The 57671-nt window shown below is 50.6% G+C and carries 64 protein-coding genes, 2 pseudogenes and 2 riboswitches (1 of these 68 running past the window's edge); of the genes and pseudogenes, 62 read left to right on the top strand and 4 right to left on the bottom strand.

Annotated elements, in window-relative coordinates:
- From BR86_RS0105255 to BR86_RS0105235, 4 genes are all read left to right on the top strand, one after another.
- A protein-coding gene (locus BR86_RS0105255; protein WP_031471944.1) for a UDP-N-acetylglucosamine 1-carboxyvinyltransferase crosses the window boundary here: on the top strand, positions 1-167 show its 3' end. 1126 nt of this gene lie to the left of the window's left edge; only the last 167 of its 1293 coding nucleotides appear in the window; its start codon lies off the left edge, out of view; it ends in the stop codon at positions 165-167.
- Positions 168-449: 282 nt separating this feature from the next.
- A riboswitch (SAM riboswitch) is annotated at positions 450-591 on the top strand.
- A gap of 197 nt (positions 592-788) precedes the next feature.
- Complete coding sequence (gene metK / locus BR86_RS0105250; protein ID WP_031471943.1) at positions 789-1979, top strand: methionine adenosyltransferase; 1191 nt, start codon at positions 789-791, stop codon at positions 1977-1979.
- Between the two features lie 140 nt (positions 1980-2119).
- Positions 2120-3649 (top strand): sensor histidine kinase, encoded by a 1530-nt coding sequence (locus BR86_RS0105240; RefSeq protein ID WP_051684595.1) that lies wholly within the window; start codon positions 2120-2122, stop codon positions 3647-3649.
- Complete coding sequence (locus BR86_RS0105235; protein WP_031471941.1) at positions 3646-4335, top strand: response regulator transcription factor; 690 nt, start codon at positions 3646-3648, stop codon at positions 4333-4335. Before BR86_RS0105240 ends, BR86_RS0105235 begins: the two co-directional genes overlap by 4 nt.
- A gap of 196 nt (positions 4336-4531) precedes the next feature.
- On the opposite strand, the gene BR86_RS0105230 is transcribed toward BR86_RS0105235, so the two are convergent.
- Positions 4532-5851 (bottom strand): aspartate kinase, encoded by a 1320-nt coding sequence (locus BR86_RS0105230; protein ID WP_031471940.1) that lies wholly within the window; start codon positions 5849-5851, stop codon positions 4532-4534.
- Positions 5852-5884: 33 nt separating this feature from the next.
- Complete coding sequence (lepB, locus tag BR86_RS0105225; RefSeq protein WP_278245592.1) at positions 5885-6532, bottom strand: signal peptidase I; 648 nt, start codon at positions 6530-6532, stop codon at positions 5885-5887.
- 220 nt (positions 6533-6752) lie between these two features.
- Here lepB and glgB point away from each other — a divergent pair, with 220 nt between their 5' ends.
- The 9 genes and pseudogenes from glgB (at position 6753) to BR86_RS0105185 (ending at position 16978) form a co-directional block, all read left to right on the top strand.
- Positions 6753-9491, top strand: a complete 2739-nt coding sequence (gene glgB / locus BR86_RS0105220) for a 1,4-alpha-glucan branching protein GlgB (protein ID WP_081844102.1) — start codon at positions 6753-6755, stop codon at positions 9489-9491.
- A pseudogene (locus BR86_RS16580) lies at positions 9451-9573 on the top strand (GIY-YIG nuclease family protein); the annotation flags it as partial. The gene glgB and the pseudogene BR86_RS16580, both read left to right, overlap by 41 nt.
- A gap of 10 nt (positions 9574-9583) precedes the next feature.
- Complete coding sequence (locus BR86_RS14555) at positions 9584-10012, top strand: LysR family transcriptional regulator substrate-binding protein (RefSeq protein WP_330372102.1); 429 nt, start codon at positions 9584-9586, stop codon at positions 10010-10012.
- Positions 10013-10092: 80 nt separating this feature from the next.
- Complete coding sequence (locus BR86_RS0105210) at positions 10093-10971, top strand: radical SAM protein (protein ID WP_031471937.1); 879 nt, start codon at positions 10093-10095, stop codon at positions 10969-10971.
- Positions 10972-11139: 168 nt separating this feature from the next.
- Positions 11140-11889 (top strand): zinc ribbon domain-containing protein, encoded by a 750-nt coding sequence (locus BR86_RS15100; RefSeq protein ID WP_051684593.1) that lies wholly within the window; start codon positions 11140-11142, stop codon positions 11887-11889.
- Between the two features lie 71 nt (positions 11890-11960).
- Complete coding sequence (locus BR86_RS0105200; protein WP_031471935.1) at positions 11961-12347, top strand: thioesterase family protein; 387 nt, start codon at positions 11961-11963, stop codon at positions 12345-12347.
- 42 nt (positions 12348-12389) lie between these two features.
- Positions 12390-13685: a dihydroorotase gene (locus BR86_RS0105195; protein ID WP_031471934.1), complete on the top strand. Its 1296-nt coding sequence runs from the start codon at positions 12390-12392 to the stop codon at positions 13683-13685.
- 42 nt (positions 13686-13727) lie between these two features.
- Complete coding sequence (gene malQ / locus BR86_RS0105190) at positions 13728-15305, top strand: 4-alpha-glucanotransferase (RefSeq protein WP_075034435.1); 1578 nt, start codon at positions 13728-13730, stop codon at positions 15303-15305.
- Between the two features lie 35 nt (positions 15306-15340).
- Positions 15341-16978 (top strand): ABC-F family ATP-binding cassette domain-containing protein, encoded by a 1638-nt coding sequence (locus tag BR86_RS0105185; protein ID WP_031471932.1) that lies wholly within the window; start codon positions 15341-15343, stop codon positions 16976-16978.
- Here the strand turns inward: BR86_RS0105185 and BR86_RS15585 are convergent.
- On the bottom strand, positions 16975-17361 hold the full coding sequence (locus BR86_RS15585; protein ID WP_075034428.1) for a helix-turn-helix domain-containing protein: 387 nt from the start codon (positions 17359-17361) through the stop codon (positions 16975-16977). The two genes, BR86_RS0105185 and BR86_RS15585, sit on opposite strands and share 4 nt — an antisense overlap.
- A gap of 241 nt (positions 17362-17602) precedes the next feature.
- Between BR86_RS15585 and BR86_RS0105175 the strand changes: the two genes are divergently transcribed.
- The 4 genes from BR86_RS0105175 to BR86_RS0105160 all read left to right on the top strand — a co-directional run bounded on the left by BR86_RS0105175 (position 17603) and on the right by BR86_RS0105160 (position 22400).
- Positions 17603-18361: an exodeoxyribonuclease III gene (locus BR86_RS0105175; protein ID WP_031471930.1), complete on the top strand. Its 759-nt coding sequence runs from the start codon at positions 17603-17605 to the stop codon at positions 18359-18361.
- Between the two features lie 104 nt (positions 18362-18465).
- Complete coding sequence (locus tag BR86_RS0105170; protein ID WP_038287916.1) at positions 18466-20424, top strand: alpha-amylase family glycosyl hydrolase; 1959 nt, start codon at positions 18466-18468, stop codon at positions 20422-20424.
- A gap of 29 nt (positions 20425-20453) precedes the next feature.
- Positions 20454-20571, top strand: a riboswitch (FMN riboswitch).
- A 221-nt stretch (positions 20572-20792) separates the two neighbouring features.
- Positions 20793-21410 (top strand): ECF transporter S component, encoded by a 618-nt coding sequence (locus tag BR86_RS0105165; protein WP_031471928.1) that lies wholly within the window; start codon positions 20793-20795, stop codon positions 21408-21410.
- Positions 21411-21587: 177 nt separating this feature from the next.
- The gene (locus BR86_RS0105160; RefSeq protein WP_031471927.1) at positions 21588-22400 is read left to right on the top strand and encodes a creatininase family protein; all 813 of its coding nucleotides are present in this window, start codon (positions 21588-21590) and stop codon (positions 22398-22400) included.
- Between the two features lie 70 nt (positions 22401-22470).
- Here BR86_RS0105160 and BR86_RS0105155 read toward each other — a convergent pair whose 3' ends face one another.
- Positions 22471-23334 (bottom strand): class I SAM-dependent methyltransferase, encoded by an 864-nt coding sequence (locus tag BR86_RS0105155; RefSeq protein ID WP_031471926.1) that lies wholly within the window; start codon positions 23332-23334, stop codon positions 22471-22473.
- Between the two features lie 314 nt (positions 23335-23648).
- On the opposite strand from BR86_RS0105155, the gene BR86_RS0105150 reads away from it, so the two are divergent.
- The 45 genes and pseudogenes from BR86_RS0105150 (at position 23649) to BR86_RS0104930 (ending at position 57245) form a co-directional block, all read left to right on the top strand.
- Entirely contained in the window at positions 23649-25025 is a 1377-nt protein-coding gene (locus tag BR86_RS0105150; protein ID WP_242841569.1) for a PspC-like choline-binding domain-containing protein, read from the top strand.
- Positions 25026-25591: 566 nt separating this feature from the next.
- On the top strand, positions 25592-25909 hold the full coding sequence (gene rpsJ / locus BR86_RS0105145) for a 30S ribosomal protein S10 (RefSeq protein WP_031471924.1): 318 nt from the start codon (positions 25592-25594) through the stop codon (positions 25907-25909).
- 119 nt (positions 25910-26028) lie between these two features.
- Positions 26029-26664 carry a 50S ribosomal protein L3 gene (gene rplC, locus BR86_RS0105140; protein ID WP_031471923.1) on the top strand — a complete coding sequence of 212 codons (636 nt, stop codon included), beginning with the start codon at positions 26029-26031 and terminating at the stop codon, positions 26662-26664.
- 28 nt (positions 26665-26692) lie between these two features.
- Positions 26693-27313, top strand: coding sequence for a 50S ribosomal protein L4 (gene rplD / locus BR86_RS0105135; protein WP_031471922.1), 621 nt, complete (start codon positions 26693-26695; stop codon positions 27311-27313).
- A complete protein-coding gene (rplW, locus tag BR86_RS0105130; RefSeq protein ID WP_031471921.1) occupies positions 27313-27612 on the top strand; it encodes a 50S ribosomal protein L23 in 300 nt (99 codons plus the stop codon). The genes rplD and rplW overlap by 1 nt, the downstream gene beginning before the upstream one ends.
- 104 nt (positions 27613-27716) lie before the next feature.
- On the top strand, positions 27717-28562 hold the full coding sequence (gene rplB / locus BR86_RS0105125; protein WP_031471920.1) for a 50S ribosomal protein L2: 846 nt from the start codon (positions 27717-27719) through the stop codon (positions 28560-28562).
- Positions 28563-28580: 18 nt separating this feature from the next.
- Positions 28581-28856, top strand: a complete 276-nt coding sequence (gene rpsS / locus BR86_RS0105120; RefSeq protein ID WP_031471919.1) for a 30S ribosomal protein S19 — start codon at positions 28581-28583, stop codon at positions 28854-28856.
- A gap of 27 nt (positions 28857-28883) precedes the next feature.
- Entirely contained in the window at positions 28884-29270 is a 387-nt protein-coding gene (gene rplV / locus BR86_RS0105115) for a 50S ribosomal protein L22 (RefSeq protein WP_038287913.1), read from the top strand.
- 12 nt (positions 29271-29282) lie between these two features.
- Complete coding sequence (gene rpsC, locus BR86_RS0105110) at positions 29283-29936, top strand: 30S ribosomal protein S3 (RefSeq protein WP_031471917.1); 654 nt, start codon at positions 29283-29285, stop codon at positions 29934-29936.
- Positions 29937-29939: 3 nt separating this feature from the next.
- Positions 29940-30377: a 50S ribosomal protein L16 gene (gene rplP / locus BR86_RS0105105; RefSeq protein WP_031471916.1), complete on the top strand. Its 438-nt coding sequence runs from the start codon at positions 29940-29942 to the stop codon at positions 30375-30377.
- Positions 30367-30576 carry a 50S ribosomal protein L29 gene (gene rpmC / locus BR86_RS0105100; RefSeq protein WP_031471915.1) on the top strand — a complete coding sequence of 70 codons (210 nt, stop codon included), beginning with the start codon at positions 30367-30369 and terminating at the stop codon, positions 30574-30576. The genes rplP and rpmC overlap by 11 nt, the downstream gene beginning before the upstream one ends.
- 33 nt (positions 30577-30609) lie before the next feature.
- The gene (rpsQ, locus tag BR86_RS0105095; RefSeq protein WP_074649775.1) at positions 30610-30864 is read left to right on the top strand and encodes a 30S ribosomal protein S17; all 255 of its coding nucleotides are present in this window, start codon (positions 30610-30612) and stop codon (positions 30862-30864) included.
- Between the two features lie 26 nt (positions 30865-30890).
- Entirely contained in the window at positions 30891-31259 is a 369-nt protein-coding gene (rplN, locus tag BR86_RS0105090) for a 50S ribosomal protein L14 (protein WP_031471913.1), read from the top strand.
- A 13-nt stretch (positions 31260-31272) separates the two neighbouring features.
- On the top strand, positions 31273-31578 hold the full coding sequence (gene rplX / locus BR86_RS0105085; protein ID WP_031471912.1) for a 50S ribosomal protein L24: 306 nt from the start codon (positions 31273-31275) through the stop codon (positions 31576-31578).
- A gap of 17 nt (positions 31579-31595) precedes the next feature.
- Positions 31596-32135 (top strand): 50S ribosomal protein L5, encoded by a 540-nt coding sequence (gene rplE / locus BR86_RS0105080; protein WP_031471911.1) that lies wholly within the window; start codon positions 31596-31598, stop codon positions 32133-32135.
- Positions 32136-32152: 17 nt separating this feature from the next.
- Positions 32153-32338, top strand: a complete 186-nt coding sequence (locus tag BR86_RS0105075) for a type Z 30S ribosomal protein S14 (RefSeq protein WP_031471910.1) — start codon at positions 32153-32155, stop codon at positions 32336-32338.
- Positions 32339-32439: 101 nt separating this feature from the next.
- Positions 32440-32844: a 30S ribosomal protein S8 gene (rpsH, locus tag BR86_RS0105070; RefSeq protein ID WP_031471909.1), complete on the top strand. Its 405-nt coding sequence runs from the start codon at positions 32440-32442 to the stop codon at positions 32842-32844.
- Positions 32845-32914: 70 nt separating this feature from the next.
- Positions 32915-33481 carry a 50S ribosomal protein L6 gene (gene rplF, locus BR86_RS0105065; RefSeq protein ID WP_031471908.1) on the top strand — a complete coding sequence of 189 codons (567 nt, stop codon included), beginning with the start codon at positions 32915-32917 and terminating at the stop codon, positions 33479-33481.
- A gap of 17 nt (positions 33482-33498) precedes the next feature.
- Positions 33499-33867 carry a 50S ribosomal protein L18 gene (gene rplR, locus BR86_RS0105060; RefSeq protein WP_031471907.1) on the top strand — a complete coding sequence of 123 codons (369 nt, stop codon included), beginning with the start codon at positions 33499-33501 and terminating at the stop codon, positions 33865-33867.
- A gap of 18 nt (positions 33868-33885) precedes the next feature.
- Complete coding sequence (gene rpsE / locus BR86_RS0105055) at positions 33886-34395, top strand: 30S ribosomal protein S5 (protein WP_031471906.1); 510 nt, start codon at positions 33886-33888, stop codon at positions 34393-34395.
- Positions 34396-34408: 13 nt separating this feature from the next.
- Positions 34409-34591, top strand: coding sequence for a 50S ribosomal protein L30 (rpmD, locus tag BR86_RS0105050; RefSeq protein ID WP_031471905.1), 183 nt, complete (start codon positions 34409-34411; stop codon positions 34589-34591).
- Positions 34592-34609: 18 nt separating this feature from the next.
- Positions 34610-35050 carry a 50S ribosomal protein L15 gene (rplO, locus tag BR86_RS0105045; RefSeq protein WP_031471904.1) on the top strand — a complete coding sequence of 147 codons (441 nt, stop codon included), beginning with the start codon at positions 34610-34612 and terminating at the stop codon, positions 35048-35050.
- A gap of 1 nt (position 35051) precedes the next feature.
- Positions 35052-36368 carry a preprotein translocase subunit SecY gene (gene secY, locus BR86_RS0105040; protein WP_031471903.1) on the top strand — a complete coding sequence of 439 codons (1317 nt, stop codon included), beginning with the start codon at positions 35052-35054 and terminating at the stop codon, positions 36366-36368.
- Between the two features lie 192 nt (positions 36369-36560).
- Positions 36561-37205 carry an adenylate kinase gene (locus tag BR86_RS0105035; protein WP_031471902.1) on the top strand — a complete coding sequence of 215 codons (645 nt, stop codon included), beginning with the start codon at positions 36561-36563 and terminating at the stop codon, positions 37203-37205.
- Positions 37206-37208: 3 nt separating this feature from the next.
- Positions 37209-37973: a type I methionyl aminopeptidase gene (map, locus tag BR86_RS0105030; RefSeq protein WP_031471901.1), complete on the top strand. Its 765-nt coding sequence runs from the start codon at positions 37209-37211 to the stop codon at positions 37971-37973.
- Positions 37974-38125: 152 nt separating this feature from the next.
- Positions 38126-38344, top strand: coding sequence for a translation initiation factor IF-1 (infA, locus tag BR86_RS0105025; RefSeq protein ID WP_031471900.1), 219 nt, complete (start codon positions 38126-38128; stop codon positions 38342-38344).
- 177 nt (positions 38345-38521) lie between these two features.
- Positions 38522-38635, top strand: coding sequence for a 50S ribosomal protein L36 (gene rpmJ / locus BR86_RS0105020; RefSeq protein ID WP_003497809.1), 114 nt, complete (start codon positions 38522-38524; stop codon positions 38633-38635).
- Positions 38636-38704: 69 nt separating this feature from the next.
- Positions 38705-39073, top strand: coding sequence for a 30S ribosomal protein S13 (rpsM, locus tag BR86_RS0105015; protein WP_031471899.1), 369 nt, complete (start codon positions 38705-38707; stop codon positions 39071-39073).
- Between the two features lie 116 nt (positions 39074-39189).
- Positions 39190-39594 carry a 30S ribosomal protein S11 gene (gene rpsK / locus BR86_RS0105010; protein ID WP_031471898.1) on the top strand — a complete coding sequence of 135 codons (405 nt, stop codon included), beginning with the start codon at positions 39190-39192 and terminating at the stop codon, positions 39592-39594.
- A gap of 18 nt (positions 39595-39612) precedes the next feature.
- Positions 39613-40206, top strand: a complete 594-nt coding sequence (rpsD, locus tag BR86_RS0105005; RefSeq protein WP_031471897.1) for a 30S ribosomal protein S4 — start codon at positions 39613-39615, stop codon at positions 40204-40206.
- 53 nt (positions 40207-40259) lie between these two features.
- Positions 40260-41225, top strand: a complete 966-nt coding sequence (locus BR86_RS0105000; protein ID WP_031471896.1) for a DNA-directed RNA polymerase subunit alpha — start codon at positions 40260-40262, stop codon at positions 41223-41225.
- 106 nt (positions 41226-41331) lie between these two features.
- Positions 41332-41868, top strand: a complete 537-nt coding sequence (locus BR86_RS0104995) for a bL17 family ribosomal protein (RefSeq protein ID WP_031471895.1) — start codon at positions 41332-41334, stop codon at positions 41866-41868.
- A 348-nt stretch (positions 41869-42216) separates the two neighbouring features.
- Positions 42217-43332, top strand: a complete 1116-nt coding sequence (locus BR86_RS0104990; RefSeq protein ID WP_075034427.1) for an ABC transporter ATP-binding protein — start codon at positions 42217-42219, stop codon at positions 43330-43332.
- Entirely contained in the window at positions 43332-45461 is a 2130-nt protein-coding gene (locus tag BR86_RS0104985; RefSeq protein WP_031471893.1) for a DUF7088 domain-containing protein, read from the top strand. The genes BR86_RS0104990 and BR86_RS0104985 overlap by 1 nt, the downstream gene beginning before the upstream one ends.
- Before the next feature lie 176 nt (positions 45462-45637).
- Entirely contained in the window at positions 45638-47080 is a 1443-nt protein-coding gene (gene glgA, locus BR86_RS0104980; protein ID WP_031471892.1) for a glycogen synthase GlgA, read from the top strand.
- Between the two features lie 122 nt (positions 47081-47202).
- Entirely contained in the window at positions 47203-47649 is a 447-nt protein-coding gene (locus BR86_RS0104975; RefSeq protein ID WP_177171205.1) for a divergent PAP2 family protein, read from the top strand.
- Positions 47650-47806: 157 nt separating this feature from the next.
- A complete protein-coding gene (locus tag BR86_RS0104970) occupies positions 47807-48811 on the top strand; it encodes a peptidylprolyl isomerase (protein ID WP_031471890.1) in 1005 nt (334 codons plus the stop codon).
- An 87-nt stretch (positions 48812-48898) separates the two neighbouring features.
- Positions 48899-49816: an energy-coupling factor transporter ATPase gene (locus BR86_RS0104965; protein ID WP_051684592.1), complete on the top strand. Its 918-nt coding sequence runs from the start codon at positions 48899-48901 to the stop codon at positions 49814-49816.
- Between the two features lie 2 nt (positions 49817-49818).
- A complete protein-coding gene (locus BR86_RS0104960) occupies positions 49819-50679 on the top strand; it encodes an energy-coupling factor transporter ATPase (RefSeq protein ID WP_031471888.1) in 861 nt (286 codons plus the stop codon).
- Positions 50679-51479, top strand: a complete 801-nt coding sequence (locus BR86_RS0104955) for an energy-coupling factor transporter transmembrane component T family protein (RefSeq protein WP_031471887.1) — start codon at positions 50679-50681, stop codon at positions 51477-51479. The genes BR86_RS0104960 and BR86_RS0104955 overlap by 1 nt, the downstream gene beginning before the upstream one ends.
- A 145-nt stretch (positions 51480-51624) precedes the next feature.
- Positions 51625-52365, top strand: a pseudogene (gene truA, locus BR86_RS14545) (tRNA pseudouridine(38-40) synthase TruA); the annotation flags it as partial.
- 544 nt (positions 52366-52909) lie between these two features.
- Positions 52910-53344 carry a 50S ribosomal protein L13 gene (rplM, locus tag BR86_RS0104945; RefSeq protein WP_031471885.1) on the top strand — a complete coding sequence of 145 codons (435 nt, stop codon included), beginning with the start codon at positions 52910-52912 and terminating at the stop codon, positions 53342-53344.
- A gap of 27 nt (positions 53345-53371) precedes the next feature.
- The gene (gene rpsI / locus BR86_RS0104940) at positions 53372-53761 is read left to right on the top strand and encodes a 30S ribosomal protein S9 (protein WP_031471884.1); all 390 of its coding nucleotides are present in this window, start codon (positions 53372-53374) and stop codon (positions 53759-53761) included.
- Positions 53762-53965: 204 nt separating this feature from the next.
- On the top strand, positions 53966-55336 hold the full coding sequence (locus BR86_RS0104935; protein ID WP_051684591.1) for an ATP-binding protein: 1371 nt from the start codon (positions 53966-53968) through the stop codon (positions 55334-55336).
- Between the two features lie 40 nt (positions 55337-55376).
- On the top strand, positions 55377-57245 hold the full coding sequence (locus tag BR86_RS0104930) for an ATP-dependent nuclease (RefSeq protein ID WP_031471882.1): 1869 nt from the start codon (positions 55377-55379) through the stop codon (positions 57243-57245).
- Positions 57246-57671 lie beyond the last annotated feature (426 nt).

The raw sequence follows: 57671 nt of genomic DNA, 5'->3' as shown, positions 1-57671 counted from the left end.
TCGTTCTGGCGGGCCTTGCCGCAGACGGCTATACCTGCGTGGACGAGATCGGCTATATTCTGAGAGGGTATGAGTGCTTCGATCAGAAACTTCAGGGACTCGGTGCGTGCATCGAGCTGGTGGATTCTGACAGAGAAGCTCAGAAGTTCCGCATGAAAGTGGTCTGAGGAGAGATTCCGGCCATTGACAGCAGAACCGACAATTCAATCACTGAGGCGGTGAGGATTCGCTGCCTCGAACGGCCGCCGGCATATGCCGGCGGTTTTTTCATTTCAGGGGATATTTCTCCAGGCGGAACATTTTCCTGTTTTTTCGGGGAAATGCATAAGACAACAACCGGATTCCGCCGAAAAAAGCGGAAAACTTGACAGTAAAAAAATACTGTGTTATAAAGTATATCCGGTCTGCCGATATATACAGCAGATTTACAATTGCATACTATAGATTATCCCTTATTCAGAGTGATGGAGATACAGAGGATCGATGAAGTCACGGCAACCCCGTTGGTCTGCACATCAATAGTCAGTGTACGGACGGAAGCGGAAGGTGCCAACCTGAGCGCGGAATGAATGATGAAGCGAGCAATAAGAGGATTTGATTTGACGTAAATGATAATCAGGTCCGCACTCGCGGACCTGATTTTTTCGTGCAACAGGAAAGTTTTCCGAATATTCCTGCCACACAGAAAACGCTGGAAGGTCCTTTGACCGGGCATTGTCGAGCATAGTGGATTTGCGTTCAGGGATTCTTATGAATAGGGCGTTGTTTCAGAAAGGACATAAACAAAAATGGAGAGAAGATTATTTACATCTGAATCGGTAACCGAAGGACATCCGGACAAAATGTGCGACCAGATTTCCGATGCAATTCTGGATGCCATGCTGGCACAGGACCCGATGAGCCGTGTTGCCTGCGAGACCGTAACCACAACCGGTATCGTTGCTGTTATGGGTGAGATCACCACAAAGGCAAATGTAGACATTCAGAAGATTGTCCGCGATACCGTCCGCAAGATCGGATACACCAGCTCCGATATGGGCTTTGACGCAGACAGCTGCGCGGTACAGGTTATCCTGGATCACCAGTCTGCCGACATCGCCATGGGTGTAGACAAGGCGCTGGAAGCCCGCGAGAACGAGATGAACGATGCCGAGCTCGACGCCATCGGCGCCGGCGATCAGGGTATGATGTTCGGATTTGCTACCAACGAGACCCCGGAGCTTATGCCGTATCCGATTGCGCTTGCACACAAGATGGCAAGAAGACTGACAGAGGTAAGAAAGAACGGAACCCTCGCGTATCTTCGCCCGGACGGCAAGACACAGGTTACCGTAGAGTATGACGAGAACGGCAAGCCGGCCCGCATTGACGCCGTAGTCCTCTCCACACAGCACTCTGCGGATGTTTCTCAGGAGACCATCCATAAAGACATCAAAAAGTATGTGTTCGATGAGGTGATTCCACAGGATATGGTGGATGAGAACACCAAGTATTTCATCAACCCGACCGGCCGCTTCGTTATCGGCGGACCGAACGGAGACAGCGGTCTTACCGGCCGCAAGATCATTGTTGATACCTACGGCGGTGCCGCAAGACACGGCGGCGGCGCATTCTCCGGAAAGGACTGCACCAAGGTTGACCGTTCCGCAGCGTATGCTGCCCGCTATGTTGCCAAGAACATTGTTGCGGCAGGTCTGGCGGACAAGTGTGAGATCCAGCTCTCCTATGCAATCGGTGTTGCGCATCCGACATCCATCATGATCGATACCTTTGATACCGGAAAACTCTCCGAGGAGAAACTGGTTGAGATCGTTCGCGAGAACTTCGATCTTCGTCCGGCCGGCATCATCCGTATGCTTGACCTTCGCCGTCCGATCTACGAGCAGACCGCGGCTTACGGTCATTTCGGCCGCACTGATATCGAGCTTCCGTGGGAGCAGACCGATAAGGCAGAGACGCTGAAGAAGTATCTCGGCTGAGAAAACCGTTAAAATATATCATTTTTCAAATCATCAGCAGGCCGTCGTACCGGAAATCCGGTGCGGCGGCTTTGTGTATGTATTTGCCTCTTCTTCCGTGGTAAAATATTTCCATACGAGGCAAATCGGAGGTAAAACCTATGAAGATAAAGACCCAGCTCATGCTCACGTTCTTTACGGCAACCGTGGTTCCTCTTCTTCTGATCGTGCTGATGGTCGCCGGAATGATGCGGTATCAGCTGCATGTGATTGAGGAGACCTACGGAGTTGAGGGCCAGTATGATATGCTCCTCGGCGATTCCACCCAGCTTCTCAGCCGCATGACACAGACGACGGCCCGGGCGGTGGCGGATACGACAAAGAGTTCACCGGATACCCTGCTGGACAAGAGCTATCTGGATACGGTCAACGATCAGCTTTCCAAAATCTTTTCCGGAATCATCGTCCGTCAGAATAACCGGATCATTTACAACGGATACAGGGAGGACACCCTGACGATCGCCGATCTTCCGGATTTTCAGGATCCGAGTCAGAATACCGGCGCAGGATTCTATATCGACGGCGCGAAGGCGAATATGCTCAAACAGATTGACTTCCGCTTTACCGACGGCGCTTACGGATCCGTTTTTATCGTGACAAGCCTTTCCGGTCTGATTCCGTTAATCCGTCAGATGTTCTGGCAGATGATTCTGATGGCAATCATGATCATGGTTCTGGCCGGCATGTTCCTGACCACATGGCTGTTCCGCACGATCCTGCAGCCGATCTCGAAACTGCAGGAGGCGACCAAGCAGATCCGGGATGGAAACCTTGATTTCACCCTGGAAGTACAGAGCGACAATGAGATCGGCCTTCTCTGTCAGGATTTCGAGGACATGCGGATCCGACTGAAGGAATCCGCAGAGGAAAAAGTGGAAAATGAACGCGAGAGCCGTGTGCTCATCCGCAATATATCCCATGATCTGCGAACGCCGCTGACGGCGATCAAGGGATATGTCGAGGGGATCCGGGACGGAATTGCGGATTCACCGGAGAAACTGGACAGGTACCTTCGCACCATCTACAATAAAACCAATGACATGGATCACCTGATCGATGAGCTGACATTGTATTCGCGAATCGACACCAACCGTATTCCGTACAACTTTGTAAAGGTGCGGGTCAATGATTACTTCCGCGACTGCAGCGAGGAAGTCGGCGTGGATATGGAAGCCAGAGGCGTGGAATTCTCCTACGGATCCAATGTGGCGGACAATGTGAAAGTCATTCTGGACCCGGAGCAGATGAAGCGCGTGGTCAACAATATTATCGGAAACTCTCTGAAATATATGGATAAGAAACCCGGACGCATTGCCATCCGGATTTTGGATAAGGGTGATTTTATTCAGACGGTGATCGAAGACAACGGTGTCGGAATCCCCAGAGAGGATCTCCGGAAGATCTTTGAGCGGTTCTACCGCACCGACAAATCGCGGAATTCCAAGCGCGGAGGTAGCGGAATCGGACTGTCGATCGTCAAGAAGATCATCGAGGACCATGGCGGCCGGATCTGGGCGACCAGCGACGAGAACAAGGGAACCGCCATGCACTTCGAACTCCGGAAAGCGGAGGATGATGAAAAATACGCTTCGGTTTCGGGGCAGACGGATGAAGGAGGAAATGGGAAATGAGCAACATTCTTGTGATAGAAGACGAGGAAAGCATCGCGGAACTGGAACGCGACTATCTGGAGATCTCCGGTTTTTCGGTTGAGATCGAGAATACCGGCGAGGGCGGTCTGGCGCGGGCGCTGCGGGATGATTTTGACTTGATTCTGCTGGATCTGATGCTTCCGGGAATCGACGGCTTTGAGATCTGCCGTCAGATTCGCGAGAAGAAGAATACTCCTCTGATCATCGTGTCGGCGCGGAGAGACGATATCGACAAGGTTCGCGGCCTCGGCCTCGGCGCGGACGACTATATCACAAAACCGTTCAGCCCGAGCGAGATGGTTGCCCGGGTGAAGGCGCATCTGGCTCGGTATGAGCGCCTGATCGGCACCGGACATCCGGAAAATGAGATCATCGAAATCCGCGGAATCCGCATCGACCGTACTGCCCGCAGGGTTTGGGTAAACGGAAAAGAGACAAACTTTACGACCAAGGAGTTTGATCTTCTGACATTCCTGGCATCCAACCCGAATCATGTATACACCAAGGAGGAACTCTTCCGGGAGATCTGGGGCATGGAGTCTCTGGGAGATATCGCCACCATCACGGTTCACATCAAGAAGATCCGCGAGAAGATCGAGACCAACACCGCGAAACCGCAGTATATCGAGACAATCTGGGGCGTGGGCTATCGATTCCGTGTCTGAGAGATGGCACATAATCAGAGATGGCAACTATTTTTTAGACACAGATGCAGAAAGAAGGACATCCGAAGGCGTAAACACAGCCGGGGATGTCCTTCTTTTTTGAAAGAAAGATGGAATTTAATCGTCTCGAAAATCAAAAAGCTGTTTTGGTTTGATTTCTGACAGGATTCTCAGCAGGAAATGCAATCCGCAATTCTCAGATGGAAGCGGAGATGAAGATATCGTAGATTGCCTTTACGGCCGTCTCGAAGTCTTCATTGCGCACGCCGATGATGATGTTCAGCTCACTGGAACCCTGATCAATCATCTTGACGTTGACGCGGGCATGAGCCAGCGCGGAGAAGATTCTGCCGGCGGTGCCGCGGGCACTCTTCATGCCGCGGCCGACAACCGCGATCAGGGCGAGATCCGACTCCAGTTCGATGGAATCCGGATGTACGGCGCGGTGGATGCCGCTGATGACCTGCTGTTCCTTGTTCACGAACTCATCCTGATGGATGAAGACCGTCATCGTATCGATGCCGGACGGGATGTGCTCGAAGGAGAGGCCAAGATCCTCAAATACGCTCAGAACCTTGCGGCCGTAGCCGATCTCCGCATTCATCATTGCCTTCTCGGTTGTGATGGAGCAGAAGCCCTTCTTGCCGGCGATGCCGGTGATGGTGTAATGCGGCTTCCGGCAGGTGTTCTCGACGATCAGAGTGCCCGGATCCTGCGGTCTGTTGGTATTCATGATGTGGATCGGAATTCCCTCTTTTCGTACCGGGAAGATCGCATCCTCATGAAGAACGCTTGCACCCATGTAGGACAGCTCGCGGAGCTCACGGTAGGTGATGGTATCGATCGGGAGCGGATCCTCGACGATGCGCGGGTCGGTAACCAGAAAACCGGAAACGTCGGTCCAGTTTTCATAGACATCGGCGCGAACAGCGCGCGCGACGATGGAACCCGTGATGTCGGAACCGCCGCGGGAGAAGGTGTGGATGCTTCCGTCCGGAAGAGAACCGTAGAATCCGGGGATGACGGCATTGTCCATGGTGGAAAGCCGTTCAGCGAGCTCCTCGTTGGTCTTTTCGGAATCAAAATTGCCGTTTTCATCGAAGAAAATGACATCGGCCGCATCGATGAACTCGTAACCGAGATAGTTTGCCATGATGATGCCGTTCAGATATTCTCCGCGGGAAGCGGCATAGTGACGGCCTGCTTTCGCGTTGAAATTCTCTTCGATCTTTTTGAATTCAAAGTCCAGATTCAGGTTGAGGCCGAGACCTTCGATGATGGAGTTGTAGCGGTCCTGAATGGTCTGGAAAATCTTTCCGTAGGGCTGACCGCTTTCCACCGCGTCATAGCAGCGGTAGAGAAGATCGGTTACCTTGTCATCGGTCTTGGTGCGTTTTCCCGGAGCAGACGGAACGACAAAACGTCTGGAGCGGTCGGCGCGGATGATATCGCCGACTTTCTGGAACTGCTTGCTGCTTGCTAAGGAGCTTCCCCCGAATTTCACAACTTTGATCATATTCAGCCTCGTTTCTTCCTTTTAAAATATTGATCAATGGGCATAATCTTCATTCTTGTCGATCAGCCACTCCACTCCCGGGAAATACCGGAAATAGACTTTGCCGATCAGCTTGTCCCGTTTGACGAACTTGTTTTTCCACCGGCGGGAGTCGTTGGAGTAATTGCGGTTATCTCCGAGCATGAAGTAGGATCCCTCCGGCACAGTGAAGTGCATCGGTGCCTCCTCCATCATATCTTCCGCGATGTACGGTTCATTCAGCGGAGTATCGGAGCCGTTCAGATAAACCTTTCCGTTCACGATATCCACGGTGTCGCCGGGCATGCCCATGATTCTCTTGACATAATAGGTACGGATTCCCTTTTCCTCATCGTCCGGATAAACAAAGATGGCGATGTCGCCGCGTTCCGGTTCCCCGAAGGTATAGGTGAGCCGGAGTCCCATAACGCGGTCGCCCGGCAGGATGGTATTCTCCATGGATCCTGTCGGTACGGTGCTGTTGGCGATGATGAAATGGTTCAGGAAAAATGCGATTGCCGCGGCACAGAGAAGCATCTCCACCCAGCTCAGCAGTTCCTTCCAGAATCCGTTCCCGTTTGGTTCCGGTTTTTTTCGGGATGTATGGTCCCCATCCGTAACATTTTCCGGAGTGTTCTGTTCACTCCGCATGTTGTCGTCCATTTTATCACACTTTCTTTAACGGTTTAAGCCGTGAAATCAACTGTTATAACAGAAGTTATAACGGGATCGGGTGAAAAGTTATACAATTATAAAGTGTAAGATAACTTACATGAATAAGCAAGATTTTTTTGTTGTTTCAAATCGTCATGAAATATTGTATTATATTGACATGGAAAGTAAAGCGGAGGCCATGTAAAACTCAAAATCGGGAGGCAGACATATGGATGGAAAGTTGTATGATCTGATGGACTGGAAAGCAATTGAGGAAATTACATATTCGGAGTCTTCTGACCCGCATCGGATCCTGGGCGCGCACCGAAAGAAAAAGGGTACACTGGTGCAGGCGTATCTTCCGACAGCAAGGGGAATCTCTGTCTGCCTGAATGGGAGCAGAAAGAAATATCCGATGGAACTCGTGGATGAGAGCGGTTTCTTTGCGGTTTTCATTCCGCTTGCGGACATCGGAACCTATCATTATGAAGTCCTGTTTGACAACGGGACCCTCTGCGATATGTGCGATCCATATGCGTTCCCTGCGCAGATTAAAGACAGCGACCTGAAGAAGTTCAGTGCCGGAACTCATTATGAGATCTGGAAGATTCTGGGTGCCCATCCGAAGACGGTGGATGGTGTGGAAGGCGTTGATTTTGCGGTCTGGGCACCGTGCGCGATGCGCGTGTCGGTGGTCGGAGATTTTAACCTCTGGGATGGAAGGCGTCATCAGATGAGACGTCTGGGCGATTCCGGAGTTTTTGAGCTGTTCATCCCGGGACTGAAGGCAGGGGACCTTTATAAATTTGAAATTAAGAATCACAACAGTGCGCCGTTCCTGAAGGCCGATCCGTATGCAAATCAGACGGAGATGCGCCCGAAGACGGCGTCCGTTGTCTGCAGTGCCGATCCGTTCCACTGGACCGATGACAAATGGATGGCGGAACGGAAAAGACACAGTCAGGATGAGCTTCCGATGGCGGTCTATGAGGTCCATCTGGGATCCTGGAAGCGGAAAAATGCAGAGGGAAGTGAGGCGGAAAAGGCATATCTCGGCACGGAATTCTATAATTACCGGGAGATCGCCCATGACCTTGCGGCATATGTGAAGGATATGGGATACACTCATGTCGAACTCCTTCCGGTAATGGAGCATCCGCTGGACGCCTCCTGGGGATACCAGACGACCGGTTATTATGCACCGACAAGCCGGTTCGGAACGCCGGACGATTTCCGGTATTTCGTCAACTATATGCACTCGAAGGGTATCGGTGTTATTCTTGACTGGGTTCCGGCACATTTCCCGCGCGATGCCTGGGGAATGGCACAGTTTGACGGAACCTGCGTCTATGAACATGCAGATCCGAGACAGGGTTGTCATCCGGACTGGGGTACACTCATCTTCAATTACGGCCGTCCGCAGGTATCCAACTTCCTGATCGGAAGTGCGCTGTACTGGACCGAAGAGTTCCATGCCGATGGACTTCGCTTCGATGCGGTTGCGTCCATGCTGTACCTCGACTACGGAAGAAAGCCGGGCGAGTGGGTGGCCAATATCTATGGCGGTAATGAGAATCTTGAAGCGGTGGAATTCCTGAAGCATCTGAATTCGGTCTTCCGGGAGCGCGAAAAGGGCGCAGTCCTGATCGCGGAAGAGTCCACTGCGTGGCCGAACGTCACCGGCGACGTGAAGGAAAATTCTCTCGGCTTCCATTACAAATGGAATATGGGATGGATGAACGACTTCCTGCGCTATATGCAGTGTGATCCGTATTTCCGCCACAGCCGGTACAATGATCTGACGTTCAGCATGATCTATGCGTACAGCGAGAAGTTCATTCTCCCGCTCAGTCATGACGAGGTTGTTCACGGAAAGGGATCTCTGGTGAACAAGATGCCGGGGGCGACGCTGGAGGAGAAGTATGCGGAGCTTCGTGCCGCATACGGATTCATGACCGGACATCCGGGAAAAAAGCTCCTTTTCATGGGACAGGAATTCGGTCAGATGGATGAATGGAGTGAAGAACATTCCCTTGAGTGGGACCTGTTAGAGTACCCGATCCATAAAAATACGCAGAATTATGTACGGGATCTGAACAAATTGTACCGGAAGCATTCGGCACTTTGGAAAAAAGACTTCGATTCTGACGGTTTTGAGTGGATAAACTGTATGGATGCGGAGCAGAATATTGTCGTATTCATCCGAAAGACGGATGACCCGGCAGAAACGCTGCTGTTTGTCTGCAATTTTGCGCCGGTGGCACATAAGAAGTTCCGCGTCGGCGTTCCGTTTGCCGGAAAATTCAAGGAGATCTTCGGAAGCGAAGACGCACGGTACGGCGGGCCGGGTCTCGGCAACACGAGGGTGAAGACTTCGAAGAAGGAAGCATGGAACGGCCGGGAGGACTCGATTGAAGTGGATGTTCCGGAACTGGCTGTCATGATCTTCAGCTGCACCCCGACGGAAGCGCCAAAGAAACTTTCCGGAAGAACAAAGAAGACCGGCGGCGGATCGACTGCAGAGACTGTCGATGCGATGCCGAAGACGGAAGCTGCGGATGATGAATCGGCGGCGGAAGTGATCCTTGCGACAGTGGAGTCCGCAACGGATACGGTAAAAAAGGCAGCGGATAAAGTCGCAAAGACGGCAAAGAAGAAGGCGGCCGACGCCGGAAAGACCGCGGACAGGATCGCGGAGACGGCGAAGAAGAAGGCGGCCGATGCCGGAAAGACCGCGGACAGGATCGCGGAGACGGCGAAGAAGAAGGCGGCCGACGCCGGAAAGACCGCTGACAGGATCGCGGAGACGGCAAAGAAGAAGGCGGCCGACGCCGGAAAGACCGCGGACAGGATCGCGAAGAAAGCGAAGAAAAAGGCGGCCGACGCCGGAAAAGCGGCCGATAAGATTGCACAGAAGGCGAAGAAAAGTGTCATCAGAGAGAACGAAGAATCCGACGGAGCGAAGTAACTTCACATACCTTCTCCGGTGTGCGGACGGAACGCTCTACTGCGGATGGACCAATGATTTGGAGCACCGGCTGAAAGCTCACGGACTACCGGCTGACGCAGGATGAGGTTCGCACCGGAAGAAACAACGAGCCGGACTGCCCGGAACTGCCGCTGGAAAAGATGGAAGACACGCCGTTTGTCATGCTGAAGGACGAGAACAATCTCTATCAGCGCGCGATGGCGATGGCGCAGATGCACAATTTCCAGCCGCAGATCATTCTGAAACTGGACAGTGTGGTTTCCGCGTTCAATATGGCCTGCTCCGGTATCGGTGCGGCCTTTATTCCGGACGGCCTGGCAAAGCACATCGCATATGATGTGCCGCTGTATTTCTATCGCCTGGATGAAAAACTTTCCCTTCGCCGCATTCATTTCGTGAAGAAGCGCAACAAATACATGACCCGCGCGATGGAAGAATTTATACGGATCGCGGTTGGTGACGAAGTATATGAGACGGTGTCCTCGGAGGAGACCGAATAAGGAATCAGACAAGTATGCCCCCGTCTGAAACGCCGCCTGCGGCGTTGGACAGGGGCATAATCGTGCATTAGGAGAATCCCATGAAATATGAAGGAATATTATACCGGCCGCCGAGTGAGGCGAGAAGCCTGATCCTGCAGGTGACCATCGGATGTGCGCATAATACCTGCACATTCTGCAATATGTACAAGGAGAAAAAATTCCGTGTCCGGAGTCTGGAGGAGATCTTTCGGGACATTCAGGAACTGGAGGATGATGGATACGGTCCGTATTTCCGCAAGGCGTTCCTCGCGGACGGCGATGCCCTGATGATGAAGACGGAGGACCTCGTGAAGATCATGAACCGGATTCATGCGGCATTTCCCTTTGTGAACCGGATTTCATCGTACGGAACCGCAAAGGATATTCTGAACAAGACCGAAGAGGAGCTGATCGCGCTCAGGGACGCCGGTCTCGGCCTGGTCTATGTGGGAGCGGAATCGGGAGATGACGAGATTCTTCGCTACATCCATAAAGGCGTGACCGCGGAGGAGATCATCCGGGCGGGGCAGAAACTGAAAAAATGCGGCATCGGCACATCAGTGACGCTGATCTCCGGTCTCGGCGGGCGCGGTAAAGTTCGCGTTCACGCGGAGGCGTGCGCGGATCTGATCTCAAAGATGAACCCGGAATACGCATCCTTTCTGACGCTCCGTCTGTATGAAGGGACAGAGATGTACGATGATGTGGTGAGCGGCCGGTTCGAGCGGATCACGCCGGACGAGATCATGGATGAGATGGAGATATTCCTGAAAAAGGTGGACTCTCCGGGAACGGTGTTCCGCACCAACCATGCATCGAACTACGTGATCCTTGCGGGAGATCTGAACGATGACATTCCGGAGATGCTGGAACAGGTTGCCACGGCGAGAGAAAAACATCTGTACCGGAGATTCCGGGAGACCGGCGACCTGATGTAGGCGAAAGGCCCCGCTCCTTGCAAGAATGCGGGCTTTAGGGTAAGATGTTGATACGAATGGAAGGATACATGGATGTGCTGACGGCAGTGAAGCGGGCGTGACGCATATTCCGTGATCCGGGCTGTGAGGATACACAGCTGAAAAGAAACCATATGAGGAGATAAAGACATGTTTTTTATCGGGGGAGTGAATCAGGGCATTCGGACGCTGTCATATCTGAAGGATATTCTGTGCCCGAAATGCGGGAAAAAAGCCCGAGGGGACGTATATGTGATCTACTGGTACTTCAGCTTCTTCTTTATTCCCCTGTTTAAGTGGGGAAAACACTATTTTGTCCGGATGAAATGCTGCCATGCGGTGTATGAGATCGACCCGGTGCGCGGAAGGGCGCTGGAGCGGGGCGAGGACATCGACATTGACCCGGATGACCTCGCTTTTGTCGGATATATGAACGGGAAGACCCCGATTTACGGATACGGCGGAATGTTTGGAGACGAGCCGGATGATGCGGAACGTCATGATTATTCACGGCAGCCGGAAAACAGCTCATGCTGTGCGGACGGGGCCTGTGCGGCGGGCCGGTCGGATCAGGACGGACAGATGTCGGGAGCGGCGGGGATTGCCGCCGGTTCCTCAAAAGAGGACGGATACGGTCCGGCGGCAAATACAGAAGAGCCGGCAGGACATCCGGATGCTGCCCGGAACGCGGATCCTGCATGGAATACGGATTCAGAGAATCCGGCGGAGGAAGAAAAGCGATTCGGGAAGGATAATTCCGAAGCGGATGGCGCGCAGGCGAAGCAATCTGCGATTCCGGACCGGATACCGCGCTACTGCAGTACCTGCGGCACCGAGCTTTTCGAGGGGATGCGCATCTGCCCGAAATGCGGAAGGAAGCTGAACTGGTACAAAAACTGAGAGACAGGCACTGTTAACATTTAGTTTTTATTTTATAGAAAGAAACAGATTCTTCAGGAGGAAAAAGCATCATGATCGAGACAGGAATCAAGGGCAGACAGGAGACGATCGTTACCGAGGAAAATTCCGCGAAGGCAGTAGGAAGCGGAACTCTGCTGGTGTTTGCGACACCGGCGATGATCGCTCTGATCGAAGAGACAGCATGGAAATCGGTCGCTTCTTCTCTGGAGGAGGGAGAGGGAACCGTCGGCACAAAGCTTGATGTCGCGCATATCTCTGCCACTCCGGTCGGAATGAAGGTATGGTGTGAGACGGAACTGACCGAGGTAGACCGCAGAAGACTGGTTTTCACCGTTGCCGTTTACGACGAAAAGGGCAAGATCGGCGAGGGAACTCACGAGAGATTCGTCATCAGCAATGAAAAGTTTATGGAGAAGGCGAACGCAAAAAAAGCGTGAGTTTCTGTACAGAACCGGACAGACCGGAAAGGAATCGAAGAAATGCTTTGGATAAAGAACAGCCGGGTGATCGATCCGGAAAGCGGAACAGACCGCGTGACGGATCTGTTTCTGGATGGCGGTGAGATCGCCGGAATCGGTGAAAAGGCCGTGAAAATGGCAGAGAAGGCCATATCCGCAGGATCGGAGGTGCAGGAGATTGACGGGACGGGTCTGGTGACGGGCCCGGGCCTGATCGATGTTCATGTTCATTTTCGCGATCCGGGCCTGACTTATAAAGAGGATATCCTGACCGGAAGCGAGGCGGCCAAAGCCGGAGGCTTTACGACGGTCGTTCTGATGGCAAACACCAAGCCCACGGTCGACACACCGGAGACGCTGAAGTATGTGCTGGAAAAAGGAAAAGAGACCGGCATTCACGTTCTCAGCTGTGCCAATGTCACGATGGGGATGCGCGGTCAGGAGCTGACGGATATGGAAGCGCTTGCGGAAGCCGGCGCGGCCGGATTCACGGATGACGGTATTCCGATCCGGGATGGGGAAATGCTCCGGCTTGCCTTTGAGCGGGCGGCCCGTCTCGGACTTCCGGTGAGCCTTCACGAAGAAGATCCGGCATTTATCCGCAACAACGGAATCAACCGCGGAGCGGTCTCCGAGAAACTCGGAATCGGCGGATCTCCGGCAATCGCAGAGTATTCCATGACGGCCCGGGACTGCGCGATTGCGCTTGAAACCGGTGTCAGTCTGGATATTCAGCACATTTCCTCCGGGAAAACGGTGGAGGTGCTCCGGGCGGCAAAGAAGATGGGCGTCCATGTCTGGGGCGAGGTCACCCCGCATCATTTTACACTGACCGATGAGGCAGTCCTGAAATACGGAACACTGGCGAAGATGAATCCGCCGCTTCGGACGGAGGAGGATCGTCAGGCGATCATCCGCGGACTTCAGGATGGAACACTGGACATGATCGCGACCGATCATGCGCCTCACTCCGATGAAGAAAAGAGCCGGCCGCTGACCGAGGCGCCGAGCGGAATTACCGGTCTGGAGACCAGTCTGATGCTGGGCGTGACGGAACTGGTGAAAAAAGGATATCTCACCTATCCGCAGCTTTTTGAGAAAATGAGTCTGAATCCGGCAAGACTTTATCGGCTTCCGGGCGGACGCATCGCGGAGCATGCACCGGCGGATCTGGTGATGTTTGATGACTGCCGTGAATACACGGTGGATCATTTTTATTCCAAGGCAAACAATTCGCCGTTCCTGGGATGGAAACTTTTCGGACGGCCGATAAGGACAATTTGCGGCGGAAAGGTAGTCTACTGTGCGGAAAAATGATAGTATATGTTCTTCCGGAGCGAAAAAGCAGAGGTGAAGCATATGACGGCAGCAGATCTAAAAACGGAAAGTCTCACGGAATCACCGGCGGTTTCGCCGGCAGAGCCGTTAGCCCGGGGCGCCGGCATCCTGATGCCGGTGAGCTCGCTTCCGTCCCCATACGGAATCGGAACGATGGGGCAGGCGGCACTGGATTTTATCGACCGGCTGAGTGCGGCCGGACAGCGGTACTGGCAGGTACTGCCGCTCGGGCCCACCGGCTACGGGGACAGCCCGTATCAGGCATTTTCGGCTTTTGCCGGGAATCCGTATTTCATTGATCCGGATCTTCTGGTGAGAGACGGACTTCTCACAGAGGAGGAGATCCGGAGTTTTGCCTGGGGCGATGATCCGTCGAAGGTCGATTACGGGAAGATTTATGATGGGAGATTTGCGCTCTTCCGGAAGGCATACGAGCGTTGGAAAGCGGTGCGCACGGCGGAAAATGCCGCGGAATACGAACAGTTTCAGAAAGCACAGGAATTCTGGCTGGATGACTATGCTCTTTATATGGCCTGTAAAAAGGATTCCGGTGATCTTCCCTGGACAGAGTGGGAAGACGGCCTTCGTCTGAGAGAGCCGGAAGCGCTGGACCGGTTCCGCGCGGAGCATGAAAGCGATATCGAATACTGGAAATTCCTTCAGTTTGTATTCTTTGGACAGTGGAAAACCGTGCGGAAATACGCGGAAGACCGCGGAGTCCGGATGATCGGCGATATGCCGCTCTATGTGGCACTCGATTCGGCAGACTGCTGGAGCCGGAGCCGGTATTTCCAGACGGACCGTCAGACGAGACTGCCGCGGGAAGTGGCCGGTGTGCCGCCGGATGCATTTTCCGCGGACGGACAGCTCTGGGGAAATCCTTTGTACGACTGGGATGAGATGGAACAGGACGGTTTTCTGTGGTGGAAAGAGCGGATCCGCGCCAACGCGGAACTCTACGATGCCGTGCGGATCGATCATTTCATCGGAACAGTCCGGTATTATGCCATTCCGGTCGGCGAGACGACCGCGAAAAACGGAACCTACCGGAAGGGGCCGGGGGCGGCGCTCTTTACGGCGCTTCTGAAAGAACTGGAAGGAACCGGGACAAAGATCATCGCGGAAGATCTCGGCGTTTTTGTGCCGGAGGTCGAAGCGCTGCTCCGGCAGTTCGGATTTCCCGGCATGAAGGTGCTGGAATTCGCCTTCGGAGGGGACCGGAAGAATCCGCATCTTCCGATGAACTATACAGAGAATTGCATCTGCTATGGTGGAACGCATGACAATGAGACCATGGCCGGATATTTCCTGTCCGGGCAGAGGCCGTGGTGGGAAATGCAGTATGTAAAGGATTATCTGGGCGTGACGGACGAAAACCGTCTGATGGATATGCTGTTCCGCGCCGGTTACGGCTCGGTGGCGTCCGTTGTCATTTTCCAGATGCAGGACGTGCTCGGACTGGACAACCGCGCGCGCATGAATACGCCCGGAACCTTCGGAGACAACTGGAGCTGGCGTATGCTGCCGGGCGCATTTACCGATGAGAGAGTCGGATATCTCGCGGGGCTTGCCGATATCTACGGGCGAAAACCGCAGTAATAATATACAGATAGTTAGAGAGGAATCAGAACAAAATGATTAGTACAAGCAATATTTCACTCCGCGTAGGAAAGAAGGCACTGTTTGAGGAGGTCAACATCAAGTTCTCCGAGGGCGAGTGCTACGGCCTGATCGGTGCCAACGGCGCCGGAAAGTCCACTTTCCTCCGCATCCTTTCCGGCCAGCTGGAGCCGACCAGCGGCGAAGTTGTCATCACGCCGGGACAGAGACTTTCTTTCCTGCAGCAGGATCAGTTCAAGTATGATCAGTATCCGGTTCTGGATACCGTTATCATGGGAAACAAGCGCCTGTATGACATCATGAAGGAGAAGGATGCCATCTACGCAAAGGAAGACTTCACCGAGGAAGACGGTGTCAAGGCGGCGGATCTGGAAGCGGAATTCGCCAATATGGACGGATGGAACGCGGAGTCGGATGCGGAGAGTATGCTGAACGGCCTCGGTATCGACACCGAGCTTCACCAGAAGCAGATGAGTGAGCTGAACGGTGCGCAGAAGGTCAAAGTTCTTCTGGCACAGGCACTGTTCGGCAACCCGGATATCCTTCTGCTGGACGAGCCGACCAACCATCTGGACCTCGATGCGATCGGATGGCTGGAAGAGTTCCTGATCAATTTTGAGAATACAGTCATCGTTGTATCCCATGACCGTTACTTCCTGAACAAGGTCTGCACACAGATCGCGGATATCGACTACGGCAAGATCACGCTCTATGCCGGAAACTACGATTTCTGGGTTCAGTCCAGTCAGCTCATGATCCGTCAGATGAAGGAAGCAAACAAGAAGAAAGAGGAGAAGATCAAAGAACTGCAGGAGTTCATCCGCAGATTCTCCGCGAATGCGTCCAAGTCCAAGCAGGCGACATCCAGAAAGCGCGCCCTCGAGAAGATCGAACTGGATGACATCCGTCCGTCCAGCCGTAAATATCCGTATATCGACTTCCGCCCGGAGCGTGAGATCGGAAATGATGTCCTGACAGTCTCAAACCTGACCAAGACGGTAAACGGCCGCAAGGTTCTGAACGGCGTATCCTTTACCATCAACCGCGAAGACAAGGTTGCCCTGGTCGGTCCGGATGAGCTGGCAAAGACGACACTGTTTAAGATTCTGACCGGCGAGATTGAGCCGGACGAGGGAGATTTCAAGTGGGGTCTGACGACGTCGCAGGCATATTTCCCGAAAGACAATTCCAAAGAATTCGCCAATGAAGATACGATCGCAGAGTGGCTGACACAGTACTCTCCGGTGAAGGATGCGACGTATGTTCGCGGATTCCTCGGAAGAATGCTGTTTGCCGGCGAGGACGGCGTAAAGAAAGTCAAAGTTCTTTCCGGTGGTGAGCGTGTTCGCTGCATGCTTTCCAAGATGATGATTTCCGGGGCCAATGTCCTGATGCTGGACGAGCCGACCGACCATCTCGACATGGAATCCATTTCTGCACTCAACACCGGAATGATGAAGTTCCCGGGCGTTCTGATCTTCTCATCCCGTGATCACGAGATCGTTCAGACGACCGCAAACCGTATTATTGAATTCATCGGCGGAAATATCATTGATAAGATCACCGATTATGATTCCTACCTCGACAGTGATGAGATGGCGAGAAAACGTCAGGTTTACACCGTGACCGAGGATGAGGAAGCAGACGATTAACACGAAAGTTTCGGACATTCATCCGGCTTGAGAAGATAGAAGACAAGAAAACGGTCGTGGTCGGAAAGACCGGTCAGACCGTGCAGAACTTCCCGCAGGGAGAGATCCCCGGCGAAGGGAAGATTCAGCATTTCCTCATCTCTGGAGTTCGGTAGTCCGAGGAGCCGGTCGGAGGAAACGCCGTAGTATTTTGCGAGGGAGATCAGGTGGCGGATCGGAAGTTCGAGCTTGCCGCATTCGTACTTGGAATAGACCTGCTGTCGGATGTGAAGCAGGTCGGCCACTTCGCGCTGCGTGAGATGGCGGCTCTTGCGGAAGTTCTTCAGGCGCTCCGTGTCGGCGTGGATTCGTTGGCTGCTGTCGGTGGTGCAGAGATAATGCATAGTTTGATACCTCCATTGTCTGTTTTTTTGAATTGTTGAAAGAATATTGAGCTTGTAAGAAAAAAGAGGATGCAGACGGTTTGTGGAACTGTTAACATGAATGTAGAATTAATAGTCACATAAGTCAAATGAGAATTAAGACATTTTTCTGCAAATAATAAACTTTATTGGAATATAATACAAAAAAAGCGGCATGAAAGGCAACCGGTTACGCTTCTGCGGATTGTAAAGAGGTGAGATGATGAAAAAATTTGTTTCATGGAATGTTAACGGACTTCGGGCTTGCGTCGGGAAAGGGTTTCTGGATGCGTTTCATGAGCTGAACGCCGATATTTTCTGTATCCAGGAGAGCAAACTCCAGGAGGGCCAGATTGATCTGGATCTTCCCGGATATCATCAGTACTGGAATTACGCCGAAAAGAAGGGATATTCCGGTGTGGCGCTGTTCAGCCGGGAGGAACCGCTGACGGTGACGTACGGTCTCGGGATCGAGGAGCATGATCATGAGGGAAGAGTCATCACAGCGGAATATCCGGATTATTATTTTGTGACCTGCTATACTCCGAATTCCAAAGATCAGCTGGCAAGGCTGGACTACCGCATGACGTGGGAGGACGCCTTTCGGGAGTATCTGAAGAAGCTCGATGCAAAGAAGCCGGTGATCTTCTGCGGCGACCTGAATGTTGCCCACGAGGAGATCGATCTGAAGAATCCGAAGACAAATCATAAGAATGCCGGTTTTTCGGACGAGGAGCGCGGAAAGTTCTCGGAACTTCTCGCTGCCGGATTCACGGATACCTGGCGGTACTTTGAACCGGATACAGAGGGAGTTTATTCCTGGTGGTCCTACCGTTTTAAGGCGAGGGAGAAGAATGCCGGCTGGCGGATCGATTTTTTCTGCACGTCCGACCGCCTGAAGGAGAAACTTCGCGGGGCAAAGATCCATACGGAAATCTTCGGATCGGATCACTGCCCGGTGGAGCTGGAGATCGATCTGTAAATCTCTGCGGGGAGACGGCCCGAAGAGAAATGCTGCAGGACGAGGCTTCCGGCACAATACCCGAAAACGGACAAAAGGTTTAGAGACCGGAAAGGAGGCAGACTATGCAGAAGAAGGAAATCCGGATCGCCGTGTCATCGGACCGGAATTTTACTCCGGGAGTCACCGCGATCCGCGGCGGCGCGCATATCTGCACCGGTCTTTCCGGGGATAAGCCCGGGCTTTTGCTTTACCGGGACGGAAGAAAGGCCGGAACGCTCCGGTTCACGGAGGAAATGCGGACCGGCGACATTTACACGGCGGATCTTCTGACGGACCATCCGGAGGAATACAGCTATCTTCTGACGGACGGGAAAACGGCGAAGACGGATCCGTGGGGACGCTTCTACCCGCAGAAAAAGCGGTGGGGATCGGAGCGGAATTACGGCCGCGCGCTGCCGGCGGTGCTTCTCGGAAAAGAACTGGACTGGTCGGGAGACCGGGCGCCGGGAACCCCGCTGTCGGAGACGGTGATCTACCGGCTGCATGTGCGCGGATTTACAAAACATGTTTCCTCCGGCCTCGGGAAAGAGGCGGGAACCTTCCGGGGACTGATCCGGAAGATTCCATATCTGAAAGACCTCGGGATCACGGCGGTGGAGCTGATGCCCTGCTATGAGTTTCAGGAGATCGTCACCGCGCCGGTTCCGGTCGGCGGCGGGTTCGATCCGAAGACGAGAACTCTTGGAAAAATGATCCGCAAACCGACCGGAAAGCGGAATTACTGGGGATATTCGGACGAGAATTGCTATTTTGCGCCGAAGGCGTCTTATACGGCCGGTGAAGACGGCCGAAGGGAATTCTGTGAGATGGTGAAAGCCTTCCACCGGGACGGCATCGAAGTCTACATGGAATTCTATTTTCCGGAGGGAACGCCGCAGACGCTGATTACCGAGACGGCCCGGTTCTGGGTATGCGAATACCATATCGACGGTGTCCGCCTTTCGGGAACCGCTCAGCCGGCACCGCTTCTGAATGACCCGGTTTTGGCGGGGACGAAGATTTTTGCGCTTACGATGGACGGAGCGGGAATACCGGAGGGGACCGGGACTGCGGGACGGAACACTTCTTTTTTTGCCGGAAATGAGAACGCCGGACGGAAAGACGGCGAAAAGCCGAAACGCCGCGCGGCGGAATACAATGACGGATATCTCTACGATATGCGCCGGGTTCTGCGGGGCGATGAAAACCAGATGCAGCATCTGATGGACCGGATCTGTGCCAATCCGGACGGATACGGAACCGTCAATTACATGGCGAACACCAACGGTTTTACCATGGCGGACATGGTATCCTATGAGGAGAAACACAATGAGGCGAACGGGGAGAACGGAAAAGACGGGCCCCGGGACAATGTGACCTGGAACTGCGGCGAGGAAGGTAAAAGCCGCCGTGCGGCAGTGAACGGCATCCGGAAGAGACAGCTGGACAATGCGTTCCTGATGCTGTTTCTGAGTCAGGGAATCCCGCTGATTCTGGCAGGAGACGAGTTCGGCAACTCACAGAACGGAAATAACAATGCCTACTGTCAGGACAATGCCACGTCGTGGCTGAACTGGACGGATCTGAAAAAACATGCCGAACGGCATCATTTCGTCCGGGAACTGATCCGGTTCCGGAGAGAACACCCGGTATTCCACCGGGAAGAGAAGCCAAGCCACTGCGATCTGCAGGGATTCGGCCTTCCGGACATCTCGTTCCACGGGGTCAATGCATGGTATCCCGAAACGGACGGTCCGCACCGCCAGCTCGGCATCCTGTATTGCGGCGATTACGCGAAAAAGCCGGACGGCACGGTAGATGACACCTTTTATGTGATGTTCAATATGCACTGGAACGTACATAAATTCGGCCTTCCGACGTTGCCGGACAAAAAAAGATGGATCTGCGTGCGCGATACCGGAAGGGAAGAACCGGATGCGGCGGACACCATGATGCCGCTTTCGGACGGGTATCGCACGTATGTGCTGAAGCCAAGGTCGATTGTGATTCTGAAGGCTATTGACAGCGGCACTGCTTTATGATAATTTTGGAAAAGAAAAAAGAATACACATAAGTTCTTCGGGGCAGGGTGAAAGTCCCTACCGGCGGTATAGTCCGCGACCTGCGAAAGCAGTTGACCCGGTGCAATTCCGGGACCGACAGTATAGTCTGGATGAGAGAAGAAACTGGAGTGATTCATGACGCTGCGTCTGTGCGCGGCGCGATGGAAACAACGTTCCGGATCTCAGATTCCCCGTGAGTCTGAGGTCCTTTTTGTGGCATAGATATTTTTGGAAAATGTCTGTGATACAAAATGCTCCGCTGGGATGCGTGTTGCCGCATTCCGGGGCGGAAGAGGAGCTGCTCCTGACGGAAGAATTTATGCAGTACCCGAAAGGAGAATATGATTATGAGAACAGACAAATGGAGTGTACAGAAGATGATCCTCACCGCGATGCTTGCAGCAGTATCCGGTGTGCTGATGTCTCTGGAGTTTGCCCTGCCGATGATGCCGCCGTTTTACAAGGTGGATTTCAGTGATGTTCCGTCCCTGATTGCCGTATTTCTGCTCGGCCCGCTCTCCGGTTTTGCGGTGGAGGTATTAAAGCTGGTGATCAAGCTGGTAACGGTTGGCACGAACACGATGTATGTCGGCGAGGTTGCAAACCTGATTTCGACCATGCTCTACATCTTCCCGCTGTACATCATCTATAAGAAACTCGGAAGCACACGCCGTTCTGCTGTGATCGGTATGGCAGCGAGCATTGTGATCCGCACGGCCTGCGCCTGCGCAGTCAACGCGTTTGTCACACTTCCGCTGTATGCGACAGCAATGGGCGTTTCTCTCGATCAGGTTGTTCAGATGGTTGCATCGGTCAATCCGGCAATCCATGATCTGAACGGCTTTATCGTGATGGCAACGGTTCCGTTCAATATTATCAAGATCGGTCTGAACTACGTGATCGGCTATCTGATCTACAGCCGCCTTCTGGCAGCAAAAGTCGTTACGGATGTGAAGACGGTCTGAGAAAACATCATCCATCATGAAATGTAAACCGGGCATTCTCAATCCGCAGTCGGATCGGGAGTGCCCGATTGTTTTGTGCGGAAGCGCACGCCGCTGAAGCAAAACGCTGAACTTGAAGAAAAACGCTGAACTTGAAGAAAAATCGTGAAGAGGGTTCTGACTTGTGGGAGGAAAAATATGATCCGGTATTACAGAGATTTGACGAGGAAAGAGATGGAAGCCGTTGACAGGGAGCGGACCGTTGTGATGATCCCGGTGGGTGCGATCGAGCAGCACGGAAGCCAGGCGCCGCTCGGCACCGATATGATGATCGCGGAAGCAATGCCGGAGTACATCCGAAAGGAGATGGAACTGGAGGATCCGGATTATCCGATGCTGATTTTTCCGGTGATTCCGGTCGGTCTCAGCGTGGAACATCTGAATTTCTGCGGCTCGGTGTCATTTAAACCGGATACCTATTACCATCTGATCTATGATATCGCGGAGAGCATTGCGCACCACGGTTTCCGGAAGATTGCGTTTTTAGTTTGCCACGGCGGAAACCGGCCGGTTCTGGACGTGCTTTCCCGACAGCTCCGCCACGATTTCGGGATTTATCCGTTTGTGCTCGCGTCGGGGGCATTTCTCCATCCGGAAGTGCAGGCAACCATCTCGCCGGAGAACTCCTGGGATTTTCACGGAGGGGAGATGGAGACCAGCATGGTGATGGCAATCCATCCGGAGACGGTGAAGCTAAACCTGTCTGAAACCGGATATAAGCGCGGCGGATATGCCGGACAGAAGGCGATCAATTTCTCGAACGCGACCGCGCTCAACTGGATGGGCGAGGATCTTCAGACAGAAGACGGCCGCCCCATCGGGATCGGTGGAGATCCGCGAGGAGCGACCGCTGAAAAAGGTGAAATTATATTCCGCAGAAGCGCGAAGGAACTGATTCCGGCACTTCTCTCGATTCGTGACTGGAAAATGGAACCGCAGCAGAAACGATGATAAAAAAGAAGAGTCCGCAGCGCTGAGCGCTGAGGACTCCTCTTACAAAAAAACATATGTCAGGGAAAAATCAGTCGGCCTCCCATCGCCCGGATGCTCCGCAGGGAAGAACCAGACCGTTCGAGGATACCGGGAGACCAAGTTCGTCGGCTTTGACATGGCCGCCGTGATGCTTTACGACCTCGGTGGAGATCATGTACGAGAGGACGCTCGGCGCGAGACCGGTCGTATAAGAGTTGATCAGGAAGAAAAGCGGCTGATCGGACAGGAGCTGGGATGCGAGCTGTACGAACGGATAGATGCTTTCCTCGATTTTCCAGATCTCTCCCTTCGGTCCTCTGCCGTAGCTCGGCGGATCCATGATGATGCCGTCATAGTGGTGTCCGCGGCGGATCTCCCGCTCGACAAATTTGACGCAGTCATCGACGATCCAGCGGATCGGGGCGTCGCCCAGTCCGGAGGAAACGGCATTTTCCTTTGCCCACGTTACCATGCCCTTGGATGCGTCGACGTGGCAGACACTCGCACCTGCAGCGGCCGCCGCCAGCGTGGCGCCGCCGGTGTAGGCGAAGAGGTTCAGCACGCTGATCGGGCGATTGGCCCGGCGGATCTTATCGGAGAACCAGTCCCAATTGGCCGCCTGTTCCGGGAACAGACCGGTGTGCTTGAAGCTGAACGGCTTCAGGTTAAAGGTCAGCGATTTATATCCGATGGACCACTGCTGCGGGAGATCGAAAAATTCCCATTCACCGCCGCCGCGGGAAGAGCGGTGATAGTGGCCGTTCATTTTCTTCCAGCCTTTTTCCTTCTTCGGGGTGTTCCAGATGACCTGCGGGTCCGGGCGGACCAGAAGGTAATCGCCCCATCGCTCTAATTTTTCGCCTGCCGAGCAGTCGATTACTTCATAATCATTCCATTGATCTGCAATCCACATATATAGAATTCCTCTCTGTGTTCTTATCGTATCGATTGAGTTCTCTCAAAAATATCAGTGTCATCATATCCCGCGCATTGCGTCAGTGTCAAGCGGACAGAACGCTTTGCTGTGAGCGGCGGGACGGGAAAGGGAAGGCGTCCTGTGCCGGGACGTAAGAATTTTGCAAGAAATATGGAAAACAAAGTTCATTGAACCCCATCGCCCGTGCTGATAAGATAAGGTCAGGATATCAGCATCATCGGGATTCTGTATCCTGAGGATGATTTTAAAAAGAATCCGGGGGCGGAAATGACTGCCCAAAGGAGGTTATGATGACAAAGAAAGTGTATGTGGCGGCTCTCTCCGCAGCGCTGGCGCTGGGGATGAGCGTGACTGCATTTGCGGCAGGATGGCAGAAATCCGGTAATGACTGGACTTATGTCAACGACAACGGAAATCGCGTGACCAATGAGTGGCAGCGCGGTGCGGATAACGAGTGGCGCTGGATCAACTCTCAGGGTGTGATGGCGACCAATTCCTGGGCCGACAACGAATATTACGTGGACGGTGACGGAAAGATCGTTGTGAACAAGTGGATGAAACTTGCGATCAAGAATCCGGACTGGAACCAGTCCGGACAGTCCGCATGGTACTATTTCGGCAACAGCGGGAAATGTGTGACCGGCGGCTGGTCCAAGATCAACAACAAATACTACTATTTCAATGACGACGGTGAGATGCAGACCGGATGGGTTGATGACGAGCAGTATTATGTGAACAGCGACGGCGTAATGCAGACCGGATGGGTATGGCTTGAAGATCCGGACAAAAAGGAAGACGATTCGACTGCTCCGGATATCAAGGACGACGAAGATTTCCACTGGTACTATTTCAAGTCTAACGGAAAAAAATTTGAGCCGGAGGGATCCGGCTATCAGTTAGAGAAGATCGACGGCAAGTACTTCTGCTTCAACGACAAGGGCGCGATGCAGACCGGATGGGTCAACATGGGCGACAAGGATGCCGGCAGCTTCAAGAATATGCGTTATTTCAAATCGGACGGATCCGTGATGACAAAGTGGGCGATGCTCACCCCGCCGGATGACGATGAACTGGACGGTCTCATGAAGCTCGATGATTACGAAGAGCAGTGGTATTATTTTGATGCGAAGGGCGTGCCGGAGGTCGGACCGGAGCTTTCCGAAGCTTCCACCAACAATCTGAAGAAGATCAACGGAGTGACCTATCTCTTCAATGACAAGGGCAATCCGGTTTACGGACTTCGGAAGCTTCGTATCGGAAACCGTGATGAGTACGCAGCCTACTTCTTCGGCGCAGACAAGGCGACCAGCTCGGTTGTCAGCGGAAAGGGCACCGTGGAAGAGGGCGACGGCTCCAAACACGAATATTATTTTAATGAGACAGGCAACAACAAAGGCCGCGGATTTACCGGTGTGAAGAACAAGTACCTCTATTATATGGGACGTCTTCAGCAGGCAACCGACAACAATGCGGCGATCTTTGCCGTTGACGGAAAGAATTACGCGGTCAACCGTTCCGGTAAGGTTCTGACGAAGGACACCTTCAAGATCAGCGGAACGAAATATAAAACCAACGCGAACGGTATCATCTGCGAGGTTGACGGTGAGGCGTCCAAGGGCGATGAGTCCGCGGAAGAGCCGGTTGAGCCGGATTTCTGGGACGACTGATCCGGGACACCGGGGCACCGGCCGGAATACGAGGTGGGAGAGGATCGAAGATAATACTTATATATAGTAAGAAACGATCCGATAAATAAAAACAGTCAGAGGGCATCTGCCGGGAATACCTGGCGGGTGCCCGTTTTTTTATGGTATCGGAGATTTCTCCGGAATTCCCGATACCATAAAATTGCTCCGCGAGGATGTACAGGCCGCCGTTTGAGTGAAAATGCCCCTGAAATCCTCCGAAAACGACGGTTCTATGGGAATTATGCTGTATTTTGCATAAAACATGGATTGTATTTAATTTAGAACAAAAATTTCTTGCAAAGCATTGACACCTATGATATGATAGCGTCGTTGTGACATGATAGCTGTGAAGCGTGAAGTTGCTGTCCATTGCGACAGGTTCTCCGTGGAGCGAATGTCAAGTTAGAAACTGGCGACAAGTCACTGTACAGTTAAACAACGGAACCGAAGGCAATTCGGGTGTGTGATCCGGTCGGACACACACGGGTATGTGTACAGTCACCGCTTGTCGTGCTTCAGAGTACGAAAAGGAGGCGACTTTTTTTATGGCAAGTCAGGTAATGAGAATCACACTTAAGGCTTATGATCATCAGCTGGTAGATCAGTCTGCAGCTAAGATCGTAGCAACCGTAAAGAAGAATGGATCTAAGGTGAGCGGACCGGTTCCGCTGCCGACAAAGAAGGAAGTAGTAACCATCCTTCGTGCGGTTCACAAGTATAAGGATTCCAGAGAGCAGTTCGAGCAGAGAACTCACAAGAGACTGATCGACATCATTGCTCCGAACCAGAAGACGGTTGATGCGCTGCAGAGACTTGAGATGCCTGCAGGTGTTTATATCAACGTAAAGATGAAAAACAAGTAAAAAACAGCCTGGTATCCCGTAAGGGACCAAGTCCTGAAAGGTCCGGACAGTCCGGACGGTTCTAGGATGAACGCTGAAAGATGCGTTCCGCTGTAGAAAAAACAGGAGGTCATTTTCCAATGAAGAAAGCTATCTTAGCTACCAAGGTCGGAATGACTCAGATCTTCAATGAAGACGGAGTACTCGTTCCGGTAACAGTTCTTCAGGCAGGCCCGTGCGTAGTAACACAGGTTAAGACTGAAGAGAACGACGGCTACAAGGCTGTTCAGGTCGGCTTTGCTGACAAGAGAGAGAAGCTGGTTTCCAAGCCGGTTAAGGGTCACTTTGACAAGGCTGGTGTCAGCTACAAGAGATTCATCAGAGAGTTCCGTTTTGAGAACGCTGAGGAGTATTCTGTAAAGGATGAGATCAAGGCTGATATCTTCGCTGAGGGCGATATGATTGATGCAACTGCAATCTCCAAGGGCAAAGGTTTCCAGGGTGCGATCAAGAGATATGGTCAGCACAGAGGACCGATGGCTCATGGTTCCAAGTTCCATCGTCATCAGGGTTCCAATGGTTCCGCTACTACCCCGGGCCGCGTATTTAAGGGCAAGGGAATGCCGGGCCACATGGGCAGCGTAAGAGTAACTGTTCAGAACCTGAGCGTTGTTAGAGTTGATGCAGAGAACAACCTGATCCTTGTTAAGGGTTCCGTTCCGGGACCGAAGAAGGCTCTGGTTACAATCAGAGAGGCTGTTAAGTCTGCAAACTAAGCAGTAGATGGAAAGGAGGAACACACAGATGGCTAATGTATCTGTTTACAATATGGAAGGCGCTGAAGTTGGCACTCTTGAGCTCAACGATGCAGTATTCGGCGTAGAAGTAAATGAGCATCTGGTTCACATGGCAGTTGTTGCACAGCTTGCAAACAAGCGTCAGGGAACTCAGAAGGCTAAGACACGTTCCGAGGTTTCCGGCGGCGGCAGAAAGCCGTGGAGACAGAAGGGAACTGGTCACGCAAGACAGGGTTCAACCCGTGCTCCGCAGTGGAAGGGCGGCGGCGTAGTATTCGCACCGACTCCGCGCGATTACACAATCACTCTGAACAAGAAGGAGAAGAGAGCAGCTCTGAAGAGCGCACTTACCTCCAGAGTTCAGGAGAACAAGTTCGTTGTTGTTGATTCTCTGAAGTTTGACGAGATCAAGACAAAGAAGTTCGCAGCAGTTCTGAAGAACCTCAAGGTTCAGAAGGCTCTCGTTGTTCTGGATGACGAGTGCGAGAAGACAGCAGTTTCCGCAAGAAACGTTGCTGACGTTAAGACCGCACGCGTGAACACAATCAACGTTTACGATATCCTTAAGTACAACACTGTAGTTGCTACCAAGGCTGCAGTAAGCGCAATCGAGGAGGTATATGCATAATGGCAAACATTCAGTATTATGACGTAATCCTCAAGCCGCTCGTAACTGAGAAGAGCATGAGCTCCATGGCTGACAAGAAGTACACTTTCCTGGTTCACACAGAGGCTAACAAGTCCATGATCAAGGATGCCGTTGAGAAGATGTTCCCGGGCACCAAGGTTAAGAGTGTTAACACCATGAACTGTGCAGGTAAGGACAAGAGAAGAGGCATGATCGTCGGCAAGACTGCAAAGACGAAGAAAGCTATCGTTCAGCTTACTGAGGACAGCAAAGAGATCGAGATCTTCGCAGGTCTTTGATCCGCTAACTGCGGGGAGTATCCCCGCTGACACCAATATACGGTAACCAATCCGTGAGAAACGGGACACGGGATTGCCCGTGTTCGCGAAAGGAGTTTTGAGTCATGGGAATTAAAACATACAGCCCATATACCCCGTCCAGAAGAAACATGTCTGGATATGATTTCTCTGAGATCACAAAGTCTGCTCCGGAGAAGTCCCTTGTTGTTTCTTTAAAGAAGAACGCAGGTCGTAACAATCAGGGTAAGATCACCGTTAGACACAGAGGCGGCGGTTCCAGACGTAAGTACAGAATCATCGACTTCAAGAGAAATGGTAAGAACATCGTTGGCGTACCGGCAACTGTTGCTGCGATCGAGTACGATCCGAACAGAACTGCGAACATCGCTCTTCTGAGCTACGCAAACGGCGTTAAGGCATATATCCTTGCTCCGGCAGGACTGAAGGTTGGCCAGACTGTTATGAGCGGCGCTGATGCAGAGCCGAGAACAGGTAACTGCCTCCCGCTGAGCAAGATTCCGGTAGGTTCCAACGTTCACAACATCGAGCTTTATCCGGGCAGAGGCGGCCAGATGGTTCGTTCCGCTGGTACAGCTGCTCAGCTCATGGCTAAGGAAGGCAAGTACGCTACTCTGAGACTTCCGTCCGGCGAGATGAGAATGGTTCCGATCGACTGCTGCGCAACACTCGGTGTTGTTGGCAACGGCGAGCACAACCTGATCAACCTTGGTAAAGCTGGTAAGACTCGTTACATGGGTATCAGACCGCACGTACGTGGATCTGTCATGAACCCGAATGACCATCCGCACGGCGGTGGTGAAGGTAAGGCTCCGGTAGGACGTCCGGGTCCGAGCACACCGTGGGGTAAGCCTGCTCTGGGTCTTAAGACCAGAAAGAAGAACAAGCACTCCAACAAGCTGATTGTCAGAAGAAGAAACGGAAACAAGTAATTCCGAGGAGGTTAAGTAATGGGTCGTTCAATTAAAAAAGGACCGTTTGCGGATGCATCTCTGCTCAAGAAGATCGACGAGATGAATGCAGCAGGACAGAAGCAGGTTATCAAGACCTGGTCCCGTCGTTCCACCATTTTCCCGCAGATGTTAGGTCATACAATCGCTGTATATGATGGAAGAAAGCATGTTCCGGTATATGTTACTGAGGACATGGTAGGACACAAGCTTGGTGAGTTCGTTGCTACAAGAACTTATCACGGCCACGGCGCAGACGAGAAGAAGTCTCGCTAAGCACAGTTTTGAGAGGAGGTTATAGCAATGGCTAGAGGACATAGATCTCAGATTAAGAGAGAGAGAAATGCTAATAGAGATACGAGACCGTCAGCAAAACTGTCTTACGCAAGAGTTTCTGTACAGAAGGCATGCTTCGTACTGGATGCGATCAGAGGCAAGAATGTAAATGAGGCACTCGGTATCCTTACATATAATCCCAGATATGCTTCTTCACTGGTTAAGAAGCTTCTCGAGTCTGCAATCGCAAACGCAGAGAACAACAACCAGATGAATCGTGACAACCTGTACATTGCGGAGTGCTTCGCAGGACAGGGACCGATCATGAAGAGAGTCAGACCGAGAGCACAGGGTAGAGCTTACAGAATCGAAAAGAGAATGAGCAACATCACAATCGTGCTCGATGAGAAATAATAGGAGGCAGAAATGGGACAGAAAGTTAATCCGCACGGCATCAGAGTTGGTGTCATCAAGGACTGGAATTCCAAGTGGTACGCTGAAAAGGACTTCGCTGATTGCCTGATCGAAGATTACAAGATCAGAGAGTTCCTTAAGAAGAAGCTTTATGACTCCGGCGTCTCCAAGATTGAGATCGAGCGTGCAGCTGGAAAAGTTAAAGTTATCGTATTTACTGCTAAGCCGGGCGTTGTTATCGGTAAGGGCGGTACAGAGATCGAGAAGACAAAGGCTGAGGTTCAGAAGCTTACAGACAAGAAGGTCTTCATCGACATCAAGGAAATCAAGAGACCGGACAAGGATGCTCAGCTCGTTGCAGAGAATATCGCTCAGCAGCTTGAGAACCGTGTTTCCTTCCGCCGCGCTGTTAAGTCTGCAATGAACAGAACCATGCGCGCAGGTGCAAAGGGAATCAAGGCTTGTGTATCCGGACGTCTCGGCGGCGCAGATATTGCCCGCAAGGAGTTCTACAGCGATGGTAACATCCCGCTGCAGACACTGAGAGCTGATATTGAGTATGGTTTCGCTGAGGCAAACACAACATACGGCAAGACCGGTGTTAAGGTTTGGATCTACAAGGGCGAGGTTCTTCCTGTTAAGGGAAATAAGGAAGGAGAGCGATAAATCATGTTAATGCCGAAGAGAGTTAAACGTAGAAAGCAGTTCCGTGGTTCCATGGCTGGTAAGATCACCAGAGGTAACAAGATCACCAACGGTTCCTACGGACTTATCGCAACTGAGCCGTGCTGGATCAGATCCAACCAGATCGAGGCAGCCCGTGTTGCTATGACACGTTTCATCAAGCGTGGCGGTAAAGTTTGGATCAAGATTTTCCCGGATAAGCCGGTAACAGCTAAGCCGGCTGAGACACGAATGGGTTCCGGAAAGGGCTCTGTAGAGTATTGGGTAGCTGTAGTTAAACCGGGCCGCGTTCTCTTTGAGATCGACGGTGTTGCAGAGGATGTAGCAAGAGAGGCTCTTCGTCTCGCTATGCACAAGCTTCCGTGCAAGTGCAAGATCGCTACCAAGTCAGACGTAGAAGGCGGTGATAACAGTGAAGATTGATCAGTATTTAAAGGATTTAAGAGAGAAGTCCCTCGCAGATCTTAACAACGAGCTTACTGAGGCTAAGAAGGAACTCTTCAAACTCAGATTCCAGAATGCTACGAACCAGCTGGACAACACCGGCCGTATTAAAGAAGTACGCAAGAATATTGCCAGAATCCAGACTGTTATGGCAGCGAAGGCAAGCGAGAACGCATAATTTCCAAAGTAAATGGAAAGGAGAATATCTACCGTGGAGAGAAATCTTAGAAAAGTACGTGTAGGCAAGGTTGTAAGCAATAAGATGGACAAGACCATCGTTGTTGCTATCGAGCACCACGTAAAACATCCTCTGATCGGAAAGATCATTAAGAGAACATATAAGCTTAAGGCACATGATGAGAACAATGAGTGCGGAATGGGTGACACCGTAAAAGTTCAGGAGACCAGACCGCTGTCCAAGGATAAGAGATGGAGACTCGTTGAGATTGTTGAGAAGGCAAAATAATCTCAGCCCAGAAAGGAGTATTGGGAATGATTCAGCAGGAAACAAGATTAAGAGTTGCTGACAATACCGGTGCGAAAGAGCTGCTCTGTATCCGAGTAATGGGCGGTTCCACCAGAAGATATGCAGGCATCGGCGATGTCATTGTTGCCAGCGTTAAAGAAGCAACACCGGGCGGCGTTGTAAAGAAGGGTGACGTTGTCAAGGCTGTTGTAGTCCGCACCGTAAGAAGCACACGCCGCAAAGATGGTTCCTACATCAGATTTGATGAGAATGCTGCTGTTATCCTGAAAGAGGATAACACTCCGAAGGGAACTCGTATCTTTGGGCCGGTTGCAAGAGAGCTTCGTGAGAAACAGTTTATGAAGATCGTTTCTCTGGCTCCGGAAGTACTGTGAGGAGGTAACGACTGTGCAGAAGATTAAAAAAGATGATACCGTTAAGATCATTACCGGTAAGGATAAAGATAAGACAGGAAAAGTTCTTTCTGTAGACGTTAAGAAGAACAAGGTAACTGTTGAAGGCTGCAACATGATCACAAAGCACGTTAAGCCGAATGCAGCTAACCAGCAGGGTGGAATCATCCACGTTGAGGCTCCGCTTGACCTGTCCAATGTTATGCTCGTAGTTGACGGCAAGGCAACCAGAGTCGGCTTCAAGACCGAGGGCGACAAGAAGGTTCGTTTCGCTAAGGCTACCGGCAAGACGATCGACTGAGAGAGGAGGAACTACAAGTGTCTAGATTAAAAGAACAGTATCAGAACGAGATCGTAGATGCTATGATCAAGAAATTCGGATACAAGAACGTTATGGAAGTGCCGAAGCTCGACAAGATCGTTGTAAACATGGGTGTTGGCGAAGCTAAGGAGAACGCAAAGGTTCTTGACACAGCTGTAAGAGACATGGAGATCATCACTGGTCAGCATGCTGTTACAACAAAGGCTAAGAAGTCCGTTGCTAACTTCAAGATCAGAGAAGGTATGCCGATCGGTTGTAAGGTTACCCTTCGCGGCGAGAGAATGTATGATTTTGCGGATCGTCTGATCAACCTTTCTCTTCCGCGTGTACGTGACTTCCGCGGCGTAAGCGCTGATTCCTTCGACGGCAGAGGCAACTATGCACTCGGCCTCAAAGAGCAGCTCATCTTCCCGGAGATCGAGTACGATAAGGTAGACAAGGTAAGAGGTATGGACGTTATCTTCGTTACCACTGCCAAGACAGATGAAGAGGCACGTGAACTGCTCAGACTGTTCGGCATGCCGTTCGCGAAATAATCAGGAGGATTTGATCAATGGCTAAGTTATCTATGAAGATCAAGCAGCAGAAGACACCGAAGTTCTCCACAAGAGCTTACACACGCTGCAAAATCTGTGGCCGTCCGCACTCTGTTCTCAAGAAGTACGGTATCTGCCGTGTTTGCTTCCGTGAACTTGCATACAAGGGCGAGATCCCGGGCGTAAAGAAGGCAAGCTGGTAATCAATCAGGCCGCTGTTCCACATCTTAATACAGGTCCTGCCGCTTTTTTGCGGCGGGAAACCAGTTAAGCAATATTGAATATATAGGAGGTTTGACTCACCATGACTATGAGTGATCCGATCGCAGATATGCTTACGAGAATTCGTAACGCAAATATCTCCAAACATGATACAGTTGACGTTCCGTCTTCCAAGATGAAGCTCGCTATCGCCGGCATCCTTGTTGATGAGGGTTACGTAGCAAAGTACGATCTTGTCGATGACAAGAATGGTTTCAAGAACATTCGTCTCACACTGAAGTACGCAAACAACAAGAACGAGAGAATCATCTCCGGCCTTAAGAGAATTTCCAAGCCGGGTCTCCGTATCTACGCTGGTAAGGAGAATATGCCGAAGGTACTCGGCGGTCTCGGTATCGCGATTGTTTCTACAAACCAGGGTGTTATTACAGATAAGAAGGCAAGAGAGCTCGGCGTTGGCGGCGAGGTTCTGGCTTACATCTGGTAATATAGATTAAACCACTGAAAACAGAGCGGCCTGCGCGCCGTTCCGAGAATCTAAGTAGGAGGACATTAGAATGTCACGAATTGGTAGATTACCAGTAGTGATCCCGGCAGGTGTTACTGTCACGATCAAAGAGAACAATGAAGTTACTGTAAAGGGCCCGAAGGGTGAGCTCACCAGAACATTTGCTCCGGAGCTTACTATCGAGCAGAAGGAAGTAGAGCACGAGGACAAGAAGGTTAACGAGATCGTTATCACAAGACCGAATGACCTGAAGAGAATCAAGGCTCTGCACGGCCTCACAAGATCCTTAATTAACAATATGGTACACGGTGTTACCGAGGGTTACGAGAAGAAGCTTGAGATCAACGGTGTTGGTTACAGAGCTGTAAAGCAGGGCAAGAAGCTCGTTCTTACTCTTGGTTACTCTCATCCGGTAGAGATGGAAGATCCGGAAGGCGTTGAGACTGTAGTTGATGGTTCCCTTACAATCTTTGTAAGAGGTATCAGCAAGGAGAAAGTTGGTCAGTACGCAGCTGAGATCAGAAGCAAGAGAGCACCGGAGCCGTACAAGGGCAAGGGTATCAAGTATGCTGACGAAGTGATCAGACGCAAAGTTGGTAAGACTGGTAAGAAATAATTAAGGAGTGTGTGAAGATGGTTAGTAAAAAATCAAGAAGCGAAGTTCGCATTAAGAAGCACGCAAGATTACGTAATCGTTTTTCCGGCACCGCACAGAGACCACGTCTTGCAGTGTTCAGAAGTAATGATCACATGTACGCTCAGATCATCGATGATGAGAAGCAGGTAACTCTTGCTGCAGCATCCACCGTTGAGAAGGATGTCAAGGCTGAGCTGACCAAGACAAACAATGTCGAGGCAGCATCCTATGTCGGCACTCTGATCGCTAAGAGAGCTCTGGAGAAGGGCATCGAAGAGGTCGTATTCGACAGAGGCGGCTACATCTATCATGGAAAAGTTCAGGCACTTGCAGATGCAGCTCGTGAAGCTGGACTGAAATTCTAACGGAAGGAGAACATACACATGAAGCGTACAAAAATCGATGCCGGCCATCTTGAAATGGAAGACAAGGTTGTAGCAATCAGAAGAGTATCCAAGACCGTAAAGGGCGGACGTACTCAGAGATTCGCAGCACTTGTTGTTGTCGGCGATAAGAACGGACACGTAGGTGCAGGCATGGGTAAGGCTGCAGAGGTTCCGGAAGCAATCCGCAAAGGTAAAGAAGCAGCTATGAAGAATGTCGTTGAGGTAGCTATGGATGAGAACAAGTCCATCCCGCACGATTTCTACGGCGTATACGGAAGCTCCAATGTACTCCTTAAGAGAGCACCGGAAGGTACCGGTGTAATCGCCGGCGGTCCGGCTCGTTCCGTACTGGAGCTTGCAGGCTACGAGAACATCCGTACAAAGTCTCTTGGTTCCAACAACAAGACTAACGTTGTTCTTGCAACAATCGCAGGTCTTCAGAGCCTCAAGACTCCGGAGGAAGTTGCAAAGCTTCGCGGCAAATCCGTTGATGAGATCCTGAACTAAGGAGGAGATAGAGATGGCAGAGAAGTTAAAGATCACACTGGTTAAATCTCCTATCGGCGCTGTTCCGAAGCAGAGAGCAACTGTAGAGGCACTTGGACTCAAGAAGATGCACAAGACAGTTGAACTTCCGGACAATAACGCAGTCAGAGGAATGATCCAGAGTGTTAGACACCTGGTAAAGGTAGAGGAAATCTGAGTTTAAGGAGGTTCAGTCATGGAGTTATCCAATTTAAGACCGGCTGCTGGTTCCGTCCACAGCGATAATTTCAGAAGAGGACGCGGACACGGTTCAGGCAACGGCAAGACTGCCGGTAAGGGCCACAAGGGTCAGAAGGCACGTAGTGGCGCACCGAGACTTGGTTTCGAGGGTGGCCAGATGCCGCTGTTCAGACGTCTTCCGAAGAGAGGATTCAAGAACCGCAACCGTAAGGTTATCGTTGCGATCAACGTTTCCGCACTCGAGAGATTCGAGAACGATACAGTAGTTACAGCAGAGAAGTTACTTGAAGCAGGAGTTATCAAGAAGGTTTGCGACGGCGTTAAGATCCTTGGCAACGGCGAGCTCACAAAGAAGCTTGTAGTTAAGGTTGATGCTGTCAGCGAAGGCGCTAAGGCTAAGATCGAAGCCGTTGGCGGATCCTGCGAGGTGATCTAATATGCTGCAGACGCTCCTGAAAGCGTTCAAGGTAAAGGAAGTGCGGAGCAAACTGATCTACACTTTCTTTATGCTTGTTGTGATTCGCATCGGATCACAGCTTCCGATACCGGGCGTGAACACATCGTATTTCGCTGATTTGTTCTCAAAGCAGACGACCGATGCGTTCGGATTTTTCAATACTATTACGGGCGGTTCCTTTACGAACATGTCCATATTTGCACTGAGCATTACCCCGTACATTACTTCTTCCATTATCATGCAGCTTCTCGCAATTGCGATTCCGAAGCTGGAGGAAATGCAGAAGGACGAGGATGGACGGAAGAAGATTCAGGAGTATACACGTTACGTGACGGTGGCACTTGCGCTGATGCAGTCCATCGCCATGAGCGTGGGATTCGGAAGCAAGGGACTTCTCACGGAGTTCAATGCTCTCAGCGTTGTCATCGCGGTTGCCACCATGACAGCCGGAAGTGCGATGCTGATGTGGATCGGTGAAGAGATCACACAGAACGGAATCGGCAACGGTATTTCTGTTGTTCTTCTGTTCAACATCATTTCATCCACACCGAATGATGCGATGACTCTTTACACAAGATTTGTTCAGGGCAAGACAATTGCAGTAGGGGTGGTATATGCGATCATTATTCTCGCAGTAATCATCGGACTGGCTGCATTCACTGTGGTTCTTCAGGATGCCGAGAGACGGATTTCCGTTCAGTATTCCAAGAAGCTTCAGGGACGCAGACTGGTAGGCGCACAGGCATCCGCTATTCCGCTGAAGGTGAATACCGCTGGTGTAATGCCGGTAATTTTCGCATCCTCGATCATGTCCTTCCCGGTTGTTATTGCAGGATTCTTTAATGTCGACTATTCCACAATCGGCGGAAAGATCCTGATGGTATTGAATTCGAGCTCGTGGTTCAGACCGGACAGACCGCTCTATTCCATCGGTCTTGTAATCTACATCGCACTGATTGTAATCTTTGCGTTCTTCTACACATCGATTACCTTCAACCCGCTGGAGATTGCAGACAATCTGAAGAAGGCAGGCGGCTTCATTCCGGGAATCCGTCCGGGTAAACCGACGTCGGATTATCTGAACAATATGTTGAACTATATTGTACTTGTAGGTGCCTGCGGCCTGATCATTCTGTGCGTGGTTCCGATTATGGTATCCGGCCTCTTCAATGTCAGCCGTATGTCATTCGGAGGCACATCACTGATCATTATCGTTGGTGTCATTCTTGAGACCATCAAGGCAGTGAAGTCACAGTTGCTTGTCCGCAACTACAAGTCATTTTTAGGGGATTTCTGATATAGATAAGCCATATACGGGTATGATGACCCGTGGGCGAATGATATATGTCGCTGTCGGTTCAGACAGACTGAGCAGCAGCCACGACGGCTGCGGCCGGTCTTCTCCCGGCGGCGATATTTTTTATGTCATAGACAAGAATCATTTAACTTATGGCACATCCGTGCCGTACCACAATAGAAAGGCGAATCCATGAAGATTGTTATGCTTGGTGCACCGGGCGCCGGTAAAGGAACTCAGGCAGACAGAATTGCTGCAAAATACGATATTCCGCACATTTCCACAGGAGATATCTTCCGCAGCAATATTAAAGCAGGAACGGAGCTTGGTCAGAAGGCAAAATCCTTTATCGATCAGGGACTTCTGGTTCCGGACGAGGTTACAATCGGTATGCTTCTGGATCGTATCGCTCAGGATGACTGCTCCAAGGGCTACATTCTTGACGGTTTTCCGAGAACCATCCCGCAGGCTGAAAGCCTTACGGCAGCTCTGAAGGAACAGGGTACTGCGATCGATTTCGCGCTTAACGTGGATGTTCCGGATGCAGCGATTGTAGAGCGCATGGCCGGAAGACGTGCCTGCCTCAAGTGCGGTGCTACCTACCACATCGTATATGCCGCTCCGAAGAAGGAAGGCATCTGCGATGTATGCGGAGAAGAACTGGTTATCCGTGATGACGATAAGCCGGAGACGGTTTCCAAGCGTCTTGAGGTATACCACGATCAGACACAGCCGCTGATCGACTTCTACAGCAAACACGGTGTTCTTCACACAATTGACGGAACACAGAACATGGATAAAGTTTTCGCAGACATCTGCGGAATTCTGGGAGAGTAAAGCATGTCAGTAATCATCAAGTCCCCGACCGAAATTGCTCGTATGAGAGAGGCCGGCCGCATTCTCGAGGAAGTGTATCTGAAACTTGCCGAGCGGATCCAGCCGGGTATCTCCACCTATGAGATCGATCGGATCGGAGAAGAAATGATCCGCGGGAAGGGATGCATTCCGACCTGCAAGGGATATGAAGGCTATCCGAATGCATTCTGCATTTCCGTGAACGACGAAGTGGTTCACGGGATTCCGTGCGAGGAGCGCATCCTTGAGGACGGCGATATTGTCAGCCTTGACACCTGCCTTTCCTATAAGGATTACAATGCAGATGCCGCGCGGACCTATGCGGTCGGCAATATCGATGATGAAGCCAGACGTCTGATGGACGTCACAAGACAGGCGTTTTTCGAGGGAATCCGTTTTGCGAAAGCGGGAAACCATCTCAATGATATCTGCACCGCGATTCAGAATTACGTGGAAGGCGAGGGCTTCGGCATTGTCCGGGATCTGACCGGACACGGAATCGGCGCGGATATCCATGAGGATCCGTATGTGCCGAATTTTTCGATGCGGAGAAAGGGAATCCGCCTTCGTCCGGGTATGGCCCTCGCGATCGAGCCGATGGTCACCGAGGGAGACTGGATGGTTGGCTGGCTCGAGGATGAGTGGACGGTTGTGACGATGGACGGCAAGCGCGCAGCCCATTACGAGAACACCATCCTGATCACCGACGGCGAGCCGGAGATTCTGACTCACACGGACGGAAACCTGTAAAATGGTTGTAAATGTTGACAAATGACGCTGATGTACGATATTATCGGATTTCAGCGCATGTGATACGGTATCCGGGCCCGGCCGTGCGCCGGGCCATATACGCATAAAAGAAACGGCGGCGATCCGCCGGACAGAAAGGCAGGTGAAAATAAATGGCAAAGGCAGATTCCATCGAGATCGAAGGCGTTGTTGTCGAGAAGCTTCCGAACGCAATGTTCCGCGTGGAACTTGAAAACAAGCATATCGTTCTGGCAACCATCAGCGGAAAGCTCCGCATGAACTACATCAGAATCCTTCCGGGAGATAAAGTTACATTAGAGATGTCTCCGTATGATCTTTCCAAGGGAAGAATCATCTGGAGAGACAAATAATTGTGCACAATTAATACAGAGAAGGGCCGAAAAAGTCAAGGAAATAAGCGAAAAAACGACTTGCTATTCCCTTTCTCCGGTGTTATAATGCTTTAGCAACTTTGTTGGAGTGAAGGTGAAGTCCGCCTATTTTCAGGAAATTGAGATGAGGCGCGGATTTTGGAAAGGAGGATTACCGTGAAAGTCAGATCTTCTGTTAAACCGATTTGCGAAAAGTGCAAAATCATTAAGAGAAAAGGCAGCATCAGAGTAATCTGTGAAAACCCGAAACACAAACAGAGACAGGGCTGATCGTAAGCTTGTCTTACGGCGGTTTTAGAAACTCGCAGTAAAGAAAACATTATTTGGAGGTTACACACAATGGCTCGTATTTCAGGTGTCGATTTACCGAGGGAGAAACGCGTTGAAATCGGCTTAACTTACATCTACGGAATTGGTAGAACAAGTGCAAGCCGCATTCTGGCTCAGGCCGGCGTTAATCCGGACACACGAGTGAAAGACCTTACAGATGACGATGTAAAGAAGATCTCCGAGGTTATCTCTGAGACTCAGGTTGTAGAAGGTGATCTTAGAAGAGCAGTCGCTATGGATATCAAGAGACTGCAGGAGATCGGCTGCTACAGAGGCATCCGTCACAGAAGAAGTCTTCCGGTTCGTGGTCAGAAAACCAAAACGAATGCCAGAACATGCAAGGGTCCGAGAAAGACTGTTGCAAATAAGAAGAAATAATTAACTAACGGTTAAATTATATTTTTTCTTATTCCGATTCTGACATGAACAGGAAGGATCCTGCAAAGATCCTTGTAGTACAGTAGGCAAAGAAAAAGAAAGTAGGTTAGTTTAAAATGGCTAAAAAGGTGCAAGCTTCAGCTAAGAAAGCTACTAAGAAGCGCGTCAGAAAAAACGTTGAACACGGACAGGCTCACATTCAGTCATCTTTCAATAACACCATCGTTACTCTGACTGATGCTCAGGGAAATGCATTATCCTGGGCAAGTGCAGGCGGTCTCGGATTTAAGGGTTCAAGGAAATCTACTCCGTATGCAGCTCAGATGGCTGCAGAAACTGCAACGAAAGCAGCGCTTATCCATGGATTAAAGACTGTAGATGTTATGGTAAAAGGCCCGGGTTCCGGTCGTGAGGCTGCGATCCGCGCACTCCAGGCATGTGGCCTTGAAGTAACAAGTATCCGCGACGTGACACCGGTACCGCACAATGGTTGCCGTCCGCCGAAGCGCAGAAGAGTCTAATTTAGGAGGTAAGAAATCGTGGCAGTTGATAGAGTTCCTGTACTTAAAAGATGTAGATCTCTTGACATGGATCCGACATTCCTGGGAATCGACAAGAAATCCAAGAGAGCAGCTCAGAGAGCAAACAGAAAGCTTAGCGAATACGGCACACAGCTCCGTGAGAAGCAGAAGGCTAAGTTTATCTACGGTGTGTTAGAGAAACCGTTCAGAAACTATTTTGCAAAGGCTTCCAAGATGAATGGCCAGATCGGTACAAACCTGATGGTTCTTCTTGAGATGAGACTGGACAACGTTATGTTCAGAAGCGGCTTTGCAAGAACAAGAAAAGAAGCAAGACAGATCGTTGATCACAAGTTCGTGACTGTTAACGGCAAGAACGTTAACATTCCGTCTTATGAAGTAAAGGCCGGCGATGTTATCGAGGTTAAGGAGAAGTACAAGACTTCCCAGAGAATGAAGGACATCGCAGAGACATGCGGCGGAAGAATGGTTCCGGCATGGCTTGACGCAGAGGCTGATACTTTCAAGGTGACTGTAAAGCAGCTTCCGGCACGCGAAGAGATCGATGTACCGGTTGATGAGATGGCGATCGTCGAGTTGTACTCCAAATAATTAATTCAGTGTACAGTTGACCCTCAAAAATAAAACCCGAAGGAGGGGCTTAAATGTTCGATTTTGAAAAACCGAAAATTGAAGTAGCTGAGATCTCCGATGACGGAAGATACGGCAAATTTGTAGTAGAGCCGCTCGAGAGAGGATATGGACTTACACTGGGTAACTCGCTGAGAAGAATCATGCTTTCTTCTCTGCCGGGTACTGCTGTTAGCCAGGTTAAGATCGATGGTGTACTGCATGAATTCAGTTCTATTCCGGGTGTTAAGGAAGATGTTACTGAGATCATCATGAACATTAAGAGCCTGGCAATCAAGAATAACAGCACAGATGATGAACCGATCACCGCATATATCGATTATCAGGGTGACGGAGTAGTCACTGCTGCGGACATTCAGGTTTCCGGGGACGTCCTCGAGATCCTGAATCCGGATCAGGTCATCGCTACACTCAGCGGCGGCCCGGACTGCAGACTTTACATGGAGCTCACCGTTACAAACGGCCGCGGCTATGTGGGCGCAGACAGAAACAAGCGTGACGATCTTCCGATCGGTGTTATCGCGGTTGATTCTATCTACACTCCGGTAGAGCGTGTCAACATGAACGTTGAGAATACCCGTGTAGGCCAGATGACGGATTATGACAAACTGACTCTTGAAGTTTACACAAACGGTACCATGGAGCCGAACGACGCTCTGAGCCTCGCGGCAAAGGTACTGAGTGAGCATATCAATCTCTTTATCGATCTCTCTGAGAGCGGTACAGCCGCAACGATTATGGTTGAACAGCCGCAGAGTGGACAGCCGAAGAGCCTTGACATGAACATTGATGAGCTTGAACTGTCGGTTCGTTCCTACAACTGCCTGAAGAGGGCAGGAATCAATACGGTTGCTGAGCTTTGCGACAGAACACCGGAGGATATGATGAAAGTCAGAAACCTCGGTCGGAAGTCTCTCGAGGAAGTCCTCGGCAAGCTCAAAGAATTAGGCCTGGAACTTCGCACCGGCGAAGAGGCCTGAAGCTGAGCCCGGCAATCGGGGCTCGGATCCCAATGGATATACAGCATCCGGTCAGTAAGACCGAAAGAGCATGGCCGGGTGTTCCACGAATGGAGGATTATTAGTAATGGCAAAGTATAGAAAGCTTGGAAGAACATCCAGCCAGAGAAAAGCTATGCTCAGAGGTCTTGTTACCGCACTTCTTCACAACGGCAAGATCGTTACTACTGAGGCAAGAGCTAAGGAAGTAAGAAAGATCGCAGAGGGCCTCATCGCTCTCGGCGTGAAGGAGAAGGACAACTTTGAGACCGTAACTGTTACAGCCAAGGTTGCAAAGAAGGACGAGAACGGCAAGAGAATCAAGGAAGAGAAAGACGGTAAGAAAGTTACTGTTTACGAGGAAGTTTCCAAGGAGATTCAGAAGGATAAGCCGTCCAGACTTCATGCTCGCAGACAGATGCTTGCAGTTCTGTACGATGTTACAGAAGTACCGGCAGCTGGCAAGGGCAGAAAGAAGAACACAAAGAAGGCTGACATCACAGGTAAGCTCTTTGGCGAGTACGCTAACAAGTACGCAGGCCGCAACGGTGGATACACTCGTATCGTAAAGATCGGTCAGCGTAAGGGCGATGCTGCTATGGAAGTTCTGCTCGAGCTCGTTTAATCCCGAGTTGATCCGAACCGTGAAAGGTTCAGGGCGATCCTTTTAGGACCGCAAAGATCAATATTTTTCCAACAAAAGTTGCAGGAGGCTTCGGTGCGTTTGCACCGGAGCCTCTTTTTTTCATAGGAAATTTCTCCGAAATTCCCTATGAAACTAAAACGCTCCGCGGACTTTGTTCTGGAATCGGGAAGTTTGGAGAAATTTCTAATACCACAAAAAATGCTGCTTGCGGATGTTGATCCTTCTGAGTTTGTGAAAAGATCGTGAAATATGAAGCAATTTGTGCCCATTGTGCTACAATAATATCCGGCGCGCGCAAAAATGGCGCGCGATTGGAGGTAAAAAACCATGATTGAAGTAAGGGATCTGGTGAGACGCTACGGCGATCACTGTGCGGTGAACGGTCTGTCCTTCACTGCGGAAAAAGGAAAAATATACGGATTTCTCGGACCGAACGGTGCCGGTAAATCCACAACCATGAATATGATGACCGGTTATCTTGCGGCCTCTTCCGGTGAAGTGCGGATCGACGGAATCGATATCACAAGACAGCCGGAGAAAGCGAAAGAGAGAATCGGATACCTTCCGGAGGTTCCGCCGGTCTATCCGGATATGACGGTTCGTGAGTATCTGATGTTTGCGGCAGCTCTCAGGAAGGTTCCCAAAAAAGACCGGAAAACCGCTGTCGCAGAACTGATGGAGCGAACCGGGATCACGGAGATGGCGGATCGTCTGATCAAGAATCTCTCGAAGGGATACAAGCAGAGAGTCGGTCTGGCGGAGGCACTCATCAACGATCCGGAAAACATTATCCTGGATGAGCCGACGGCCGGTCTTGATCCGGAGCAGCAGAAAGAAATGTTTGATTACATCAATGCGCTGAAGAAAGATCACACCGTGATACTCAGCTCCCACATCCTTTCGGATGTGAACGCGGTCTGTGACAGCATCTGGATCATCAATCACGGGAAAATGGTCGCGTCCGGAACACCGGAAGAACTGGCGCAGATGAACCGGCCGAACGGCGCGTATGAGATTGAGGCGGATGGAACGAGAGAGCAGCTGGAAGAAGTTCTGAGGACGGTTTCGGGCGTCATCCGAATCGAGTGGAATGCGGACGGAGCGGCCATCGTCATGACCGATACGGAAGCCGATCTCAGAGGGGATCTCTCCAGAGCGGTATTCCGTGCAGGGATGACGGTTTTGGGACTTGCCCGCACAAAGAAATCACTGGAGGATGTATTCCTGTCCCTTACGGCGGATGATCACACCGGAAGTAATGCTGCTGCAAAAGAATATGCCGCGGATGAGACCGCTTCCGATCCGTCGAATACAGGAAATACAGAGCCGGACAGTGCCGGGGCCAACTCTGCGGCAGCAATGTCACGTTCAGCGCACGAAACCGATACAGCAGAGAATGCGGAAGGCAACTCATCCGCAGCCGATGGAAAGGAGGAAGCATAATGTCAGCAATATTCTGCAGAGACTTTGCGTCCTATTTCCATACCTTTGTCGGCTGGCTCTTCATCGCCGTTCTCTGGTTTTTCATCTCCCTCTATGCGGCGATGAACAACTTTGTCGGCCTCGATTCCACCCTCGCCAATTCTGTCAGCATCGCGGTGCTCGTTCTTCTTGTTCTGATCCCGGTGCTCACGATGCGTACCTTTGCCGGTGAGCGCAGAAATAAAACCGATCAGCTGATTCTGACCGCACCGGTCAGTGTGCCGGGTGTCGTCCTCGGAAAATTTCTGGCGGCGGCAGCGGTATTTACCATTCCGATCGTCGGAATCTGTGCGTATCCGCTGATCTTCAGCCTGTTTGGGAAAGTGCCGATGGCGGTGAACTATCTGGCGATTCTCGGTCTGTGGCTGTACGGTCTGACCGGCATCGCCATCTCGATCTTTGCGTCATCGCTCACGGAGAACCCGATCATTTCCGCAGTGCTCTCCTTTGCGATTCTTTTCATCAGCTTTACGATGAAGGCGATCACTTCCTTTGTCGGAGGAGTGGCAGGGAAGATTGCGCAGGCTTTTGACGTGCCGACCAGATTTGATCTCTTCCTGAACGGAACCCTTGATCTCTCCGCAGTGATCTATCTTCTCTCAGTGACCATGCTCTTTCTGTTCTTTACCGTGCAGTGCATTCAGAAGAGACGGTATTCCGTTCGGAAAGGCAACATTTCGCTTGGCGCGTTCAGCCTTCTCGGTATTGTGATCGCAGCCTGTGCGGTTGTCGGCGTTAACTTCGCGTCCGCAAAGATTCCGGACAATGTCCGTGTCGTGGACTTTACGGAAAACCGGATTTATTCGCTGACCGATACGACGAAAGATTTTGTGAAAGACATCGATCAGGATGTAAATATCTATGTTCTGGCAAAAGACGAGTCGCAGGATGAGACTATCGCCAAGACCCTCGGCCAGTATCAGGCGTTGAACAGTCATATCAGCGTAAAGTATGTGGATCCGTCGGTTGATACCACATTTGCGTCCAAATACACCGATGAAAAGCTCGGAGCCAACAGTCTGATCGTGGAAGGTCCGGACCGCAGCAAGACCATTCAGTACGGAAGTCTGTACGAGGTGACGGTCAATGCGGCCGGAGGTTACGAGATGACCGGCTATGACGCGGAAGGACAGATCACCTCCGCCCTCTCCTTTGTCACCACCAGCGAACTTCCGAAGATCTATCTTCTTCAGGGACATAATGAGAGTGTGCTGGATCCGGTCTTTGCGGAGAACCTCGCAAAGATGAACGTTGCAAGCGATACGCTGAGTCTTCTGAACCAGGATGCGGTTCCGGAGGACGCGGAGGCGGTTCTGATCAACGCACCCGCCGCGGACATTTCGGCCGATGATGAGGCGAAGCTGGAAGCGTATGCGGCGAAGGGCGGAAAGTTCATCATCACGCTGAATTTCCTCGATGCGGCGAAAATGCCGAACTTCACGAAACTTCTTGCATTCTACGGGGTTAAGAGTGAGCAGGGAATCATCGTCGAGACCGACCGGAACCACTATCTGTCTGCCGGACAGGGCGGCGGTATCCCGACCTACCTTCTGCCGGATGTATCGAAAGAATCCATGATCACGCAGCAGGTCATCGCTTCCAACGGCTATGTCTTTGTTCCGTTTGCACAGGCCCTTACCCACGGCGGCGCGGATGATACCTTCAGCTATACCGATTTCCTGACCACCAGCGCACAGGCTTTCGTCCACGCGAATATTGCGGACATGAATGATGCGTCAAAGATCATCTCCAAAGATGATCCGCAGGGAACCTGGACGGTAGGACTCAGGGCGGAGAAGACAATCGGAGAGAATCATTCGACGGCTGTGATCTATTCCTCGCCGGAGATATTTACTTCCAGTGCCGACCAGATCGTTGCCGGATCCAACCAGAAGCTGTTTGCCGGAACGGTGGGATCCATGGTGAAAATGGCGAAGACCCTGACGGTGGAGTCCAAGAGCTTCCGCAATCCGCTTCTGACCGTGACCGCGTCCACCGCGATTATGCTGAGTGCCGTATGTGTGCTGCTGGTTCCGCTGGCCCTTCTGATTGCCGGATTTGTGATCTGGATGCGCCGCAGAAGACGCTGAAGAAGCGCTGAAGAAGCGCTGAAGAAGCCGGAATGAGATCCGGGTAGAATGCCGGAAGGAAAGCCGTCAGGCTCAGGAAGCAGACGCCGGGAAGAAAGCATTTTTACTTTACTCGATTTTGCAGATGGGATAAAATAGATAATAAGTATAAGTGTTGTATTCGGGAGGTACCCTCTATGAAAAAAATTCTGTTTGTGGCATCAGAGGCGGTTCCTTTTATTAAGACCGGAGGACTGGCCGATGTTGTCGGAGCACTTCCAAAATGTTTTGACAAGCGGTATTTTGACGTGCGTGTAATGATCCCGAAGTACCTGTGCATCAAGCAGGAATTGCGGGATAAGATGGAATACGTATCCCATTTTTATATGGATTATCTGGGGCAGAACCGGTATGTCGGCATCCTTCAGGCAGAACTGGACGGGGTGACATATTATTTTATTGACAATGAGAGCTACTTCTGGGGAGCAAAACCGTACGGAGACTGGTATTACGATCTCGAGAAGTTTTCTTTCTTCTGCAAGGCGGCGCTCTCTTCGCTTCCGGTCATCGGTTTTCAGCCGGATGTGATCCACTGTCACGACTGGCAGACCGGACTGATTCCGGTTCACCTCAAGGACAAATTCCACGGAGGAGAATTCTTCCGGGATATCAAGACCGTCATGACCATTCACAACATGAAGTTCCAAGGTGTCTGGGATGTGGAGACCATTCAGCGCTTCTCGGAGCTGACGGATTATTATTTCACGCCGGATAAGCTGGAGGCGTATGAGGACGGTAATCTCCTGAAAGGCGGCCTGGTCTATGCAGATGCGATCACGACGGTCAGCCCGTCCTACGCCGAAGAGATTCAGATGTCATTTTACGGAGAAGGACTTGACGGGCTGATGCGGGCGCGCTCACGGAGTCTGCGCGGAATCCTGAACGGAATCGACTACAGCGAGTATGATCCGGAGACCGACAAGCGGATTGCCCAGAATTACAGTCTGCGGAATTTCCGGCCGGAAAAAGTAAAGAACAAGCTCGCGCTGCAGGAGGAACTCGGTCTTCCGCAGGATGCGGGGAAAATGATGATCGCCCTGATCTCCCGTCTGACGGACCAGAAGGGGCTTGATCTCATCCAGTGTGTGATGGATGAGTTCTGCAGCGACTCGGTTCAGTTTGTGGTTCTGGGAACCGGCGATGAGAAATACGAGAATATGTTCCGTCATTATGACTGGAAATACAATGACCGGGTTCGGGCCAATATCGGGTATTCCGATGATCTGGCGCACCGAATCTATGCGGCCTGCGATGCATTTCTGATGCCGTCGCTTTTTGAGCCGTGCGGCCTCGGGCAGCTGATCGCCCTGCGCTACGGCGCGGTGCCGATCGTCCGTGAGACCGGCGGTCTTCGCGACACCGTGCAGCCGTATAACGAATTCGAGCAGACCGGCACCGGCTTCTCGTTTGCAAACTACAATGCGCATGAGATGCTTGCCTGTATCCGGTATGCAGAGCATATCTACTATGACTGCAGAAGAGACTGGAACGGTATCGTGGATCGGGCGATGGCGGCGGATTTCTCCTGGAAGGCGTCGGCTCTCAAGTACCAGGAAATGTATGACTGGCTGATTGATTGACGAAGTGACGTACGGACGGAGAACGTTCCTCCGGGATTTGCAGAATCCGGGAAGGACAGATCTGGTGCGGTGATTTTCGTTCATCGCAGGGAGAGAGGAAACAAGTGAGTGTATTAGCAGAAATCGGTGCGAATCAGGTGCTGATGAGCGGCGCGGTCGGCTGGCTGGTCGCACAGGCGCTGAAAACCGTCATCGACTTTGCGCTGAACCGGTCATTCAATCCGGAGCGGCTTACTGGCTCCGGAGGAATGCCGAGCTCCCATTCCGCGACGGTATGCGGGATGACGACGGCAGCGCTTCTCCGCTACGGGGCGGGAAGTTTTGAGTTCGCCATCAGCTTTCTGTTCGCGGCGGTGGTGATGTATGACGCGACCGGCGTCCGGCGCGAAACCGGCAAACAGGCAAAGATCCTGAACAAGATGCTTCTGGAGGAACTGTTTAATTTCAGTGACGAGACCTTTACGCCGGAAAAACTGAAGGAATACGTGGGACATACGCCGCTGCAGGTCTGGTGCGGCGCAGTCCTCGGGATTTTTATAGCAATTGGAATGGATCCGATGTTCGCCTGATTGGACAGGCGGGCACCGGATTCTTATGTGCATGGGCGCGGATTCGGCATGAATGGCTGCATGCGTTTTTCGGATGAAATGAGCAATCCGGGAGCAGAAATCACCGGATCATAAACAAGCCTGTTCCCGAAATATGCGGGATATGTGTGGAGGAGAAATGGAAAAGAAGTGGAAGATCGCCATCGCGGTTGCCTCGGCGCTGATTCTGACCGTCGGCTGCAGTGCGGGAATCGGCGGTCTGAAAAAACGGACCTACGATGATACCTATTCCGCCGGCCAGGTGAAGATGATCGCTTCCTCGGAAAAGAACCGCTACGAAGAAGTCTATGGCGAAGGTGTCTGGGCGATGCAGACCGGGAGCGGAACGGAAACATTTTCCACCGTTCTCCTGAACGAAATTCACAGTTTTATGGATCAGATCCACATTCTGGGAAAGATCGCGTTTGAAAAGGGAACGGTTCTCTCGGCCGGCGAGGAAGATGCCGTTGCTCTGGCAGCAGAAGAGTATTACAGCGGGCTGACACAGGACGACATCGCTAAGATGGACCGGATTACCCTGGAGGACGTCAAAGATCTCTACCGCGATTACGCGGTGGCGCAGAAGCAGGCCGACACACTGGTCAGCAATCCGGATCTGCAGGTCAGTGACAGCGAAGCCCGCGTGATGGATGTGATGCTGGCGAAGACCGGAGACAAAGCCAAAGCGCAGAAGCTTCGGGATCAGGCAAAGGAGGATCCGTCGTCTTTCCGCGCCCGCGCGCAGGAGTCCGGTGTCGATGTACAGACGGTGAAAGTCGGCAGGGGCATGGGTATCGAAGCCGCCGGCGATGCGTCGGAAGAACTGGAAAATGCGGCATTTTCCCTCTCGACCGGATCGGTCGGCGATGTCATCACCGTCGGGGATAATAGTTACGTTCTGTACTGTGTCAGCGACTATAACGCGGACGAAACCGCACAGTGGCGGGAGGAACTGTTCAGCCGGAGAATTCAGAGCGCATTCCGTCAGCTGTACAGCACCAGCGATGAGAAGGACACTCTGTCTGACAGCAGTGCGGCCTACAAGCGGCTGGACATTGCAGAAATCGATTACGGGAGAAACGCCGATTTCTTCGAAATCGCGGAAAAGCATCTCGGCAGTTTTGGCCTGACGGGAAAAGAATGAATCTTGACGACATAAGCCAGGTAGACTACAATTTCGTGGTAAACAATTCTATGGCAGCAGTTAACAATTGACAGAAGGAGCGGCTTCATGGATAAGATCGTCAGGGCCGAAAATTTAGTATATAACTATGTGACCCGCGGTGAGAACGGGGAAGTGATCGGGACCAACACGGCGGTCGATCACCTGAATCTGGAAATCACCGCCGGGGATTTTGTTGCGGTTCTCGGTCATAACGGATCGGGAAAATCGACCCTTGCCAAACAGATTAACGGGATTCTGATTCCGACGGAGGGGACACTCTACGTGGAGGGAATCGATGTGGCGGATGAGGAGCGGATCTGGGATGTCCGGCGGACTGCCGGAATGGTATTTCAGAATCCGGACAATCAGATCATCGCCAATGTTGTCGAGGAGGACGTCGGTTTCGGACCGGAGAATATCGGTGTTCCGACCGAGGAGATCTGGAAGCGCGTCGAGAAGGCATTAAAGGCCGTCGGTATGGCACTGTTCCGCAAGAAATCTCCGAACCGTCTGTCCGGCGGACAGAAGCAGAGAGTGGCAATCGCCGGGGTACTGGCGATGAAGCCGAAGTGCATTGTGCTGGACGAACCGACGGCGATGCTCGATCCGAACGGCCGCGCGGAGGTCATCCGCACCATCCGCGAGCTGAACCGGACAGAGGGAATTACCATCATCCTGATCACCCATTATATGGAGGAAGTCATCGATGCAGACCGTGTGATTGTGATGGATGACGGAAAGATTGTGATGGACGGAACGCCGTCCGAAGTGTTCTCCAAAGTGGAAGAACTGAAAAAGCTTCAGCTGGATGTGCCGCAGGTGACGGAACTGGCATACGGGCTGAAGAAGGCCGGCGTTGATCTGCCGGACGGCATTCTGCACAGGGATGAATTTCTGCGGGAGCTTGCCCCGCTGTTGAAACAGGCCGGAGTTCCGGTCAGAGAACTGCGTTCCGCTCAGGAAACGGATGAAGGGAGCAGATAATCATGGCAATAAAAGTAGAAGATATCTGCTACACCTACGGAGCAGGAACGGCGATGGAGTCGCAGGCCATCGACCATGTCAGCTTTGAGATTGCAGACGGGGAATTTGTGGGACTGATCGGACATACCGGCTCCGGCAAGTCGACTCTTATTCAGCATCTCAACGGTCTGATCCGCGCGACCAGCGGAGACATTCTCTACAACGGAGAAGACATCTACGCGAAGGGATACAATATGCGGACACTCCGGGGCAATGTCGGCCTGGTCTTCCAGTATCCGGAGCACCAGCTCTTTGAACAGAATGTATACAGCGATGTCTGCTTCGGCCCGAAGAACCTCGGTTTTTCGCCGGAGGAGATCGACAAGCGTGCAAGGCACGCACTGGATTTGGTGGGACTGGGCGAAGAGTTTTATCAGAAATCCCCGTTTGAACTGTCCGGCGGACAGAAGCGGAGAGTGGCGATCGCCGGAGTTCTGGCGATGCGGCCGCAGATGATGATTCTTGACGAGCCGACGGCGGGACTGGATCCGCAGGGACGGGACGAGATCCTCGAGCAGATTGCCCGGCTCAACCGACAGCACGGACTGACTATTCTTCTGGTCTCCCACAGTATGGAGGATGTCGCACGGTTTGTGGACCGTCTTTTAGTGATGGATCACGGGAAGAAAGTGTTTGACGGAACGCCGAAAGAAGTGTTCCGGCATTACAAAGAGCTGGAGGCGATCGGTCTTGCCGCGCCGCAGGTTACTTATATCATCCATGAACTGCGGGAGATGGGCGTTCCCATCGACGATTCGATTACGACGGTGAAGGAAGCGCAAGACGCGATCCTGAACATCCTCGGAAAAAGGGGGAATCACTGATGCTGCGCGATATTACCATTGGACAGTACTATCCGGTTGATTCGGCGCTGCACCGGCTGGATCCGAGGACAAAACTGTTCGGAACACTCATTTTCATTATTTCACTGTTTATTGCGGACAATCCGTTCTGCTATGCGGCAGCGGCGGCATTTTTATGCATGGCCGTCCTGCTCAGCAATGTTCCGGTTCGTTTTATTGTGCGCGGCCTGAAATCCATTCTGATCCTTCTTCTGATCAGTGTCGGCTTCAATCTGTTCCTCACACCGGGAGAAACGGTGATGCAGATCTGGATGCTGAAGGTCACGAAGGAGGGACTCCGGATTGCGGGAATGATGGCGATCCGTCTGATTTTCCTTGTGGTCGGGTCCTCGATCATGACATTGACCACGACGCCGAATCAGCTGACCGACGGCATGGAAAAAGGTCTCGGATTTCTGAACCGTGTTCACGTTCCGGTGCATGAGATCTCCATGATGATGTCCATCGCACTGCGGTTCATCCCGATTCTGGTCGAGGAGACGGACAAGATTATGAAGGCGCAGATGGCCCGGGGCGCCGATTTTGAGAATGGCAACATGATCCAGCGCGTCCGCAGCATGGTTCCGCTGCTGGTTCCGCTCTTTGTATCCGCATTCCGCCGGGCGACCGATCTCGCCATGGCGATGGAGGCGAGATGCTATCGCGGCGGTGAGGGAAGAACGAAGATGAAGCCGCTCCATTATGCGGGAAGAGACCGCGCGGCATACCTGATTCTGTTCTGCTATCTCGCGGGCGTGATTGCCGCAAGGATTCTTCTGTGAGATGCGGAAAAGAAGAAAAAGGCGCTCTCCGTTTGACCGATGAAGGGCTCCGGTAAAAAAATATTCGAACTGGATGGAAGAGCAGACAGCACCCGGCGCAAACCTGCGTCGCGTTTTCGAAAGAACAGGGAAGGAGAATGCACATATGAGACGAATCATGCTGACCGTCGCATACGACGGCACGAATTACAGCGGCTGGCAGCTTCAGCCCAACAGCAGAACGATCGAAGAAGTTCTGAACCGTGCAATCTCCGAACTGATCGGGGAGAAAATCGAAGTCGTCGGGGCGAGCCGCACGGATTCCGGCGTGCACGCACTCGGCAACATCTGTATCTTCGATACCGAAAAGAGCCGGATTCCCGGCGACAAATTTGCTGTCGCGATCAACCAGCGCCTTCCGGAGGACATCCGGGTGCAGCGCTCGGAGGATGTTCCGGAAGATTTCCATCCGCGGAAGGTAAACGGCGTGAAAACGTATGTCTACCGCATCTTAAACCGGAAGACGGAAGATCCGACCAGACGCCTGAACAGCACCTTCTGCTATTTTGATCTGGATCTTGAAAAAATGCGCTCGGCCGCGGCATATCTCATCGGCGAGCACGATTTTGCCAGCTTCTGCGCTCCGAAGTCACAGGCAGTCACGACCGTCCGCCGGATCTACTCGATCGATATTGAGAAGGACGCGGATGATATGGTGACCATCCGGATCAGCGGAGGCGGTTTCCTCTACAACATGGTGCGTATCATTGCGGGAACGCTGATGCGGGTCGGAACCGGACTCTACGAGCCGGAACATGTGGAGGAGATTCTGGAGGCAAAAGACCGTCAGGCAGCAGGCCCGACGGCGCCGGCAAAGGGACTCACCATGGAGAGCCTGGTGTTTGAAAAAGAGCCGGCACCGGAAGTGTGGGGAGAAAATATCCACTATTCCTACACCATTGACCAGCGATCCCTTCTGAAGAGCGGAAACAGTATGGTTCTGATCCACCGCTGCGAAGAAGAGGAGTTTGCGGGGCTGACGGAGCGAAGTGTTCATCAGGCGTTCCGAAACGGCGCAAAACACGTCTTTGTGAAGGACGAAGAAAAGACCGGCCGGATCCGTGTCGGCCAGGTTTTCGGGCTCTACCGGATCAGCGCGCAGAGGCGTGATATCTTCGAGGCTGTTTTCTGCGGAAAAGAGACGGAAGACGATTCGGAAGAATAGGTGTGGACAGGGAAGAACAAATGTGGATAAATGCGGCGGCACGGTGGAAAACACCGCAAAAATCATAAAAAAACGCCGAAATCGTGGTTGACACAGATTGACACGGAAGATATAATATCTATCTGTGACGAAATGCAGAAAAACGCCTGAGCCAAGGCCCCGGAACAGGCTTTTCTCATATAAGTAAATCAAAATACAGCAAATGATCTTTATGGGAGGTCAACTAATGAAGACTTTTATGGCCAGTCCGGCAACAATTGAGAGAAAATGGTATGTCGTTGACGCTGAGGGACTTACACTCGGTCGTCTTTGTTCTGAGGTAGCAGCTATCCTCAGAGGTAAGAATAAGCCGATCTTCACTCCGTTCATGGATTGCGGTGACAACGTTATCGTTGTAAACGCTTCCAAGATCCACGTAACAGGCAAGAAGATGGATGATAAGATCTATTATCGCCACTCTGATTATGTAGGTGGTTTCAAGTCCGCTACTCTTCGTGAGATGGAGGCTAAGAAGCCGGAAGAAGTTATCAGACTTGCAGTTAAGGGAATGCTCCCGAAGGGACCGCTCGGCAGACAGATGATCAACAAGCTTCACGTTTATGCTGGTCCGGAGCACGAGCAGGCAGCTCAGAAGCCGGAAGTTCTCGAGTTAAAGTTTTGATGATACGATCTGAGAGGAGATAAAAAGATGGCTAACACATGTTATGGAACTGGAAGAAGAAAGAAATCCGTTGCCAGAGTATATATTACACCGGGTACAGGTAACATCGTAATCAACAAGAGAGGTATCGACGAGTATTTCGGTCTTGAGACTCTGAAGGTTATCGTTCGTCAGCCGCTTGTTGCTACCGAGACCCTTGAGAAGTTCGACGTTCGCGTAACTGTTCGCGGCGGCGGTTACACCGGTCAGGCTGGTGCGATCAGACACGGAATCTCCAGAGCCCTTCTTCAGGCTGATGAGGAGTACAGACCGACTCTTAAGAAGGCTGGCTTCCTTACAAGAGATCCGAGAATGAAAGAGAGAAAGAAGTACGGTCTCAAAGCAGCTCGTCGTGCTCCGCAGTTCTCCAAGCGATAATCGTTTTACAACGTATTACGTCTTTGGACAATCAAATACGATTTATTACACCTCAGGACAACTGTCCTGGGGTGTTTTTGTTATGTCCTCATGTTGTTAGGTATTTGGTTAGTAAAGCGCAATAATGATATTGACAATTGCGCTTTACGATTGAAGTTAAAGCGCAATTATGATATTGTAAAATAAAAAACTAAGGACGGGTATATGCGAGACATAGATAAGATAGTTGAAGATGATGAAAACCAGGTGGTTGAATGGAAAGAGTCATGGCAGGATAAGTATTTGGAATGGATTTGTGGCTATGCCAATGCTCAGGGTGGGACGTTATATATAGGAGTTGATGATAACGGGAACGTTATTGGCCTAGATTCAAAAGTTCAAAAGAAACTATTAGAGGATATTCCCAATAAGATTACTGCTGCTTTTGGGATTACTTGTGATGTGAATCTTAAGTCAAAAGATAAAAAGAAATATATTCAGGTAGAGGTAAAGAAATCAAGATTACCGTTGAACCTTCATGGCAGATATTATTATCGAACAGGAAGTGTAAAAAAGGAGATTACTGGATTCGAACTTACAGAATTTATTATAAAAAGCACAGGAACATCATATGATGCTATGATTTCTGATATACCTCGTGATAAGTTGACATTTGAAGCATTTAAGAAAAGATATCTAAATGTAATGCCCGGTAATCATGATTTTGATGAAGACCTTATTAGTTTTAGATTGATGCAGGAAGATGGGCAAATGACAAATGCTGGTGTTTTATTTGCTGATCAATGGAATATTCAGCATTCAAGAATATTTTGTACTAGATGGAATGGACTAGATAAAGCTGGATCTGTTCAAGATGCTTTAGATGACCAGGAAATTACTGGTAGTGTATTATCTCTATTTGATAATGCAATGGATTTCGTGAGAAAAAATTCAAAAAAAGGATGGAGAAAGGACAAAGATCAAAGGATAGAATTACCGGATTATCCTGAACGAGCTGTAGAAGAAGGGTTAGTTAATGCGCTTATTCATAGAAGCTACCTACAGACAGGGGCTCATAGCCAGATTGATATTTATGATGATCGAATGGTTATTACTAATCCAGGGGGAATGTATGATGGTTCTGAGGTTCAATTACTAGATTTGAGACATGTCCCTTCTAAGCTTAGAAATCCAATACTGGCCGATGTTTTTGGACGCTTACGTTTGATGGAGAGAAGAGGAAGTGGTTTTAAGAAGATACTTGATGCATATGAATCTGAAGAAAGATATACAGATAGCTTAAAACCTGAGTTTTATACTGATGGTTACAATTTCTTTCTTACTTTATGGAATTTGAATTATGCTTATGATAAAGCGCAAAATAAAGCGCAAGTTAAAGCGCAAAGTGGTGCTTTATCGGATAGAGAGTATATTTTGCTTTTATTGAGAGAGAACCCTTCTGTTACACAGAATGAATTATCAGAGATAATGGGGAAATCACGTAGGTCAATTCAGATGATAATGAAAGAGCTTATTGATAGTGGCACGGTTGAGAGGGTTGGCTCAAAAAAAGTAGGAACATGGATAGTAAAGTAAATATTATGAATAATGAGTTGTTAATGGAGATTATGAGAGTATGGAGAAAAACTTGATATTTCCTTTATCTTGTGAATTAACAGTAAGTAATGTTTTTGAAGAGAAAATAAATATAGTTTTATATGAAGGGATTACTACATTTATAGGACCAAACGGTTCAGGGAAAACTCAAACTCAAAAAAGACTTAGAGATTATTTGAAATCAAAATATGGAAATAACCATGTCAGATATCTTTCATCTAATAGAATTGGGACAATGGAGCAATATAGATCCAAAATAAACCAATATAATTACTCTAGCGCTGATTATCAGGTTGGAAATAGAGAAACAAAAACACATAGACATGATATAGAGACATCCGCGGGTGATTTTTTTACAATGGATGAACGAAAGGATGTTTATATTAAAATAGCGGAAAGATTGTCAGTGCTATTTAAAAGACAAATATTTTTGCGTTGGGATTCTGGAAGTTTGAAAGTCTTTTTTGAAAAGGACGATGGGAGAGGAGAGTATTCTGTTGTTGCAGAAGCAAGTGGCTTGATAAATGTAATATCAATACTAGCTGCGCTATACGATGAAGAAATTCTATTTCTGCTGATTGATGAGCCTGAGGTGTCATTGCATCCTCAGTTGCAAGCTTTTTTATTAAGAGAGATGAAAGCAGCAGTTAAAGAATATGGGAAGACTATAGTTCTTTCAACGCATGCAACTGACTTTATTTCGCTTAATACAATAGAGGATATTAGTCATTTTGTGTTTTTTTCTGAGAATAATTTACCAAGGCAAGTAGATTCTAGTATTCCAGAATTTAAAAGTAAGAAACTTGGAGACTTCATACAACGGTTAGGCCATAGTTATAAGAATGGCTTTTTTGCGAAAAGAATATTACTTATTGAAGGCGCAAGTGATTTGGTGCTGTGTAATTATCTTTCTGATAGACTAGGATACAATATAGATGTTTCAGGGACACAGATTGTACCAACAGATGGGAAAGGTCAGTTTCCGGCTGCTGTAAAGCTATTTCGTACAATAAACAAAGATGTAGCAATACTTACAGATTTAGACGGATTTATCGACGATAATAGCATTGTTGAGTTGTTTGCACAATCAGCAAAAGCTAAAGAAATTGCTAGTAAGCATGCAGCTAATAGCATTTCGGATATGGTAAGAAATGTAAAAACAAAGATTTCTGGCATGATAATTAAGCATATTGATGATATGCGCGAAGTATATGAAAAACACCCATATTGGATTAATAAGAAAGAAGATGATGATGAAACAAAGACTGCAAAAAGAGCTATGGTCGGAATGCTTTTTTGTGTTGAAGATAACGAAATATCCAAGTGGCAAGATGCAGAAGAGTGGAAGAACACAAAAATCCAAATTGACACGGTGATATCGGTGTTAGGAGAATTAGGCTGTTTTGTTCTGAAAAAGGGCGCAATAGAGAGCTACTATCATTATGTTTCTAATAATACATGTGTTGAAAAACCATCGGCTGCTATAGAAGAAGTGTCAAATCTAGATGGAGTAGGCTTCGAGAAGATAAAAGAGTATTACTCAGATATTGTGACTGCGCTTGAATTTGTTTCGACTGCGGATGAGATAGATGAAAGCTTAGCTGTAAAAAAAGAATTACTAAGTGAGCTTGCTTTGGTATTAGGACTTGTGAAATATGACAAGGATGAAAAGGCTATGTATGCTGCTATAAAACAGGCAAAAAATAACGCAGATTCATTATTTGAATATCAAATTATAGCTGAAGAGAATAAAAAGGGAGTAGAAGTAAACATTAAGTCTAATATACTTCAAGTGACTGGTTTCCCATTTAAAATCTTTGTGGGAGATAATGTCAATGCGGTTGTTGAAGATAAAATAAGAAATAGGATGGTTACAGTTGGAAGATAAATAATTTGGAATAATCTTAATTGTAACCAATTATGTACAGTAGTCCTGAGCTTTCTACCGTACGCAGCAGGTAAACAGCAACTTGAAGGAGAAATGCCTAAAATACGGCACTTTCACTTCATTAATTGTTCTCAAAGAGATAATCGTTTCACAACGTATTACGTCTTTGGACAATCCGATACGACTTACAACACCCCAGAACATGGTTGCTCTGGGGTGTTTTTTTGTTATACAGGAAATTTCTTTGAAATTCATATGAAACAAAACCGCTCCGCGAGGATGCGCACGCCGCTGCAACGGAAGGTTCTCTGAATATTTCCACGACACAAGAAGTAAGCGTCAAATGACTCGCATTACATTCTAAACTTTTTTCTGCCATACTTGGAGCGGTTCCAAAAATCCAAGATTTTTGAGAGTACTCCAAGG

Source organism: [Clostridium] aminophilum DSM 10710, from assembly GCF_000711825.1.
GTDB classification, from domain to species: domain Bacteria; phylum Bacillota; class Clostridia; order Lachnospirales; family Lachnospiraceae; genus Clostridium_R; species Clostridium_R aminophilum.
The sequence above is the reverse complement of the archived record's forward strand: the minus strand, read 5'-3'. Positions and strand labels throughout refer to the sequence as shown.

Coding starts and splice junctions, on each gene's coding strand:
- secY (WP_031471903.1), top strand. CDS start 35,052: ATGCTGCAGACGCTCCTGAAAGCGTTCAAGGTAAAGGAAGTGCGGAGC.
- BR86_RS15585 (WP_075034428.1), bottom strand. CDS start 17,361: ATGCATTATCTCTGCACCACCGACAGCAGCCAACGAATCCACGCCGAC.
- BR86_RS0105200 (WP_031471935.1), top strand. CDS start 11,961: ATGATCGAGACAGGAATCAAGGGCAGACAGGAGACGATCGTTACCGAG.
- rplD (WP_031471922.1), top strand. CDS start 26,693: ATGGCTAATGTATCTGTTTACAATATGGAAGGCGCTGAAGTTGGCACT.
- glgB (WP_081844102.1), top strand. CDS start 6,753: ATGGATGGAAAGTTGTATGATCTGATGGACTGGAAAGCAATTGAGGAA.
- glgA (WP_031471892.1), top strand. CDS start 45,638: ATGAAAAAAATTCTGTTTGTGGCATCAGAGGCGGTTCCTTTTATTAAG.
- BR86_RS0105240 (WP_051684595.1), top strand. CDS start 2,120: ATGAAGATAAAGACCCAGCTCATGCTCACGTTCTTTACGGCAACCGTG.
- BR86_RS0105185 (WP_031471932.1), top strand. CDS start 15,341: ATGATTAGTACAAGCAATATTTCACTCCGCGTAGGAAAGAAGGCACTG.
- rplR (WP_031471907.1), top strand. CDS start 33,499: ATGGTTAGTAAAAAATCAAGAAGCGAAGTTCGCATTAAGAAGCACGCA.
- BR86_RS0105155 (WP_031471926.1), bottom strand. CDS start 23,334: ATGTGGATTGCAGATCAATGGAATGATTATGAAGTAATCGACTGCTCG.
- rpsE (WP_031471906.1), top strand. CDS start 33,886: ATGAAGCGTACAAAAATCGATGCCGGCCATCTTGAAATGGAAGACAAG.
- rplN (WP_031471913.1), top strand. CDS start 30,891: ATGATTCAGCAGGAAACAAGATTAAGAGTTGCTGACAATACCGGTGCG.
- BR86_RS0105170 (WP_038287916.1), top strand. CDS start 18,466: ATGCAGAAGAAGGAAATCCGGATCGCCGTGTCATCGGACCGGAATTTT.
- BR86_RS0105075 (WP_031471910.1), top strand. CDS start 32,153: ATGGCTAAGTTATCTATGAAGATCAAGCAGCAGAAGACACCGAAGTTC.
- BR86_RS0104990 (WP_075034427.1), top strand. CDS start 42,217: ATGATTGAAGTAAGGGATCTGGTGAGACGCTACGGCGATCACTGTGCG.
- malQ (WP_075034435.1), top strand. CDS start 13,728: ATGACGGCAGCAGATCTAAAAACGGAAAGTCTCACGGAATCACCGGCG.
- BR86_RS0105235 (WP_031471941.1), top strand. CDS start 3,646: ATGAGCAACATTCTTGTGATAGAAGACGAGGAAAGCATCGCGGAACTG.
- metK (WP_031471943.1), top strand. CDS start 789: ATGGAGAGAAGATTATTTACATCTGAATCGGTAACCGAAGGACATCCG.
- rpsJ (WP_031471924.1), top strand. CDS start 25,592: ATGGCAAGTCAGGTAATGAGAATCACACTTAAGGCTTATGATCATCAG.
- rplP (WP_031471916.1), top strand. CDS start 29,940: ATGTTAATGCCGAAGAGAGTTAAACGTAGAAAGCAGTTCCGTGGTTCC.
- BR86_RS15100 (WP_051684593.1), top strand. CDS start 11,140: ATGTTTTTTATCGGGGGAGTGAATCAGGGCATTCGGACGCTGTCATAT.
- BR86_RS0105160 (WP_031471927.1), top strand. CDS start 21,588: ATGATCCGGTATTACAGAGATTTGACGAGGAAAGAGATGGAAGCCGTT.
- rpsK (WP_031471898.1), top strand. CDS start 39,190: ATGGCTAAAAAGGTGCAAGCTTCAGCTAAGAAAGCTACTAAGAAGCGC.
- rpsS (WP_031471919.1), top strand. CDS start 28,581: ATGGGTCGTTCAATTAAAAAAGGACCGTTTGCGGATGCATCTCTGCTC.
- rpsI (WP_031471884.1), top strand. CDS start 53,372: ATGGCTAACACATGTTATGGAACTGGAAGAAGAAAGAAATCCGTTGCC.
- BR86_RS0105210 (WP_031471937.1), top strand. CDS start 10,093: ATGAAATATGAAGGAATATTATACCGGCCGCCGAGTGAGGCGAGAAGC.
- BR86_RS0104955 (WP_031471887.1), top strand. CDS start 50,679: ATGCTGCGCGATATTACCATTGGACAGTACTATCCGGTTGATTCGGCG.
- BR86_RS0105175 (WP_031471930.1), top strand. CDS start 17,603: ATGAAAAAATTTGTTTCATGGAATGTTAACGGACTTCGGGCTTGCGTC.
- BR86_RS0105165 (WP_031471928.1), top strand. CDS start 20,793: ATGAGAACAGACAAATGGAGTGTACAGAAGATGATCCTCACCGCGATG.
- BR86_RS0104965 (WP_051684592.1), top strand. CDS start 48,899: ATGGATAAGATCGTCAGGGCCGAAAATTTAGTATATAACTATGTGACC.
- BR86_RS0105195 (WP_031471934.1), top strand. CDS start 12,390: ATGCTTTGGATAAAGAACAGCCGGGTGATCGATCCGGAAAGCGGAACA.
- rpsM (WP_031471899.1), top strand. CDS start 38,705: ATGGCTCGTATTTCAGGTGTCGATTTACCGAGGGAGAAACGCGTTGAA.
- BR86_RS0105150 (WP_242841569.1), top strand. CDS start 23,649: ATGACAAAGAAAGTGTATGTGGCGGCTCTCTCCGCAGCGCTGGCGCTG.
- rplB (WP_031471920.1), top strand. CDS start 27,717: ATGGGAATTAAAACATACAGCCCATATACCCCGTCCAGAAGAAACATG.
- map (WP_031471901.1), top strand. CDS start 37,209: ATGTCAGTAATCATCAAGTCCCCGACCGAAATTGCTCGTATGAGAGAG.
- rplF (WP_031471908.1), top strand. CDS start 32,915: ATGTCACGAATTGGTAGATTACCAGTAGTGATCCCGGCAGGTGTTACT.
- rpmD (WP_031471905.1), top strand. CDS start 34,409: ATGGCAGAGAAGTTAAAGATCACACTGGTTAAATCTCCTATCGGCGCT.
- rpsC (WP_031471917.1), top strand. CDS start 29,283: ATGGGACAGAAAGTTAATCCGCACGGCATCAGAGTTGGTGTCATCAAG.
- BR86_RS0104995 (WP_031471895.1), top strand. CDS start 41,332: ATGGCAAAGTATAGAAAGCTTGGAAGAACATCCAGCCAGAGAAAAGCT.
- rplM (WP_031471885.1), top strand. CDS start 52,910: ATGAAGACTTTTATGGCCAGTCCGGCAACAATTGAGAGAAAATGGTAT.
- rpsH (WP_031471909.1), top strand. CDS start 32,440: ATGACTATGAGTGATCCGATCGCAGATATGCTTACGAGAATTCGTAAC.
- BR86_RS0104935 (WP_051684591.1), top strand. CDS start 53,966: ATGCGAGACATAGATAAGATAGTTGAAGATGATGAAAACCAGGTGGTT.
- BR86_RS0104985 (WP_031471893.1), top strand. CDS start 43,332: ATGTCAGCAATATTCTGCAGAGACTTTGCGTCCTATTTCCATACCTTT.
- rplC (WP_031471923.1), top strand. CDS start 26,029: ATGAAGAAAGCTATCTTAGCTACCAAGGTCGGAATGACTCAGATCTTC.
- BR86_RS0105230 (WP_031471940.1), bottom strand. CDS start 5,851: ATGATCAAAGTTGTGAAATTCGGGGGAAGCTCCTTAGCAAGCAGCAAG.
- rplO (WP_031471904.1), top strand. CDS start 34,610: ATGGAGTTATCCAATTTAAGACCGGCTGCTGGTTCCGTCCACAGCGAT.
- BR86_RS0104970 (WP_031471890.1), top strand. CDS start 47,807: ATGGAAAAGAAGTGGAAGATCGCCATCGCGGTTGCCTCGGCGCTGATT.
- BR86_RS0104960 (WP_031471888.1), top strand. CDS start 49,819: ATGGCAATAAAAGTAGAAGATATCTGCTACACCTACGGAGCAGGAACG.
- BR86_RS0105000 (WP_031471896.1), top strand. CDS start 40,260: ATGTTCGATTTTGAAAAACCGAAAATTGAAGTAGCTGAGATCTCCGAT.
- BR86_RS0105035 (WP_031471902.1), top strand. CDS start 36,561: ATGAAGATTGTTATGCTTGGTGCACCGGGCGCCGGTAAAGGAACTCAG.
- BR86_RS0104930 (WP_031471882.1), top strand. CDS start 55,377: ATGGAGAAAAACTTGATATTTCCTTTATCTTGTGAATTAACAGTAAGT.
- rplV (WP_038287913.1), top strand. CDS start 28,884: ATGGCTAGAGGACATAGATCTCAGATTAAGAGAGAGAGAAATGCTAAT.
- infA (WP_031471900.1), top strand. CDS start 38,126: ATGGCAAAGGCAGATTCCATCGAGATCGAAGGCGTTGTTGTCGAGAAG.
- rplW (WP_031471921.1), top strand. CDS start 27,313: ATGGCAAACATTCAGTATTATGACGTAATCCTCAAGCCGCTCGTAACT.
- lepB (WP_278245592.1), bottom strand. CDS start 6,532: ATGGACGACAACATGCGGAGTGAACAGAACACTCCGGAAAATGTTACG.